Source organism: Gammaproteobacteria bacterium, from assembly GCA_021647245.1.
Lineage (GTDB): Bacteria > Pseudomonadota > Gammaproteobacteria > RBG-16-57-12 > RBG-16-57-12 > JAFLJP01.
In genome coordinates this window covers 57,672-115,342 of the sequence record JAKIVC010000002.1, presented here as the reverse complement: position 1 = coordinate 115,342, position 57,671 = coordinate 57,672, and the positions used below count along the sequence as shown (strand labels likewise).

At 50.6% G+C, this 57,671-nt stretch carries 53 protein-coding genes (2 of these 53 cut by a window edge); 15 read left to right on the top strand and 38 right to left on the bottom strand.

What is annotated here, in order from left to right:
• A protein-coding gene (gene recG, locus L3J94_01245; GenBank protein ID MCF6217381.1) for an ATP-dependent DNA helicase RecG crosses the window boundary here: on the top strand, nucleotides 1-4 show its 3' portion. Its footprint begins 2,081 nt before the window's first position; only the last 4 of its 2,085 coding nucleotides appear in the window; its start codon lies off the left edge, out of view; it ends in the stop codon at nucleotides 2-4.
• Nucleotides 5-18: 14 nt separating this feature from the next.
• Here recG and L3J94_01240 read toward each other — a convergent pair whose 3' ends face one another.
• The 6 genes from L3J94_01240 to L3J94_01215 form a co-directional block, all read right to left on the bottom strand.
• A complete protein-coding gene (locus L3J94_01240) occupies nucleotides 19-384 on the bottom strand; it encodes a hypothetical protein (GenBank protein ID MCF6217380.1) in 366 nt (121 codons plus the stop codon).
• Nucleotides 385-632: 248 nt separating this feature from the next.
• Nucleotides 633-3,134: an ATP-dependent helicase HrpB gene (hrpB, locus tag L3J94_01235; GenBank protein MCF6217379.1), complete on the bottom strand. Its 2,502-nt coding sequence runs from the start codon at nucleotides 3,132-3,134 to the stop codon at nucleotides 633-635.
• A gap of 21 nt (nucleotides 3,135-3,155) precedes the next feature.
• The gene (locus L3J94_01230; protein ID MCF6217378.1) at nucleotides 3,156-4,001 is read right to left on the bottom strand and encodes a lysophospholipase; all 846 of its coding nucleotides are present in this window, start codon (nucleotides 3,999-4,001) and stop codon (nucleotides 3,156-3,158) included.
• Nucleotides 4,001-5,899 carry a DUF4105 domain-containing protein gene (locus L3J94_01225; protein ID MCF6217377.1) on the bottom strand — a complete coding sequence of 633 codons (1,899 nt, stop codon included), beginning with the start codon at nucleotides 5,897-5,899 and terminating at the stop codon, nucleotides 4,001-4,003. Before L3J94_01225 ends, L3J94_01230 begins: the two co-directional genes overlap by 1 nt.
• 93 nt (nucleotides 5,900-5,992) lie before the next feature.
• Nucleotides 5,993-6,472 (bottom strand): DUF3015 domain-containing protein, encoded by a 480-nt coding sequence (locus L3J94_01220; GenBank protein ID MCF6217376.1) that lies wholly within the window; start codon nucleotides 6,470-6,472, stop codon nucleotides 5,993-5,995.
• Between the two features lie 175 nt (nucleotides 6,473-6,647).
• A complete protein-coding gene (locus tag L3J94_01215) occupies nucleotides 6,648-7,409 on the bottom strand; it encodes a class I SAM-dependent methyltransferase (GenBank protein MCF6217375.1) in 762 nt (253 codons plus the stop codon).
• Between the two features lie 66 nt (nucleotides 7,410-7,475).
• Here L3J94_01215 and L3J94_01210 point away from each other — a divergent pair, with 66 nt between their 5' ends.
• The 4 genes from L3J94_01210 to L3J94_01195 all read left to right on the top strand — a co-directional run bounded on the left by L3J94_01210 (nucleotide 7,476) and on the right by L3J94_01195 (nucleotide 11,918).
• A complete protein-coding gene (locus L3J94_01210; GenBank protein MCF6217374.1) occupies nucleotides 7,476-7,955 on the top strand; it encodes a PaaI family thioesterase in 480 nt (159 codons plus the stop codon).
• Between the two features lie 40 nt (nucleotides 7,956-7,995).
• Complete coding sequence (sbcB, locus tag L3J94_01205) at nucleotides 7,996-9,408, top strand: exodeoxyribonuclease I (GenBank protein ID MCF6217373.1); 1,413 nt, start codon at nucleotides 7,996-7,998, stop codon at nucleotides 9,406-9,408.
• Nucleotides 9,409-9,819: 411 nt separating this feature from the next.
• Nucleotides 9,820-10,977 carry a methyl-accepting chemotaxis protein gene (locus tag L3J94_01200; GenBank protein MCF6217372.1) on the top strand — a complete coding sequence of 386 codons (1,158 nt, stop codon included), beginning with the start codon at nucleotides 9,820-9,822 and terminating at the stop codon, nucleotides 10,975-10,977.
• On the top strand, nucleotides 10,971-11,918 hold the full coding sequence (locus tag L3J94_01195; protein ID MCF6217371.1) for a hypothetical protein: 948 nt from the start codon (nucleotides 10,971-10,973) through the stop codon (nucleotides 11,916-11,918). Before L3J94_01200 ends, L3J94_01195 begins: the two co-directional genes overlap by 7 nt.
• Nucleotides 11,919-11,928: 10 nt before the next feature.
• Here the strand turns inward: L3J94_01195 and L3J94_01190 are convergent, their stop codons facing one another.
• Together L3J94_01190 and L3J94_01185 are read right to left on the bottom strand one after the other, a co-directional pair.
• Nucleotides 11,929-12,477, bottom strand: coding sequence for an HPP family protein (locus tag L3J94_01190; protein ID MCF6217370.1), 549 nt, complete (start codon nucleotides 12,475-12,477; stop codon nucleotides 11,929-11,931).
• Nucleotides 12,478-12,640: 163 nt separating this feature from the next.
• On the bottom strand, nucleotides 12,641-12,997 hold the full coding sequence (locus tag L3J94_01185; protein ID MCF6217369.1) for a group 1 truncated hemoglobin: 357 nt from the start codon (nucleotides 12,995-12,997) through the stop codon (nucleotides 12,641-12,643).
• A 550-nt stretch (nucleotides 12,998-13,547) separates the two neighbouring features.
• Between L3J94_01185 and L3J94_01180 the strand changes: the two genes are divergently transcribed.
• Nucleotides 13,548-16,196, top strand: coding sequence for a molybdopterin-dependent oxidoreductase (locus L3J94_01180; GenBank protein ID MCF6217368.1), 2,649 nt, complete (start codon nucleotides 13,548-13,550; stop codon nucleotides 16,194-16,196).
• On the opposite strand, the gene L3J94_01175 is transcribed toward L3J94_01180, so the two are convergent.
• From L3J94_01175 to L3J94_01150, 6 genes are all read right to left on the bottom strand, one after another.
• Nucleotides 16,193-17,275: a hypothetical protein gene (locus L3J94_01175; GenBank protein ID MCF6217367.1), complete on the bottom strand. Its 1,083-nt coding sequence runs from the start codon at nucleotides 17,273-17,275 to the stop codon at nucleotides 16,193-16,195. The genes L3J94_01180 and L3J94_01175 overlap by 4 nt on opposite strands.
• A gap of 286 nt (nucleotides 17,276-17,561) precedes the next feature.
• Nucleotides 17,562-18,767: an alginate export family protein gene (locus tag L3J94_01170; GenBank protein ID MCF6217366.1), complete on the bottom strand. Its 1,206-nt coding sequence runs from the start codon at nucleotides 18,765-18,767 to the stop codon at nucleotides 17,562-17,564.
• Nucleotides 18,768-18,840: 73 nt separating this feature from the next.
• Nucleotides 18,841-21,405 (bottom strand): bifunctional aconitate hydratase 2/2-methylisocitrate dehydratase, encoded by a 2,565-nt coding sequence (acnB, locus tag L3J94_01165; GenBank protein ID MCF6217365.1) that lies wholly within the window; start codon nucleotides 21,403-21,405, stop codon nucleotides 18,841-18,843.
• 119 nt (nucleotides 21,406-21,524) lie between these two features.
• Nucleotides 21,525-22,322: an adenosylmethionine decarboxylase gene (speD, locus tag L3J94_01160; GenBank protein MCF6217364.1), complete on the bottom strand. Its 798-nt coding sequence runs from the start codon at nucleotides 22,320-22,322 to the stop codon at nucleotides 21,525-21,527.
• Nucleotides 22,323-22,425: 103 nt separating this feature from the next.
• Nucleotides 22,426-22,827, bottom strand: coding sequence for a VOC family protein (locus tag L3J94_01155; GenBank protein ID MCF6217363.1), 402 nt, complete (start codon nucleotides 22,825-22,827; stop codon nucleotides 22,426-22,428).
• Entirely contained in the window at nucleotides 22,820-23,245 is a 426-nt protein-coding gene (locus tag L3J94_01150) for an OsmC family protein (GenBank protein ID MCF6217362.1), read from the bottom strand. The genes L3J94_01155 and L3J94_01150 overlap by 8 nt, the downstream gene beginning before the upstream one ends.
• A gap of 306 nt (nucleotides 23,246-23,551) precedes the next feature.
• Here L3J94_01150 and crp point away from each other — a divergent pair, with 306 nt between their 5' ends.
• Entirely contained in the window at nucleotides 23,552-24,187 is a 636-nt protein-coding gene (crp, locus tag L3J94_01145; protein MCF6217361.1) for a cAMP-activated global transcriptional regulator CRP, read from the top strand.
• Between the two features lie 30 nt (nucleotides 24,188-24,217).
• Here the strand turns inward: crp and L3J94_01140 are convergent, their stop codons facing one another.
• The 11 genes from L3J94_01140 to L3J94_01090 form a co-directional block, all read right to left on the bottom strand.
• On the bottom strand, nucleotides 24,218-24,733 hold the full coding sequence (locus L3J94_01140) for a TlpA family protein disulfide reductase (protein MCF6217360.1): 516 nt from the start codon (nucleotides 24,731-24,733) through the stop codon (nucleotides 24,218-24,220).
• On the bottom strand, nucleotides 24,726-24,989 hold the full coding sequence (locus tag L3J94_01135; protein MCF6217359.1) for a cytochrome c: 264 nt from the start codon (nucleotides 24,987-24,989) through the stop codon (nucleotides 24,726-24,728). The genes L3J94_01140 and L3J94_01135 overlap by 8 nt, the downstream gene beginning before the upstream one ends.
• Nucleotides 24,986-25,522: a peroxiredoxin family protein gene (locus tag L3J94_01130; protein ID MCF6217358.1), complete on the bottom strand. Its 537-nt coding sequence runs from the start codon at nucleotides 25,520-25,522 to the stop codon at nucleotides 24,986-24,988. The genes L3J94_01135 and L3J94_01130 overlap by 4 nt, the downstream gene beginning before the upstream one ends.
• Nucleotides 25,509-26,480, bottom strand: a complete 972-nt coding sequence (locus L3J94_01125) for a hypothetical protein (GenBank protein ID MCF6217357.1) — start codon at nucleotides 26,478-26,480, stop codon at nucleotides 25,509-25,511. The genes L3J94_01130 and L3J94_01125 overlap by 14 nt, the downstream gene beginning before the upstream one ends.
• Nucleotides 26,481-26,496: 16 nt before the next feature.
• The gene (locus tag L3J94_01120; GenBank protein MCF6217356.1) at nucleotides 26,497-28,161 is read right to left on the bottom strand and encodes a hypothetical protein; all 1,665 of its coding nucleotides are present in this window, start codon (nucleotides 28,159-28,161) and stop codon (nucleotides 26,497-26,499) included.
• Nucleotides 28,162-28,317: 156 nt separating this feature from the next.
• Entirely contained in the window at nucleotides 28,318-29,433 is a 1,116-nt protein-coding gene (mnmH, locus tag L3J94_01115; GenBank protein MCF6217355.1) for a tRNA 2-selenouridine(34) synthase MnmH, read from the bottom strand.
• Entirely contained in the window at nucleotides 29,430-30,488 is a 1,059-nt protein-coding gene (gene selD / locus L3J94_01110; protein MCF6217354.1) for a selenide, water dikinase SelD, read from the bottom strand. Before selD ends, mnmH begins: the two co-directional genes overlap by 4 nt.
• 127 nt (nucleotides 30,489-30,615) lie before the next feature.
• Complete coding sequence (locus L3J94_01105) at nucleotides 30,616-32,562, bottom strand: dynamin family protein (protein ID MCF6217353.1); 1,947 nt, start codon at nucleotides 32,560-32,562, stop codon at nucleotides 30,616-30,618.
• A gap of 129 nt (nucleotides 32,563-32,691) precedes the next feature.
• On the bottom strand, nucleotides 32,692-33,279 hold the full coding sequence (locus tag L3J94_01100; GenBank protein MCF6217352.1) for a YggT family protein: 588 nt from the start codon (nucleotides 33,277-33,279) through the stop codon (nucleotides 32,692-32,694).
• Nucleotides 33,279-34,103: a pyrroline-5-carboxylate reductase gene (proC, locus tag L3J94_01095; GenBank protein MCF6217351.1), complete on the bottom strand. Its 825-nt coding sequence runs from the start codon at nucleotides 34,101-34,103 to the stop codon at nucleotides 33,279-33,281. The genes L3J94_01100 and proC overlap by 1 nt, the downstream gene beginning before the upstream one ends.
• Before the next feature lie 12 nt (nucleotides 34,104-34,115).
• Nucleotides 34,116-34,826: a YggS family pyridoxal phosphate-dependent enzyme gene (locus L3J94_01090; GenBank protein MCF6217350.1), complete on the bottom strand. Its 711-nt coding sequence runs from the start codon at nucleotides 34,824-34,826 to the stop codon at nucleotides 34,116-34,118.
• A gap of 308 nt (nucleotides 34,827-35,134) precedes the next feature.
• On the opposite strand from L3J94_01090, the gene L3J94_01085 reads away from it, so the two are divergent.
• Nucleotides 35,135-36,172, top strand: a complete 1,038-nt coding sequence (locus L3J94_01085) for a type IV pilus twitching motility protein PilT (protein ID MCF6217349.1) — start codon at nucleotides 35,135-35,137, stop codon at nucleotides 36,170-36,172.
• A gap of 50 nt (nucleotides 36,173-36,222) precedes the next feature.
• Nucleotides 36,223-37,395 (top strand): PilT/PilU family type 4a pilus ATPase, encoded by a 1,173-nt coding sequence (locus L3J94_01080; GenBank protein MCF6217348.1) that lies wholly within the window; start codon nucleotides 36,223-36,225, stop codon nucleotides 37,393-37,395.
• Here L3J94_01080 and L3J94_01075 read toward each other — a convergent pair.
• The 12 genes from L3J94_01075 to gshA form a co-directional block, all read right to left on the bottom strand.
• A complete protein-coding gene (locus tag L3J94_01075) occupies nucleotides 37,390-37,974 on the bottom strand; it encodes a hypothetical protein (protein MCF6217347.1) in 585 nt (194 codons plus the stop codon). The genes L3J94_01080 and L3J94_01075 overlap by 6 nt on opposite strands.
• A gap of 12 nt (nucleotides 37,975-37,986) precedes the next feature.
• Entirely contained in the window at nucleotides 37,987-39,261 is a 1,275-nt protein-coding gene (locus L3J94_01070) for a dihydroorotase (protein MCF6217346.1), read from the bottom strand.
• Complete coding sequence (locus L3J94_01065) at nucleotides 39,258-40,238, bottom strand: aspartate carbamoyltransferase catalytic subunit (protein ID MCF6217345.1); 981 nt, start codon at nucleotides 40,236-40,238, stop codon at nucleotides 39,258-39,260. Before L3J94_01065 ends, L3J94_01070 begins: the two co-directional genes overlap by 4 nt.
• Nucleotides 40,235-40,741, bottom strand: a complete 507-nt coding sequence (gene pyrR, locus L3J94_01060; GenBank protein MCF6217344.1) for a bifunctional pyr operon transcriptional regulator/uracil phosphoribosyltransferase PyrR — start codon at nucleotides 40,739-40,741, stop codon at nucleotides 40,235-40,237. Before pyrR ends, L3J94_01065 begins: the two co-directional genes overlap by 4 nt.
• Nucleotides 40,738-41,151 carry a Holliday junction resolvase RuvX gene (gene ruvX / locus L3J94_01055; GenBank protein ID MCF6217343.1) on the bottom strand — a complete coding sequence of 138 codons (414 nt, stop codon included), beginning with the start codon at nucleotides 41,149-41,151 and terminating at the stop codon, nucleotides 40,738-40,740. The genes pyrR and ruvX overlap by 4 nt, the downstream gene beginning before the upstream one ends.
• Entirely contained in the window at nucleotides 41,144-41,719 is a 576-nt protein-coding gene (locus L3J94_01050) for a YqgE/AlgH family protein (GenBank protein MCF6217342.1), read from the bottom strand. The genes ruvX and L3J94_01050 overlap by 8 nt, the downstream gene beginning before the upstream one ends.
• A gap of 89 nt (nucleotides 41,720-41,808) precedes the next feature.
• On the bottom strand, nucleotides 41,809-42,690 hold the full coding sequence (locus L3J94_01045) for a TonB family protein (protein ID MCF6217341.1): 882 nt from the start codon (nucleotides 42,688-42,690) through the stop codon (nucleotides 41,809-41,811).
• Nucleotides 42,671-43,228, bottom strand: a complete 558-nt coding sequence (locus L3J94_01040) for a Gx transporter family protein (protein MCF6217340.1) — start codon at nucleotides 43,226-43,228, stop codon at nucleotides 42,671-42,673. The genes L3J94_01045 and L3J94_01040 overlap by 20 nt, the downstream gene beginning before the upstream one ends.
• Before the next feature lie 6 nt (nucleotides 43,229-43,234).
• Nucleotides 43,235-43,597 (bottom strand): NusG domain II-containing protein, encoded by a 363-nt coding sequence (locus tag L3J94_01035; GenBank protein ID MCF6217339.1) that lies wholly within the window; start codon nucleotides 43,595-43,597, stop codon nucleotides 43,235-43,237.
• Complete coding sequence (locus L3J94_01030) at nucleotides 43,597-44,625, bottom strand: FAD:protein FMN transferase (protein ID MCF6217338.1); 1,029 nt, start codon at nucleotides 44,623-44,625, stop codon at nucleotides 43,597-43,599. The genes L3J94_01035 and L3J94_01030 overlap by 1 nt, the downstream gene beginning before the upstream one ends.
• Entirely contained in the window at nucleotides 44,625-45,581 is a 957-nt protein-coding gene (gene gshB / locus L3J94_01025; GenBank protein MCF6217337.1) for a glutathione synthase, read from the bottom strand. The genes L3J94_01030 and gshB overlap by 1 nt, the downstream gene beginning before the upstream one ends.
• Before the next feature lie 9 nt (nucleotides 45,582-45,590).
• Nucleotides 45,591-46,880, bottom strand: coding sequence for a glutamate--cysteine ligase (gene gshA, locus L3J94_01020; GenBank protein ID MCF6217336.1), 1,290 nt, complete (start codon nucleotides 46,878-46,880; stop codon nucleotides 45,591-45,593).
• A 429-nt stretch (nucleotides 46,881-47,309) separates the two neighbouring features.
• On the opposite strand from gshA, the gene L3J94_01015 reads away from it, so the two are divergent.
• From L3J94_01015 to L3J94_00990, 6 genes are read left to right on the top strand one after another with little or no spacing between them, the layout of a single operon-like run.
• A complete protein-coding gene (locus tag L3J94_01015) occupies nucleotides 47,310-47,711 on the top strand; it encodes a response regulator (GenBank protein ID MCF6217335.1) in 402 nt (133 codons plus the stop codon).
• Nucleotides 47,708-48,235, top strand: a complete 528-nt coding sequence (locus L3J94_01010) for a chemotaxis protein CheW (GenBank protein MCF6217334.1) — start codon at nucleotides 47,708-47,710, stop codon at nucleotides 48,233-48,235. Before L3J94_01015 ends, L3J94_01010 begins: the two co-directional genes overlap by 4 nt.
• Before the next feature lie 56 nt (nucleotides 48,236-48,291).
• Nucleotides 48,292-50,325, top strand: coding sequence for a methyl-accepting chemotaxis protein (locus L3J94_01005; GenBank protein MCF6217333.1), 2,034 nt, complete (start codon nucleotides 48,292-48,294; stop codon nucleotides 50,323-50,325).
• A 32-nt stretch (nucleotides 50,326-50,357) separates the two neighbouring features.
• Complete coding sequence (locus L3J94_01000; GenBank protein ID MCF6217332.1) at nucleotides 50,358-51,278, top strand: protein-glutamate O-methyltransferase CheR; 921 nt, start codon at nucleotides 50,358-50,360, stop codon at nucleotides 51,276-51,278.
• A complete protein-coding gene (locus L3J94_00995; GenBank protein MCF6217331.1) occupies nucleotides 51,268-56,316 on the top strand; it encodes an Hpt domain-containing protein in 5,049 nt (1,682 codons plus the stop codon). The genes L3J94_01000 and L3J94_00995 overlap by 11 nt, the downstream gene beginning before the upstream one ends.
• A complete protein-coding gene (locus tag L3J94_00990; protein ID MCF6217330.1) occupies nucleotides 56,309-56,776 on the top strand; it encodes a chemotaxis protein CheW in 468 nt (155 codons plus the stop codon). The genes L3J94_00995 and L3J94_00990 overlap by 8 nt, the downstream gene beginning before the upstream one ends.
• A gap of 150 nt (nucleotides 56,777-56,926) precedes the next feature.
• Here L3J94_00990 and coaBC read toward each other — a convergent pair whose 3' ends face one another.
• On the bottom strand, nucleotides 56,927-57,671 hold the 3' portion of the coding sequence (gene coaBC / locus L3J94_00985; protein MCF6217329.1) for a bifunctional phosphopantothenoylcysteine decarboxylase/phosphopantothenate--cysteine ligase CoaBC. The gene runs 467 nt beyond the window's last position; 745 of the gene's 1,212 nt are visible here — the last part of the coding sequence; the start codon falls outside the window, past its right edge — the gene reads right to left on this strand; its stop codon occupies nucleotides 56,927-56,929.

Below are 57,671 nucleotides of genomic sequence, written 5' to 3'. Positions count from 1 at the left end.
TTAATGTGGAAGGGCGGTTTACTCGACAGTGATGGTGGCATTCTCAACCAGTAGCGGATAGGTATAGCCCATGCCGAAGTCGGTACCCAGTTTAACGGTACCCACCACTGTTATTGTCTGACCCACTTGCGCGGTATCTTTGCTGGTCACGATCAGGCTACCGCTGTTACCCGCACCCGTGCCATCTTTGATGTGTATGAAGTTGCGGCGCATAATACCGTTATTGACCTTGGTTACTTCACCGCGCAGCTCAACCTGCTGACCACTTAACGCCTGGCTGTTTTTATTAACCTGTTCAACGCTCTTTTTCTCTGCTGCCAACACCGAGCCACTGGCCAGTGTCAGTGCGATCAGGGCACCCATTGCAATAATTGATTTACGCATCATTTTATCCTCTAAAAAGTTAGTTGCTTTTTTTAACACAGACATCTGTTAAGTGCCAGTTTGGAGTTAACCCCTAATCCCCAGATAGAAGCACGTATTCTGTACAAGTCATTGATTTCACAGTAAAACAAAAAATAGCCGCCGAACCTGCGGGTGCGACTAATATTTTTAGTTTCACTGTGAAACCCGTATCTTACACATCATCTCGCGCTTCTATCTAGAGTTAACCGTTTATTGAAAAAATCTCTTCAGCGCGCAGGGCGGTGGGGACGAACCCGACGAGTCGCCTCTGCCTGGTAGGGGTCATCTGGCCAGTAGTGTTTGGGGTAGCGCCCCTTAAGCTCCTTTTTAACCTCTTGGTAGGTATTGGCCCAGAAGCTGGCAAGATCCTGGGTAACTTGAATGGGACGCTGTGCTGGCGAGAGCAGGTGGATGGTGAGTCTGATTTTTCCACCCATAATCTGCGGCGTTTCCAGCATACCAAACAGCTCTTGCAGGCGGGCGGCCAGTACTGGCGACGACTGGCTGTAATCAATTTTAATCCGTGAACCGCTGGGTATCTGTATATGGCTAGGGGCTTCGCGCTCGAGCTGTTGTTGCTGTTGCCAGCTGAGTTGATTGATCAGTATCTCTTTAAGCTTTAGCTTCTGTAACTGGGCAAGCCGGCTTAGCCCCGGTAGATAGGGAGATAGCCAGCTCTCCATATTATCGAGCAGCGCCTGTTTGCTCATATCCGGCCACACCTCGTCACCTGCCATGCGGGTTTGATGGTTGTGTAACAACATCAGCCGCGCACGCAGGTTTTCTACCTCACTATTCCAAGGCAATATTTGCAACCCTTTTTGGCGAACAGCATCGATCAAGCCCTGGCTCAGCTGTGCGGCGGGCACCTCTTTTAGCCGGTGCTCCTCTATGATCAGCGCACCCAGCTTTCGCTGCTGCCGGGCATCTACACTTTCACTGCGACTATCCCAACCGACAAAGGTGTGCGGCTCTATTCTGGCTGGCAGGTGCTGCTCCAACTCAGCGAGTGCCACAGGGGCTGCAAGGTAGATATGCGACTCCCGTCCGGCGCTCCCCAGCTCTGCCACCACCAAATAAGGCGCGTCACTCATACTTTGATGATCCTGAAAGCAAGCCCCTTTGCCGCTACTCAGCCGATAACGAGGCTCCACGCCCCCTCGACGTTGCGCAATGCGATCGGGATAGGCGAAGGCCAGCAGTAACCCGCAATGGCTAGCGGGCTGTTGCACTTCGCCGGTTTTTAGTTGCCACTGCCAGCGCCGGGCAGTCAATTGCACTCGCTGCACCGCACCCCGGTTAAGTTGCGATGAGCGCGGGTTATTGTGTAGCAATTCAATACGCTGGCGCAGATCAGCATCACGATAGCTACCTTTGATAATATCCCGCTCACCCAGCAGAGCCGCCACCTCGCAAGCGAGGCTACCGAGCCCTATCTGCTCACCCATCAACACCATATGTGCCAAGCGCGGGTGCATACCGAGACGCGCCATTGCGCTGCCGTGTCGGCTAATACGTCCTTTTTCATCCAATGCGGCCAGCTGTTGCAGCAGCTCCCGGGCTTGGTCACACGCGGCAGCTGGTGGCTCCTCCAGCCAGCTTAACTGCTTAGGACAACTGACGCCCCAGCGTGCCAACTCCAGCATTAGCCCAGCCAGGTCAGCCTCCATAATCTCCGCCTGACCATGCGCCAACAGCCGCGCATGCTGCTCTTTACTCCAGAGCCGGTAGCAGACACCCGCCTCCAGACGACCCGCTCGACCGCTACGCTGCGTTGCAGAGGCCCGCGTTACCGCCGTGGTCTCTAGGCGGCTCAAACCACTTTGCGGGTTAAATTTTGGCTGGCGCTGTAGACCCGCATCAATCACCACGCGAACCCCTTCAATAGTGAGCGAAGTTTCGGCGATGGAGGTCGCGAGCACAATCTTACGCTCGCCCTCAGTGCTGGGATAGATCGCCCTCTCCTGAGCATCACGGGGGAGATCACCATAGAGCGGACATATGGTGATATGAGTGGCCAGATCAGCCGCTTCGAGCTGTTGTTTGACGCGCTGTATCTCTCCCGCACCGGGCAGAAATACCAGCAGGTCACCTGACTCATCAGTGAGTGCATTAAGGATGGCTCGACTCACCACCTCAATCAGGTGTCGCCACTCAGGGCGCTGCCCATAGATGATCGTTACCGGGTAACAGCGCCCTTCACTGGTTATAATCGGTGCATCGCCCAATAGTTTTGCAACCGGCTCAGCATCCAGAGTGGCCGACATAACTACTATTTTCAGGTTATCCCGCAGCGCCGCTTGTGTCTCCAGAGTAAGCGCCAGACCCAGATCGGCATGCAGGCTACGCTCATGAAACTCATCAAAAATAACTAACCCATAAGCAGTGAGCTCAGGGTCTTGCTGAATCAACCGCGTCAAAATGCCCTCAGTAACCACCTCAATGCGAGTCGTTGCGCCTATTTTGCTATCCAGGCGGGTACGATAACCAATGGTCTCTCCCACCTTTTCGCCCAGCAGAGAGGCCATATAGATGGCCGCATTGCGCGCCGCTAGACGACGGGGTTCCAGCATAATTATTTTCTGTTGGCGGAGCCAAGGCTCACCGATCAGCGCCAGCGGCACACGGGTGGTTTTTCCTGCCCCCGGTGCCGCCTGCAATACCACATTGGGCTGCTGTGAGAGGTGCTCAAGTAGCTGTGGCAGTACCGCATCGATAGGAAGTGTCATAAGCGGTATTGAAGCATAGAACTAATGGTTTGTGGTGATTAGGATTCTATTACTCCAGCGATAGATGGTGTCGAGTATGAGTTGCCGATTCTCTTGCGGGGTAAACAGCTCATTGTGCCCCCCCTTCAGCAGCTGCAGCTGTTTCGGCTCTCTCGCCACCGCAAATAACTGTTCGCTGTGCCGGGGTATGATAATCGTATCAGCAGAGCTATGTAAAAAGAGCAGAGGAAGTGGTGCGAGCCTAGCAACACTCTCAATAGGCGCAAAGTCATTATTGATACTCCAGGAGAGTGGATACTGAAACGGCCACAGAAACCACACCTTTGCCACAACCTCCCGCACCACCTGACGATAATCACTAAAAGGGGCTGCGAAAATCGCACCAGAGAGGCTGCTTTTATTTGGGCTTTCAGCCAAGGCATGAATTGCCATACTGGCACCCAGACTATGGCTGACCACAACCAGCGGGGTATTATCCGTCAAGGTGAGTGCCTGTTGTAGTGCGGCTTCGATATCCAGCATCGCCCCAGGCAGGGAAGGCACGCCTTCCGACTGTCCATAGCCACGATAGTCCACAATAAATAGATTGACCCCCTCTTTAGGCAGCCAATAGACGCTACCAAGGTGGTTGCTGATATTTTGAGCATTGCCGTGCAAAAAAAGCACCGTGGCATGCGCCTCGCCTACCGACGGAAGCCACCAGCCGTGAAGTTCAAGACCATCAGGGCTATTGAATATGATCTCTTGATAACTGAGACCAAGCTGATCTGGTGTTATGAGGTACCCCTGTGAGGGCTGGAAAAAAAGCTGTGTGCAGCCGCTAAGGGTAAGCAGCAAAATTATTATTAGTGTAAGCCGGCGTAGCATTAAAAATACCACTGCCAGGCAATCTCAAACTCATTAAAGGCATTACCCTCCTGCCACTCACGTTTAGCACTGAAACGTAGCCCCTGTTGCTCGCTTGGCAAGGGGAGGTTTAACTGCCAGTTCAGCTGCCATGTTTGATATTCATCCCCTTGAGGGAAGTGCATCATTTGTACTAAAAGCAGGCTGTGCACCTGATTTGAATGATAGAGCAGTTTCAAGTTCGGCCCCACTCCCGCTTTAATTTTTTCGTCAAAATCGTGGTGCGCAGCAAACTGTAGTTGAGCCAGGGTGCTGGCAAGCCACTGCTTGCCCAGCCGGTAACTGACACCCGCCTCTCCCGTCACCTGTAGTGGTAAAACGCTCTGCCCATTAAACCGCTGCCGCTGAAAACCCAAATCGATACCCCAGGAGATAGGCTGAAAAAAATCATTGCGGGGTGAGAGCGACAGTATATTGATGATTTTCCACTCTTCAATTTCTACGCGCTGCTCTTCTGGATAGTAACGTAGATTAAGATCGGAAAAGTTGATCTGCATGCCCACACCATAGCCCTGTGCCGGGTCAAGAATATCGTGATAAGCGGGGCGGTAGCGCAGTGCTGTAAACAACTGCTTTTCACGGCTACCCAGAGAGAGTGCGATGCGCGAGCTGAGGTGCCCCTGCTCTGCGCGTACCCCGGGAATCGGCACTTCCGGCCACTCTGCTGATGATGCCAGCTTGCTGCGTTGTGATAACAGCTGATAAGCATGAGATGCCCGTGGATCACGCTGTAAGCCGCTTGCGCGGATGCGATAAAGTTGCAGATCATAAGCTAACTCCAAAAGCTTGGCCCGCAATGATTCATTTAAAGATAAAAATTCACTCTGTTGGTGTGCCGTGTCATCGGTAATTAACATGAGCAGTTGCCGCTGCTGCGACTCATCCAACAGATTCAAGCGATGGTTGAGCGTGGTAGTCGTTGAGGGGCGGTAATTAATACCACTGAATAGATTTTTTTGCTCAACCGCACGTACCGTATCTGCGGGGATCGCCGTGGCGGAGAACGGCTCAGCCAAACCAAGTCCCGGGCGAGCGACATCCAGCAATGTAAGCAGACGATAGGAGCAGTTTTCATCGAAAAAATAGTAGTCAAAGCGAATCTTACTTACTTCCCATGTATGGCGCATCAGCTGGCGTACCTCATCACCACTTAAATTAAGCTGGTACTCCCAAATATTGCGATTCTCCATATCGCTGTACTCTTTTATCTTTTCATAATAGGGCACCAGCGCAAAGCTACCGGGGTAGCCACCAAAGATGCCTTTATAAGCAAAAACAAACCCATTTTCCTCTCCAGTGATTGCGGCCGCATAATTGAGGGCATAAGAGATCAGCGGCGTCTCACTGCGCTTATCAGCGGGGTCAATCCGTAGCAATGTATGACCGAACATCGAGGAGGGGCTATTGAGGTAGGCGGCCGGAAAGACCAGTGTGGCACTGCCAGGATTAATGGTCTCCATCCACTGGTTAAACTCATCACAAGGGGGCTGTGGCAACCGCTCTGTAGCGATATCCAGCTGTTGTGACAGCCAATAATAACGTGCCGGAAAGCGGCACTGAGGGTGTTCACTCAAATCGCCTATCAGTGGCGTAAAAAAGGCACTTAGCGTCGCTGCCAACTCAAGTTCGGCATCGCGGCTACCCTCCGCAGAGAAGAAAAAACGCTCATCATCAGCCTCACTTAGCGGATAGCCTCCCAGCACTTCTTTTCGGTAGTGGAGTAGTGACCACCAGCCAGCATTCTGCGCCAATTGCTGCTCGTGGCTCGCTGCAATTAATTGGTTCAGGTAGCTATTTTCTGTGGCATTGCTATTGAGAGAAAACAGCGCTATTAACAAGGTAAACAGGAGTCTTGTCACATTGGACACTTTTTGGATAGGGGGTGTTGGAATAAAGAAAAAACGAGGGGAAGAGCGGCCGCCGAAAGGCGACCACTCAAAGCAAGCTCTCAATTAAGAGATATACTTTGATAGCGACTGATCAGCTGCCATAGCTTGAGTCAGTGATGACATCACATCAGCACTGGTTACATTCTCTTTGCTAAAAATAACTGAGAAATTAGCTTTAGAAACTTGAACAAAAGCAGCTTTATCTGCTGCTGAAACACCCATCAGACTTGCCAACGTATCCATCGCTTCACCTTCACCCGTTGCCATACCGCGAGCAACCTGCTCCATATTGGCATCCAGATATTCACCCGCCGCTGCGAAAGTGACCGTACCTTCGCCATCACAACCCAAGGTGCCAGAAGTCATACCGAAGGTTTGATTGCCCGATGTACCGTTGACAGTTGCTGCCAGTACATTAAAAACCAGCCCCTGCTGACCTTCCAATAACATTGAACCCAGACCACAACCTGCACCTGTTTCAGCTTGAGATGCCATTGGAGCCATTGCCAAGGCCATTACGCCCGCCAGAATTGTCTTTTTCATGGGATTATCCTTCTCTTCGTTGATTACGCTAATTTTGAACTCTAAATTTCACCGTACACCAAAAGCATCCAGCGCATATAATGAGGACATACAGTTGACCGTTAACTCACCAACGGCCAAACCTCAGCATAGCACTGGGTTTTAACGAATGTCCAGCACTATGCGAATGCGCTCACTATTTTGTGTGCATTGCCGCAATAACATAAACATCATAGCGGGTATTTTTACTGTTAATGCTCATGGTCGGTAAATGCTTTGATATCCGTTCGGCCCCCTTGGGGCGCTTTACCACCACGCGTTTTCTGGCACAATTTAGCGCTGCCACCATTAGATCACGACTATCTACTGGCTCCCCGAGCAGCAGCTGAAACAGGCGCATCTCTTTTTTTACCAAAGCCGATTTATCCCGATGCGGGTACATCGGGTCAAGATAGATCACATCAGGGGTTTCACTGCAGTGCTGTAGGTACTCTACGCTATCCATATTAACCAGCGTCATCCGCTGGCAGATTTCGGGCAGGGTGCCCTGACCTCGCTGTAAACCATCTTCAAGCAGTGCGGCGATGAGCGGATTTTGCTCTACCATCGTCACTTGGCAACCCAGACTGGCGAAGACAAAGCTATCCCGCCCCAGCCCCGCCGTCGCATCGAAAATGTGTGGGTTTATACCCGGCTTTAACCCCACAGCCCTCACCATGGGCTGGTTACGTCCACCACCAAAGTGGCGGCGATGAGCCGCTTTACCCCCCACAAAGTCGACATAGATGGGGCCGGGAGCCGCCACCGCATTAAGGCACAGCTGCAACCGGTCACCCGTAAACTCCAAATTAAATTGTGGCGACTCGCCACAAGGCAGCGCCAAATGATGGGCAAGCATATCCGCCTCTGGCTGACGTGCTGGATGAGTAGCGATAATAGCAACAGTAGTGTGAGACATCGTAGATTACATGACTTATCAGGAGCTGCTATCATAACCTGATCCATCAGTCATCGGGAACTCATCGTGTCACAACACGCCGCACAACGCCTGGAAAGCTATCCACCGTTTAAATCGATGAATATAAAAGTGTTGGAACTGAGCGAACAGTGGCAGCGGGTACGTATTTTGCTGCCGCGGGAGCCACAAAACCTTAATCCCGGTGGCACCCTGTTTGGCGGTGCCATGGCCTCCCTGGCGGATCCGATTGCGGCACTGGCTTGTGCCAACGGCTTCCCAGATTACACGGTGTGGACAAAGCGTTTGCAGCTGGATTTTTTACGCCCAGGCAGTGAGGATCTAGTTTTACAATTCGATTTTCCCGAACCGCTACGGCAACAGATAGCAGCCGCACTGGCCGAAAAGGGCAGTCATACCCCACACTTTGGTTACGGCTTTTATCGAACAGATGGCACCCATTGCTGTCAGATTAGCTGTGAAGTCGCGATCCGCCCAGCCGACCCCAGCAGCCAGCGCCTTGGCTTCAGAAACAGAGAGTCTAGATAACCTTGCAGCACGTTATAATTATTCTAAAGAGCAGACGATCATGAGCAAAAAAACATTCTATTGGTACGACTACGAATCCTTTGGCCTCAGCCCAATGAATGACCGCCTTGCACAATTTGGCGGGGTGCGTACCGATGAGGATCTCAATATTATTGGCGATCCATTAATGATCTATTGTAAGCCTGCCAATGATTTTTTCCCCAGCCCCAGCTCCTGCTTAATCACTGGTATCACACCACCCATGGCACTTGAAGCCGGGTTGCCTGAGGTTGAGTTTATCCGCCTGATCAATGAGCAGTTTAGCGAGCCTAATACCTGCGTGCTGGGTTATAACAACCTGCGCTTTGATGATGAGTTTACCCGTTATACGCTCTACCGCAACCTAATGGACCCCTACGCACGGGAGTGGCAAAATGGCTGTAGCCGCTGGGACCTTTTAGATGTGGTACGCATGACCCGCGCATTGCGCCCTGAAGGCATTGAGTGGCCCACCACCGAAGAGGGCCGGCCCTCGGTCCGACTAGAAGACCTTACCGCAGCAAATGGTATCGCACATGAATCGGCTCACGATGCGCTCTCTGATGTCTACGCCACCATCGCCATGGCCAAGCTCATTAAAGAGAAACAGCCCAAGCTGTTCGAATACGTATACAACAACCGTAACAAGCGCAAATTGAGCAAGCTGCTTGATTTACGTGAGCAGAAGCCGGTAATTCATGTTTCGGGCATGTACCCGGTAGAGAAAGGAAATATGGCCATAGTGGTGCCGATTGCCGAGCACCCCACCAACAAAAATGGCGTGGTGGTGTACGATCTAAGCGTTGACCCGGCTGATTTAATCAACCTCAGTGCGAAGAAGATCCACCAGCGCCTCTTTACTCGCAGTGATGAGTTACCCGAGGGGGTTGAGCGCATCCCACTAAAAACGGTACATATAAACAAATGCCCGGTGATTGCCCCATTTATGTCCCTCGATGGCAAGGCGGCCAAAAAGTATGGCATCGACCTTAACCTCTGCCGCCAAAACCTGGCCGTTCTGCAAGAGGCAAAAGGACTCGCCAAGAAAGTGCAGCAGGTGCTCTCGGAGAGCCAGTTCGAAAAACGAACCGACCCCGACCAGATGCTCTATGGGGGCGGTTTTTTTAGCCCGGACGATAAGTCCCGCATGGCACAGATCCATACCATGACCCCGCAAGAGCTGGTAGGCTATGAGCCACCTTTTGATGATAGCCGCCTGCCCGAAATGCTGTTTCGCATGCGTGCTCGCAACTACCTCGACACCTTGACCGAAGAGGAGCAGGCACGCTGGCAAACATTCCGCCTGAGTCGCCTTGATCTAGCCAGCTATCTGGCTGAGCTAAATGAACTGCGCGCCACCCCTGAATACGGTGACAGCGAAAAAGCCATACTGGATACATTAAAAGAGTATGCCCGCGAACTTGTAGAGGGGTAGCCAGAGTGATTTTTGGGGGCCAACCACCAAAAACCAGCCGGCCAGCCCAAGACCATTCATGAAAAAAATGTTAAAGATCTGCAAGCATAGAACGCTATCCGTTAAGGAGATTTTAAACAAGTTTGGGTAGGTTTAGGCTCAGCATAAACTCCAGATAAAAATACGTAATGATATGTAAGATATCGGTTTCACAGTGAAATAAAAAATAGGAGTAGCACCCGTAGGTTCGGTGACGATTTTTTGCTTTGCTGTGGAATCAAGGGCCTGCATACGTGTTGCTACCTAGGGATTAGGGGAATTACCCTCACTTGTTCCAAACCCCTTATAGGTAGTAGTACGGAGTAACTCGAAACCCGCATCATAATGTTATTCTGGGCTACCTGATAGACGAGGAAAACGAGGAATAGCAGAATGGATCAATTATTCAAACCCGTCACCGCTCTTTTTGAACGACTCTCACTACGCCAAAAACTGATTTTTATCGTATCACTTACCGTACTGCCCTTAGCCTCTGCGCTGCTCTATCTTATCCCGACGCTTGAACCCGCACTGCAATTTGACCTGACACTCCTTGTCATCATAACGCTGAGCATCACCCTCTACCTGATTTTTGCTTATCACCACTATCAGCTACACACTATACGCCGCCTGACAAAGGGGGAGACCGCTTGCTATAAAGAGAATGAGTTTAACCCCATATTCAGCGCATTTCATCAGCAGCGGGTTGCGGTTGAACGCTTGGACGAAAAGAGTAAAAGCGCCAGCGAAGAGCTACACAGTGCGGCACTTGATTTAGCAAAAATGAATGGGCACTCGACTGAAATGATGACCATTCAACAGACTTCGGTGGCTAGCATTTTAAATGAGATGGAGCAGTTAAGCGGTAATATCGATACCATCTCGGGGCTTGCTGACGAAGCCGACAGCACCTCAAAAATGTTGGACACCTATGCGACTGAAGGTGATGACATTGTTAAAACCATGGCGACCGAAATCCAGACGGCCTCTCATTCAATTAATCAATCAACCGAACAGATCAACGGCCTGCTATCACGCTCGCAAGAGATCAGCTCAATCATCGACACCATCAATGATATAGCAAACCAGACTAACCTGCTGGCACTGAATGCAGCCATCGAAGCAGCTCGTGCAGGTGAACATGGCCGTGGCTTCTCTGTGGTTTCTGATGAAGTAAGGCAGTTGGCGCAACGCTCCCAGCAGGCGGCCTCCAAAGTTAATCAACAAATATCCGCTATTCAACAAGATGTGCAGAATGTCAGCAACGGTATGGAGCAGATCATCAACGCCATCAATAACAGTGTTGGGCTCTCTGATTCGACCCACAACGCCCTTCAGTCAATTAAACAAGGGGCGAAATCCACCGTTGCGGCAATGGAAAATATCAGCCTGGCAATTCACCAGCAGAATAGCAGCAGTAGCGAAATCTCCATCAATATCGAAAAAATAAATCAGATGGCTCAACAGACCACCGAAGTGATCCAAGAGGCATCCGAAACAGCCGGCTATCTGGTCAAGTTATCCCGTTCACAAGAGAAGTCACCATGCTGACGCTTACTCTGGTCTCTCTCATTTTATTTTTTATCTCAGTGGCGTGGTTACGCTCTGTGGTGGTTCAACGGCGTTTTTCAGCTCGGCGGCAGGCAGGATTATTGGTTATCCGCCAGCTTTTCCAGTTACTAGAGAGCATTCCCCAGCATCGCGGCATGAGCAATGCGCTACTGAAAGGCAACTCAGCTTTCAAGGAGAAGTGCTATGCGCACCAAAAAAAAATAGGCCGGCAGCTACAGAAAATAAGTAACGATTACCCTGAATTTTCAAGCTCACCCGGTTATCTTGAGGTTAAGAAGGGCTGGCATAAAGTAACTGAAAACTTCTCATCACTCAGTGCTGAGGAGAGCTTCTCCCTGCACACCGCCATTATCTCAAAACTACTTAATCTAATTAGTGATACCGGCAGCCTGAGCAAGCTGGACAACAGTGATGACAAGCAGCTGCATGGACTGCTGGAGATCGGTATCAACATACTCCCCTTTGTTACCGAAGTGCTGGGTCAGGCAAGGGGAATTGGCACTGGAGCCGCAACTCAAGCCCGTCTAAATACACAAAGCCGGAGTAAGTTGGGCTATCTTCATCAAAAGGCCTCACTGGTATGTGATGAGACAATTACCATTTTAAGGCATCAAAAAATCGATAAAAACATGTTGGATTTCACCCAATGCCAGAAAAGTATTGCGCTGTTTTTGAGCACTCTAGACAGGGAATTCCTGAGCGCAAAAAAAATTATGATCAAACCTGATCACTATTTTGCTATTGCCAGTGATGCCATCGGCCTTAGCTTCAAGCAGCTCAACTCACTCATGAAACAACTCAGCAATACCCTCGAAAAAGAGTATGACAACCAATACAAAACACTCTACATCAGTCTATTTTCCACCTTCTTAAGTACCTTGCTTGTAGTCGAGATGTTTATACTGCAACTGGCGGAGTAGCTAAGAGCCGCTACTTGGATCGCTGCGCCATAAACCGCTTCTCCCGCTGTGCCATCCAGCGAAAGTAAGCCAGTGAAAACAGCAGCATCACCAATACATTAATGCCAACAGGGATAAGTAGAAAACTGTAGCCCATTGCAGTAACTGACTCGCCACTAACAATAGGAATCATTGCCGCAGCGCCACCCGGCGGATGCAGGCAACGCAGGTAGCTCATCAAAAAGATAGAGATCGAGACCGCGAGTGCCGCCGCTAAAACCAGATCCCCTATCAACAAACTACAACTCACACCCACAAAGGCAGAGACAAAGTGCCCGCAACAGAAGGCCCACGGCCTTGCCATTTGAGTAGCAGGCACAGCAAAAATCAATACCGCTGATGCGCCCATTGAGGCCATTAAATAGAGGCCAGCCTGATCACCCGCAACCGAGCGACTAATCCACCCCACCATCAAAAGTGCAGTTAACGCCGCCACCGTTGCGATCAGAATCTCAACGTGACGCACTCGGCCCCGCCGCTCGCCCGCGAGCTTCTCAAATATTTTGAGTAATTTTGACACTTACGCCCACCTTGGCAGTAAAAGGTATTTTTATCTTAAAGAGATCTCGTAAAGAGGCCTCAATCAAACCCATTTTAATAAATATAGAAACGAGTAATATTTTGCAATAAAAAACGCCTCAACACAGCATGTGTTGAGGCGCTATTATCCGTAGCAGCTGTTCTTAACGGTTTAGCACATCATCCTTTACGCTATTGGCAACTTCAGCAACTTCGGCAATATCGGCATCAGAAACACCCAGTTCTTTCAGTGTAGCGGCCAGATTTTCAACCACCGCAGTAAAATGACCTTCGTTCAGGTTCATATGTTTATGCCCTTCACGCATATCCAGCCCGGTATAGCTATTCGGACCACCAAAAGCCATGGTTAAAAAGGCTTTTTGCTTGGCCGCTTGTGTCTCCATATCAACCGTTGTAAAAAACTGGTTGATACGATCATCTGCCAATACCTTAGCGTAAAAAATATCTACCGCTGCATCTACAGCCGCATTACCACCCAAACGATCAAATAATGAACTCACGTGTTCTCTCCTATAAAGAAAATAGTTTTGTCTCTTACCTTGTGCAGTTAAACATAAATACACTAAAAAAATAACACTTTATTAACGATTATCAGATCGTTATCAAGTTACAACGGTATACGGCAAACTGCTTCACTTGCTTTTGACTAAAACCCTAACCCTCAAATAGAAGTGCGTATACTGTGCAAGAGATTGATTCCACAGTGCTTTACACTCCTACATGAAGATAGGGTAGGAGCCAAGTACTCACCACAGTTAAAAGCGCACTATCGCAGTATAAGCAGACTCTTCTATAGCCTGCAACCCCTATATCAATTACCTCAAGGGCATATTATTTTATTTTGAGGGGCTAATTTTCTCCTGAAAACAGAGTATTAGCCGCACCTAATATAGGCATATGGTGGCAATGTCGCACCAAAAGGGTGTGGAAAAAGTGGCCAAGCCACAAACCAGATACGCTGTGTCGTCATTTACCCCCTTGACCACCACAATGTGAATATGGCGCAAAATTTGCTCAACAATGTTTATCTGTATGTAAAAGGCAATAATAATGTCCAAGATGACAAAAACAACCTGCCCCTATTGTGGTGTTGGCTGCGGAGTGCTGGTAGCAGCGAATGCTGATGGCGGCTACACAGTCCAAGGTGACCCGCTGCACCCCGCTAATTTTGGCAAGCTCTGCTCCAAAGGGTCGGCGTTGGGCGAAACCTTGGGACTGGAGGGGCGGCTGCTCCAGCCCGAAATTGAGGGAATACCCGCCAGCTGGGATCAGGCGCTTGGGGAGGTCGCGGAGAGGTTTTTAGCAACCGTTGAGCAGCACGGCCCTGACGCGGTCGCTTTTTATGTGTCGGGGCAACTCTTGACTGAAGATTACTATGTCGCCAATAAGCTGATCAAAGGTTATATCGGCACAGCCAATATTGATACCAACTCGCGGCTCTGCATGTCCTCTTCTGTCACAGGCCATAAACGCGCTTTTGGGTCAGACACCGTGCCCTGCTGTTATGAAGATCTGGAACGAGCAAAGCTGATTGTACTGGCCGGCACCAATGCAGCCTGGTGTCATCCGGTACTGTTTCAGCGAATCAACCAGGCAAAGCGGGTCAACCCCGATCTGATGGTGGTAGTAATCGACCCCAGAGAGACCCCCAGCTGTGACATTGCCGACCTCCACCTGCCCCTGCGTTCTGGTACCGATACCGTACTGTTTAATGGCTTGCTAAGTTATCTGCAGCGGGATGGTGAAATAAACCACAGTTATTTGAATGCTTATACCGAGGGGTTTGAGACCGCACTCCGCATGGCAGAAAAAACCGCGCCTAGCGTCGACTCCGTGGCACTACGCTGTGGCCTCGAAGTGTCTGTGGTTCAAGCGTTTTATCGACTCTTCTCCCGCACAGAGCGGGTGGTCACTGTCTACTCTCAGGGCATTAATCAATCAACCAGTGGTTCGGATAAGGTCAATGCCATTATCAACTGCCATCTGGCCACCGGGCGTATCGGTCGCCCCGGCATGGGCCCCTTCTCTTTTACTGGCCAACCAAACGCCATGGGAGGGCGCGAAGTAGGCGGGTTGGCCAATATGTTGGCCGCTCATATGGAGATAAAAAACCCCGCGCACCGTACTTTAGTACAAAGCTTCTGGGGCTCACCCGCCATTCCTAAACAAAGCGGCCGCAAGGCGGTAGATATGTTTGATGATATTGCCAAGGGAAAGATCAAGGCTGTATGGATCATGGCCACCAACCCCGCAGCCAGCATGCCCAATGCAGACCACGTTGCAGAAGCGATCAAACAGTGCGAGTTTGTAGTGGTCTCCGATTGCGTTAAGCAGACCGACACCACCCTCCGTGCCAATATTTTATTACCGGCCCAAGGCTGGGGGGAGAAGAGCGGCACCGTTACCAATTCTGAACGACGTATCTCACGCCAGAGAGCTTTTCAGGCGGCTGCCGGTGAAGCAAAACCCGATTGGTGGATAATCTCTGAGGTGGCCAAGCGTATGGGGTATAGCGATGGTTTTAATTATCAACACCCTTACGAAATATTTAACGAACACGCGGCTCTTTCCGGATATAGAAACAACGGAGAGCGTGACTTCGACCTTTCGGCACTGAGCAGTCAAACTCAACAGAGTTACCACCAGCTATCACCCATCCAGTGGCCAGTGAATCAACAGCAGCCTGCGGGGAGTGCTCGCATGTTTAGTGATGGCCATTTTTTCACGCCATCAGGCAAGGCACAGTTTCAAGCCATTGAGCCACGGCTACCCGCACACATGCCCTGTGACAGCTTTCCCTTTATTCTGAATACTGGGCGGGTACGCGACCAGTGGCACACCATGACCCGCACTGGAAAGGCGCCACGGCTATCTGAGCATAGCCCCGAACCCTACATCGCCATTCATCCTGATGATGCCGTGGCGCTCTCTATCAATGAGGATGCGTTAGCCACGGTGACCAGCCGCTGGGGTGAGATGATCGGGCGAGTACGCTTGGACAACGGCCAGCGCCGTGGTGAATTGTTTGCGCCGATGCACTGGAGCGAGCAGTTTTCCAGCAGGGGAAAAGCCTCCGCAGTGGTCAATCCTGCGGTAGACCCGCTTTCGGGCCAACCTGAGTTTAAACATACGCCGGTGCAGCTTAAGCCTTACCAAACCGCATGGCACGGCTTTATCCTTTCGCGCCGCGCATTAAAACTGGAAGGGGTCTGTTACTGGGCAAGGGCAACCGGCAATAACCACTATCGATACGAAGTGGCGGGTGAGCAACGCTCCAAAGATCTCCCCGCATGGGCGAGAAGTTATCTTTGCACCTCAAATAATGATGTCAACTGGGTCGAACTGCTGGATAACGGCGCAAACACCTATCGAGGTATTCGTATGACAGGAGATCAAGTGGAGAGCTGTATTTTCATCGCCCCGGACAAAGCGCTGCCACCCCGCAGTTGGCTCGCCTCACTTTTTGAAAAAGAGGTGCTGGATAATGATGAGCGCCGTGCACTGCTCACTGGAAAGCCACCGGTCGGCCAGGTTGATACCGGGCGTGTGGTCTGCGCCTGTTTCAAGGTAGGTGAAAACAGTATTCGAGAGGCGATCCAAAAACATGGCTTGAAAAGTGTGGAAGAGATTGGTAGCTATCTGAATGCCGGCACAAATTGTGGCTCATGTGTGCCGGAGTTAAAAAAGTTGCTGGGTTAATCACAGCCCTGCAGGCTATTGATCCAATCAGCCATCACTTGAACCGCTTCGGGGTCGGTTTGCTCTCGCCCGATAGGTGGCATTTGAATGCTCCCCATAGAGGCGAGTCGCTGCTGAATAGTGGCGTTATCAGCATTGCCGGGGTCGATCAGCAACCCTCCGGTGGGGCTGGTCGGCTCTGCTGCAGCGATACCACAAACATTGTTTACAAACGATGAGGTGTAACGAAGATCAAAGCCACCTTGCGGTGCGCCAGTGCGGTGACAGCCCGAGCAGTTACTGTGCAAATAGCTTCTGGCTCGCTGCTCTAATGGTGCGTCGCTATCGTCAATTGCATAGAGCCGATCCACCTTATAATCCGCCAGCAACGGTGCCGAGAGGTAATTTAATCGAACCAAAGCATCGAGATAGTTCTCTTCTGTGCCATCCGTATAGTAAAGGGGGTAATTGAGTTGTAGAGTATCCGGCCCTAATAACACCCGAGCGGCATCCGTATGGCACTCCATACACTCTTCGCGGCTCGGGAAATAGTGGCTGACCGGTGTGGTGATGCTATTTGAGCCAACCAGCAGGGTACCGTCACTCTGTGACTCATCCCACTGATAGGCGTAGCCACCCCAACCATCATTGGCATGGTTCATCAGCAAGCGGGTCTCAACGATACGGCTGCCACTATAGAAGTGTTTGATCACCACCGCGCCTACCGGAAAGTTGAAATCACCATTTTTAGTGCCATTACTGGCAACAATTGAAGATTCGTCCACCGTTAAGCTGATGGTCGTGCCATCCGGCACTGCAAAATAACGCCCTTTGCTCTCACCATCGGACCACAACACGCTATTGACGGTGTAGGGGATCACCCCACCCGCCATTATCTGGTTGCTAACATCTGTAAAACAGCCTGTGGTGGAGAGCCGGGTCGCGGTATCGATAGCATCCGCCGGAGCAAGGCAGCTACGGTTACTCTCTCGAGCGACTATTTTTTCAACACGCTCTGGTTCACTGGATGATGCCGGGGTATCTCCACCACAGCCGGACAACATAGGAAACAGCGCAGCCACTACTAAATATCGGAACATCTCATTCACCTCAGGAGCAAGATAATTAACTTACCTTGCCCCCATAGGCCTCGCAATGCGCTTTTATCAGAAAAGAGAAGGGGTCGACAATTTTTGCTGTTTTTTGTCCGTGGTAAAACTCGGCTAGGAGGCTGTCGGGCTTAGGTAATCGTAGCGAGGGAAAGCCATTTTGAGTCCATTTTTTTGGTCGTTTGAGGCGAATATTGGGCATATTCAACGAAAAGGATCAGAGAAATGGGCCAGAATGGCTTTTCCGCAGTAGATTCACCCTAAGTCCGACCTCCTCCTAAAATTTCATCTGCCCCATCAACCACAGCTTTCTGGTATCCGTACCACTATCACCCGCAGAGTAATCTGCATACTTTAGTAGCGCAGTGTAGTGGCCTGCAAACTTTTTAGCGGCAAGCAGGTTGATCTCCGAGCCATGGTCGGCACTGCCGGTATCTGCGGAGTAGTCGTGGTAGACGGCTAACAGCTTTACCCCTTCAATTTGGGTGGTAACGGAGAGATAAATATCCTGCAGGCCATCGGTAGGCGTGGTTAAAAAGGCATCTGCCCAGCCATTAAAGGCGTGTTTCGTGGCTAAGGGCGTGCTGAATGAAGCGTCATTTGCACCCTTACCATCCCCCAACACTTCGTAGCCCAGCTTGATACCCACACCACTGAATTCTGCGCCTAATTCAGCCAACAGGTATTGGGCATCAATATTAGTGCCCTCGGCATAATCCGACTGCTTCGCATACTCAAGCGTATATTTTACCTTGGCTTCTGCTACATCTGTCGCCCCGGAAAACCGTAAACCCAGGATTGAATTTGAGGCCGAAGGCACATCATCCTGCTCAATAACATAGGAGTAACCGGTTATTTTTCCGGCACTAAAGCCAGTATATGATGCGTTAAAGATATACGCGGAAGTATCGTACTCACCCCCGAGGATTGTATTAACCCCGTCCACGTAAGCATAAACAAGTGAGGTATCCGCAACGGAATCTACCGTAAAGACAATGGCATTAAATGTCTGCTCATTTTGGCGCCACCCAACGTTGCCCACAAAACGGGCATTATCCAGAATAACCCGCTGGCGACCTGCGGTAATCGCGTGACCACCCGAAACATACTTCAAATAGAGCTGATTAACCTCGGTGCCTTCCGGATCAGCCACCACTGACTCTGTTTTGGCCGGGTTACTGGGCATCGGCTCATAATCATCATTCAGCGCGGTAACATTTTCAAACTCCATAAAACCAGTCAATCCCTTGTAGTCCGCTGTTCGATAACCCAGCCGACTGCGCAATGTGAGTGCATTTGCATCATTTAGGGCGTTATCTTGAGTCACCGTCTCCATTCGCAGACGAAAATCACCGCTGACCTCACCCCCTTTAATCGCTTCAGTGATTCCAGATGCCGATGCTGCCGAGCCTGCAACCATTAGGGTAGCGCCGCTAATGACACAAACACCCCACTTCATTTTTTTAGCAAAAAAGCTCATCATATTTCCCCATACCGTCATAAGAGGTGTTTCTTTTGCAATAATCGATCCGCTATCAACATTGGTGTGCTGACAATTACCCAGCGGTAATTGGAATCACCTTATCGGCCACCTTTTTGTACTCTTCAATTTCATGAAAATTGAGGTAGCGATAGGTATCAGCCGCCAGTGGCTCTATAGTTTTGACCGCTTCATGATACTCAGCAACCGTGGGGATCTTGCCCATCTGCGCACAAACCGCCGCCAGCTCAGCCGACCCCAGGTAGACCATGGCATCCTTACCCAAGCGATTTGGAAAGTTTCGGGTTGAGGTGGACATCACCACTGCGCTGTCTGCTACGCGGGCCTGATTACCCATGCAGAGTGAGCAGCCAGGCATTTCAGTGCGGGCTCCCGCTTTGCCGTAGATGCTGTAGTAGCCCTCTTCCGTTAGTTGATGCTCGTCCATTTTAGTGGGTGGTGCGATCCACAGGCGGGTGGGAACTGCGCCACCAAAGGCTTCAAGCACTTTACCCGCTGCGCGGAAATGGCCAATATTAGTCATACACGAACCGATGAAGACCTCATCAATTTTCTCGCCCGCCACTTCTGAGAGCAACTTAACGTCATCAGGATCATTGGGACAGCAGAGAATCGGCTCTTTTATCTCGGCCAAATCAATCTCGATAATTTCTGCATATTCAGCATCACCATCCCCCTCCAGCAATACCGGGTTTTCCAGCCACTGCTCCATTGATTCAACACGGCGGCTGAGGGTTTTGGCATCCGCATAGTCATTGGCGATCATCCACTTTAACAGTGTGATGTTGGATTTAAGGTATTCGATGATCGGTGCTTGATCCAGTTTAACTGTACAACCGGCCGCAGAGCGTTCGGCTGATGCATCGGATAGCTCAAAGGCTTGTTCAACCTTCATCTGCTCCAAACCCTCAATCTCCAGAATGCGACCCGAGAAAATATTTTTCTTGCCCGTTTTCTCTACCGTCAGCAAACCTTGCTGAATCGCTGCCAATGGAATCGCGTTGACCAGGTCACGCAGGGTAATGCCTGGTTGCATCTTGCCCTTAAAACGCACCAGAACCGACTCGGGCATATCCAGCGGCATAACGCCCAATGCAGCGGCAAAGGCCACCAATCCAGAGCCTGCAGGAAAGCTGATACCCATTGGAAAGCGGGTGTGGGAATCACCCCCGGTCCCCACCGTGTCGGGTAACAACATCCGATTTAACCAGGAGTGGATCACCCCATCCCCAGGTCGTAGCGCAACACCACCACGGTTGTTGAAGAAGCTGGGGAGGGTGTGTTGCAGGCTAATATCAACCGGCTTGGGGTAGGCGGCTGTGTGGCAAAACGATTGCATCACCAAGTCAGCAGAGAAACCGAGACATGCCAGCTCTTTCAGCTCATCTCGGGTCATCGCGCCGGTGGTATCCTGTGAGCCAACCGTTGTTATACGCGGCTCACAATAGGTGCCCGGGCGGATACCCTCAACACTACACGCCTTGCCGACTATCTTCTGCGCCAGAGTATAACCTTTCCCTGTCTCTGCGGCGGGTGTTGGCCGGGTGAAGAGTGTCGATGCCGACAAGTCCAGTGCTTCTCGGGTTTTATCGGTTAGCGATCGACCAATAATCAGCGGGATACGACCCCCTGCTCGCACTTCATCAGCCATCGTGGCTGGCTTAAGATCAAAGCGGGAGATCACCTCTCCTGCTTCATTTTCAATCACGCCCTGATAGGGTTTGATGGTAATCACATCACCCATATTCAATTGTGCGACATCGCATTCAATCGGCAATGCGCCCGAGTCTTCTGCCGTATTAAAGAAAATGGGGGCTATCTTGCCACCCAGTATCACTCCACCCTGGCGCTTGTTAGGTACGAAGGGGATATTATTTCCCATATGCCACAGCACCGAGTTGATGGCTGATTTACGGGAAGAGCCGGTTCCAACCACATCGCCCACATAGGCGAGTGGATTACCCTTGGCTTTCAGTTCGGCAATCTTCTCCATTGCATCGGGCATTTTGGCCACCAGCATGGTCTTGGCATGGAGCGGAATATCCGGGCGACTCCACGCTTCTGAGGCGGGGGAGAGGTCATCTGTATTGGTTTCACCAGGCACTTTGAAGACGGTGACTTGAATCTCTTTTGGCATCTCAGGTTTGTTGGTGAACCACTCAGCATTGGCCCAGGAATCCGCGACCTGCTTGGCATAACCGTTACCCGCCTTGGCCTTGGCGATCACATCGTTAAAAGCATCAAACATCAGCAGTGTTTTTGAGAGTGCGGTGACCGCAATCGGTGCAATCGCATCCTTATCCAGTGCTGCAATTAATGCCTCGATGTTGTAACCACCCAGCATAGTGCCTAACAACTCAGTGGCACGGGCGGCATCAATTAACGGTGAAACGGCATCGCCCGTTGTAATGGCTGCAAGGAAGGCCGCTTTGACGTAAGCAGCATCATCTACACCGGCAGGCACACGCTCTACCAGCAGTTCCACCAAAAATGCTTCTTTGCCCACGGGTGGTTGTTTAATCAATTCCACGAGTGCGGCTGTTTGCTCCGCATTCAGTGCCAAGGGGGGCAAGCCATCTGCTTCACGTTCAGCAACGTGTTGATTATATGCTTCGATCATTTATTCACCTTGAGTCTTTAAGATATACGCAGGTCGGGTATTCTACATGAAATTAGAGGAGGCTGCTGACCGCCGCATGGCAAGGAGTCAGCGCGGAAAGCGGGGGGGGATAACAAGGTTTATTCAGGCATGTTACTCATATTTCTACCATAGAAGATCTCCAGCATTTCACGCTTGAGGCTATGGTGGATAATCGTCAGCTCCTCCTTACTGAAATCTTCTATCGCCGAAGCAAACAGATAACGGGGCAGCAGCATCTCTTTAAGCATCATCTTGGTATGGAAAATATTTTCCTGATAGACATTCACATCAATCATTTCGTACAGCTCTTTGGTATCTTCCGCAATGAAGTTCTGGATGGAGTTAATGCCGTGATCGATAAAGTGTTTGTGGCCATCAATATCACGGGTAAAGCCGCGCACCCGATAATCCATAGTCACCATGTCGGAGTCAAAACTGTGAATCAGGTAGTTCAACGCCTTCAGCGGTGAGATGCGGCCACAGGTCGAGACATCAATATCAGCTCGAAAGGTTGAGATGCCATTATCAGGGTGGCTCTCGGGGTAGGTGTGTACGGTAATGTGTGATTTATCCAAGTGAGCAACGACCGTCTTGGGCAGCGGGCCAGGGGCCTCGCTGTTCTGTAAGTCCGATAGGTCTGACTCCTCAGAGACCAACAGCGTGACGCTGGCACCCTGCGGTTCATAATCCTGGCGGGCAATGTTCAGCACATTAGCGCCAATGATACGGGTCACCTCTGTGAGAATATGAGTCAAGCGTTCAGCATTGTACTCTTCATCGATATACTCAATGTAAGCGCGGCGTTCCTGCGACGTTTTGGCATAACAGATATCATAAATATTGAAGCTCAGGGTTTTGGTTAGGTTGTTAAAACCATGTAGTTTCAACTTCTTCATTGACTCGGCCAATCGTCTATCCTCATAAATGCCAACAACACAATAAGAGCCGCTAAACAGGGTCAAGACTGCCCAGACCTACGGCTATGACCGCCCTTTGATTCTATGAAATAGGCGGGTGATATATGATCTGCACAGTATTACCGTCAGGGTCGAAGCAGTAAAAGCTATGGGCACCATCCCGATGCTGGCGCGGGGTGGTTTTCATCTTGACATCGTGTGCCAGCAGATAGTCATACCACACCTGTACCTGCTCGGGAGATTCAATAATAAAGCCGATGTGATCCAGCCGCTGAAAGCCACTCATATCGACATTTTTTGCGCGGTGTAACGCCAGGTTATCGTTGCCACTGGTCAGGTAGAGGTTATCCGGATCGGGCCGCCACTCCAGCTTCATGCCCATTAACTCAGTGTAAAACTGTTCACACGCTTCGAAGTTTTCCAGAAAAAGTGCCACATGGCGCATTCCCCCTGTGGGCTTCGGACGAACGGGTAACTCACTCATCAACACCACCTCGTATTTGATAGTCGTGGCTTATTTTAGCGGTTTTTCCCAACATGATGGAGGCCGAACAATATTTTTCTGCCGAGAGCGAGACCGCCCGCGCCACCTGCTTCTCTTTAAGCCCTTCACCCGACACAATAAAGTGTATGTGTATTTGAGTGAATACCTTGGGCTCATCATCAGCCCGTTGCGCTGTGATTTCGGCAATACAGTCAGTTATCGGCTGGCGCGATTTCTTCAAGATACTCACCACGTCAAAACTGGCGCAGCCGCCCATTCCCAGCAGCAGCATCTCCATGGGGCGTACACCCAGGTTGCGGCCACCACTCTCGGGTGGGCCATCCATTACAACCGCATGCCCGCTACCTGACTCGCCCAGAAAAGTGGCATCTTCTACCCATTTAATCCGCGCCTTCATTCACTGATAATCCTGATACGTTGGAAAACCTGAAGCTTACCACAACACTTAAAAAAATTAATATTAATCGAGATGATGACCAGCGACGGAAAGAGAGAAATTATGAACTATCTGCGCGGTAACGGCTCTTTTGTTTATCTTATCGAGACCTTTCATTCATCGATTGCAGCTAACGGGGTTTAATGTGTTAAATATGGCCCAGCACACAACGCCTATATAGGCTCTATATTAAATAGATTAATTATTCCAGCTGTCATCTAAATCGTTCTATAATCAAGAGATAGGCCATAATCAAAAGGTGCTGATATGAAATTTACCCCGCCACAGCCGGATGCTGTTATTGAGCTTTTTCTCAGTCACTGCCACCGTCGCAAGCACGCTGCTAAGAGCACGATTATCCACGCGGGTGACACCCCTGAGACCCTCTACTACATTACTGAAGGCTCGGTCGCGGTGTATATAGAAGATGAGGATGGGCGCGAGATTGTGCTCGCCTATCTTAATGCGGGTGATTTCTTTGGTGAAATGGGGCTGTTTGATAAAGAGTCACAAGGGCGCAGCGCCATCATTCGTGCACGGGTAAGTTGTGAGTTGGCAGAGATTGGCTACGATAAATTTCGTCGACTTATCCAGGAGCACCCCGAGATCATGTTTTCCCTCGCCAGCCAGATGGCGCTCAGGCTACGCAACACCAGCCTTAAAGTAGGCCATCTTGCCTTTATGGATGTGACCGGACGGGTTGCCCGTACCCTGCTCGACCTGAGTAAGCAGCCGGATGCCATGACCCACCCCGATGGCATGCAGATCAAAATAACCCGTCAGGAGTTAGGACGCATTGCAGGGTGTTCGCGGGAGATGGTAGGCAAAGTATTAAAAAATCTGGAGGAGCAGGGGTTGATCACCGCTCGCGGGAAAACCATGGTTATTCGCGGTACACGCTGATCTGATCACACACCGTGGACTGCCAGCTACTCACTGGGAGAGTAGTGACTCAATTAACGCAAAAGACTCTGCACTATCCCACTCACGCTGGCCCACAACCTTTGCAATCAACTGCCCTTCACGGTCAATCAATAGACTGTGTGGCAGCCCGCTCACTTGATAAAGGTCACCTACCGCATAGTCTGGGTCGAGTAAAATCGGATAGGTTAATCTCAATATCTCAACAAATTTGGCAACCCGGCGCTCCATTCCCTCATCAACAGATATCGCCACTACCACTAGGCCATCCTCACCATAGCGTTGCCAAAGCCGTTCCATTCCCGGCATTTCGTCCCGACAAGGGGCACACCAGGTTGCCCAGAAGTTGAGCATCACCACCTTGCCCTGCCACTGCGCCAAGGCATGAATTTCACCCTCAAGGTCCGGCAAGATAAAGGCCGTTGCTGCTCCCGACACCGGTTCCGCACCAAATGTTGCCAGAGGGTCAGCCTGCAACGGAAAGCTCAGAAGCAGCAACAGGCCAGCTGAAGCCAAATATTTAATCATCTACATACCACTGCAAATACTCTTTTATTGCGGTAATTTCGTCCTCATCCAGCGGCTCAATATCCGCTTGTTGCATACGAATTTGCATGGTGTTGATTACCCGGTGCCACTGCCGATGATTCAACATATCGGGTGCAGGCAGTTGGTGACAAATACTGCATCGAGCCTCAAAAAGCTGCTGGCCATTTAATTCGACCGATTCAGAATAAGCCAGCTTGGTGAGCAAAAATAGCGCGATGAGTAACCACACTCTCATGGCAGCTCCCCCAATACCTGACCCAGTTGACGACCATCACTATAGCCTTGGTTCATAAGCACAATACCACTGTTATTAATCACAACCGTACTCCCCATGGTGCCTTCATAAAGAAATTCAATCTCCCGGTTTACATCAACCAGCACTCTCATATCGCCATAACCACTGGCAAGTTGTGTATTACGTGCAGCCTCCAGCGAGCCGCTCACATAATCCACCAGGAAAAATTGCACATTGGGGTAGTTGCTCACATAAGTCGCACGCAGATGGCTCATATGCTCATCACAAATAGGACACCACATGGTGAAATAGAGCACCACTGCATCATAGGTTTGTAAATCAGAAGAGAGTGTGTGGGCGGTGTTTAGTGTTGTTGAGCCTGCCGTAAAGTCAGGGGCAATTTGCCCTACTTGATTGCCAATAATACCGGTCTGAACCACAGGCCGCTCATCGCTATCCGATGGATTCAGGTCATCTTGGCAGGCACTTAACAGCAACAGCATGAGTAGGCCAACAAGTTTAACGAAGAACATGGCTCACCCCCAGTGTCACCACATTGGTAACGGGAAAACTCTCACCATAACCATCCCGCTTAGGGCTGTGGCTCAAGGTTAGTTTAAAGACCCAGTCCCGATCCATACTGGCATAAGCTGCTGTTGCGGATAGCGTCTGCTTCTCCATTCCGGTGGTAGTATCTGTAATGCCATCAATTTCACCTTGGCTCTCTTGTAAATAAGCATAAGAGAGGGTGTAGCTCAGGGTATCCATATTATCAAGAAACTGGGTATACCCCCCAGAGAGCGAGCCTGAAAAGCGGTCACCCAACTGCTTATCATACGGCGCCACATAGCGGCCATATTCACGATTAACCGGACGCTCTATATACTTTCCGTAAGAGAGTGCCAGTGTCGCATTCCAGGGGTAGATGGTCTTATCCAACAGCAGATTGGCATCCACACGATAAAAACCCCGACCGGTAATATCAAAGCTATTCTCCACATTGTCATAAGGAGAGACACCCGTGGGGAGTGTCATGGATAACCCGTAGTAACTGGCGGGTATCCAATCCTCCGGCTTTTTTATTTTCCAGACACAGGTGATATTCTCAAATCCTTCATACCAAAGGTTAATGGTGGTATCCCCCATCCCTTGGGTTTCGGATGAGACACCGCTGTATTGGTTATCATTCCAGACATAAGGGGTGACAACACTCGCCTGCCAGCGTTTACCCAAGCGGTGGGCATAGCCAACATTAAAACGATACTGTTTCAAGCGAGAGCCCACAGGGTCTTCGGTATACTCCCCCTCTCTATTCCAATAGCCATCGTAGTTTTCCATGGAAAACGAAAGGTCGACCATCCCCGTAGCAAATTTGGGCATAACCAAGGCAGAAGAGGAGCCACCGCCACAGCATGATGCCGCAGATAAAGGCTGAGAAAGGGTAAGGGCCGCCACTGCAAAGAGGGCGGCCTTTGTTGAGAGATTAGCCATGGAAAACCTTAAAACATTAATTCAGGGTAGTTGTAAAAATTGCGTAATCGTTACTACCATCCAGTGCCGGCACACTACCATTGGCTGTTTTCTGTTCACCATTGACATGCAGGCGCATATAGAACGTGTTTTCAACACCATCGACTAAACCCGGTGCGTTATCAACAGACCAATAACCCGCGCCCTCTTCTGTCATAGGTGACCAGCTAGCGCCATCCACTGAAAATTCTGCGTTAATTGAGCTGACAGTAAAACTAGCCATATTAAAACTAGCACCTGTGTAGAGCGCTGGAAATGAGTCCATACTCTCTTTTACCGCAATAAACAGGCGCACTTTGTGGCCTGAAATGGAGCCTGCTGCAATACTGTCTTTAAACAGGAGGTACTTCCGTGCCGAGGTGGGACTCATAACAAAATCGCTGTAGGTAGGAACAGTCAAACCGGCATCATCCACCACAGTGCCCGTTGATTGAGCCATCAAACTGCGCTTACCATTGCCGTTCATGCCCATACCAACACCCGGGTAAAAGCTGACCATTTCATTATTATCAGTGGTAACCATCAACTCCCAATAGCCCATCGACATACCGTTCATAACCGAAGGCATCAGGTAGAAAATAGTACAATCATAAACACCTGCTGTTGCCGATTCACTACAACCATCCACTGGTGTGGCATGCATTTTTGTCGCCATATACATTTTTGCCTGTAGTATTAAGTTCAATCCGCCCTGCGCCAGCTGCCCAGTGGCCGCATCTGTAACCACAATTTTGAATGTGGTTTTCCCCTCCATTGCCGGCATCATGCCCGGCTGATATTCGAAGCGGTAACTTTCACTGCTGGCCACTTTAGCAAAGGGCAATACGCCTATTTGACTGGCATTTAAACTGGTTGCATTGCGCCCCCCCCGATGAAACCCCTCCAGTGCCATCGCAAACTGATGCTGAATATGCAATTGCAATGGTATGTTGACAGGTGCCGGGAGAATAACCGCACCCGATGTACTCTGCCCGTCAAGCTCACCATCTGACAAATCCAGTGCCAACGCCTCCAGCAAGGCAAACTGATCAGTGGCGCTCATCCCCAAATCCTGGGCTAATTGGCTGAAACTGGCGGCACGCAGTCCCGCCAACATTTGCTGGTCGGTCGCATCGGCCGCCGGTGCGGTCGCATCCGTTGGTGCCACAGTATAATCAGGCTGATAACCAAAGGCACTCTCAAAAGCCGCCTGCGCCTCTACATAGCCTTGACCATGTTGCATAATCAACTGGTGCATAATCGTAGAAGAGGGTGTCGCGTGTACTTCACTACCCGCCGCAAGGCTATCTGCCGCGACATAAACAGACATTTGACCTGCGCTGACATTAGCCTCACCCGTCGCCTCATCTGTAAACGTGCCGCCACTGCTGATAAAGCTAAGGTCACTGGCAAGGTGTGCATCAGGAATTGTGATTTGATAATGCCCATCTGCCCCACTCGTCACCGGACCTGCCACCCGATTACCATTCAGGTCAAACACAGATATCGAAGCAGCACTCACCGGGGCGGCAAAAATAGAGCCCTCGATTGCTGCACCCTCAACGGTATTATCATCTGATGAGCTATTACAGCCACTCAATGCCACAGCACCACTCAGCAGCAGTGCCGACCATAAAATATTACGCTTATTATGAATAGCCATGGAGACTCCTATAATTTAGTCAATAAACCGGGTAGGGAACAGTTAATGACAAAATTGTATTGGAATCCCGGCATAGAAAGAATGCGACATGTTGTCGCAGGGGAGTGGACGCTGGGGTCAGAGTAAAGTAACGTTTACTCTGACCCCAGTGTGCAATTAGGTAATATTTTGAGTATTAAGATACTCAATTACTGCTTTGTCATCGCCCCGAAAGGTGATGCGCTCGGCTTTTTTCTGTAACTGATAGTCATACATTGGGTCGTAGTAATCGTTAAGTAATCGCTGAATCCACTCGCGGTGAGCCGATGTTTCACCCCGTTGTTGCTGGTCAGAAATCGCACCACTCATCACGGCATCAAGCAGTCCGTAACGCTCTCCACCTAAGCGACGTTTAACCCGTCCAAGTGCCTGGCGCAGGTTTTCTGACCAGGTGGTAAAGCCGTGCTCGTCGCCCAGTAGCTGCTGATATTCAGAGAGCGCTGCCGTAATATATTCATCGAATACGATATCGACCCGTTGCGCTAGTGGAATTTCCAGTACCACGATGGGTGCCGCCACCATGCGCTCAATCAGTGAGTGGGGCAGGTTGCGTGAGCCGATATTGCTCCCTTCATCTTCAAGCAGCAGTTGGGGCGCTGCTTCAGCGGCTAATATGATTTTTTTCAGCAGCTCAACTGAAAGCCGGTTCTCCACATCGATCTGGCTCGGTTGTGGCGTGGCGTGACGACCAAATGCTGAACCACGATGATGATAGACGCCTTCCAAGTCGATGCTGTTATTGATTTTCTTTAGTAGCAGTGTCTTGCCTGTGCCAGTGCGTCCACTGAGGATGGTCGGCTGTATCTGCGCAATGGAGCGCTCTAGCTCATCGAGCAAATAACGGCGCAGTGTTTTGTAGCCACCGTGTACTCGTGGGTAGACGATGCCGCTCTCTTCATAGATCCAGCGCTGGGTTATTTGTGAGCGTAGTCCGCCACGAAAGCAGTACAAAACACCCTGTGGATTCTCTTCTACAAACCGCAGCCACCGCTCCAGGCGCTGCTGTTTTACCTCGCCGGTTACTAGCTCATGACCCAGCGCAATCGCCTGTTGCTGGCCTTGTTCTTTATAGCAAATACCCACTAACTTGCGCTCTTCATCGTTCATTAACGGTAGGTTTATCGCATTTTGAAAGCGTCCCTGCTCAAACTCCTGCGGGGCTCGCAGGTCGATCATCGGTACTTCATCTAAAAAAAGCGCTGAATAGTCGTCAACCTGTGGAAGCTCCATCATATAATCTCCACCAGAGCATGATTCGCGACGGGGGTGCTCAACTGGCCTATCGGACTCAATGACATTCCTAGCGCTTCGGTTAATGCTAAAAATTCAGCTTCGCCCTCGGCTGCAACAGCCACCAAGAGGCCGCCTGAGGTTTGTGGGTCACACAAAATCATCTGTTGCTGTTCACTCATGCCACCAATATGGTGACCATAGCTTTCAAAATTTCGTAGCGTGCCGCCTGGAGTACACCCTAGCGCCAGATAGTATTCAACCTCCGGTAGCGTCGGCACGGCATCAAAGATCAGTTGCGCCTGTAAATGACTCCCCAGACACAACTCTGTGAGGTGCCCCATCAGGCCAAACCCCGTCACATCCGTCATCGCCTTGACCGCCGGGAGCTTAGCAAACTGAGTACCGGCACTGTTAAGCTGGCACATCGCTTCGGGGCCGATCCGGCGGTGTGCTGGCTTAAGGCACTTTTTTTTCTGTGCAGTGGTCAAAATACCGATACCAAGTGGCTTGGTCAGATAGAGTTTGCAGCCCGCCTCTGCTTGGCTGTTGCGCTTCAGGTGGCGATTTTCCACCTGCCCGGTTACTGCCAACCCAAAAATGGGTTCGGGTGAGTCAATGGAGTGCCCTCCCGCCAGTGGTATACCGGCCAGTGCGCAGGCGCGACGGCCACCCTCAATAACCTGTGAGGCAACATCAGCTCCTAATGTCTCAATCGGCCAGCCAAAAATAGAGATGGCCATCAACGGCGTGCCGCCCATGGCATAAACATCACTGATCGCATTGGTCGCCGCAATTTGCCCAAACTCGAAGGGGTCATCCACAATCGGCATGAAGAAGTCAGTGGTTGATATGACCGAACTGCCATTACCCAAATCGAATACCGCCGCATCATCCTTGGTGTCGTAGCCCACCAACAATTTTGGAAAGGTGGGGTTAGGTGTTGTGCTTTTGAGAATATCATCCAGCAACTTAGGTGATATTTTACAGCCACAACCGGCACCATGGCTATATTCAGTCATACGAATGGTATCTGGCAAGGTATCGCGATTTTGCATAGGGTGCACATCACTTATAGATTAAGTTATGCACAATATAACCGATTGCCCCCCTTCATTGCGAGAGCGCTATCCACACGCCAGGAGGCTGTCGGACTTAGGGTGAGTCTACTGCGGAAGGGAGGGGTTATTGATTATTAGGCTCACTCTTCTCTTTGTCGAGGGGGGCGCAAATAATTTCATTGATCTCATTGAGTTCGCTGAGCTGTTTATCTAGGCCACGCTGTTCGTCAGCCAGCTCGTTCAGCTTGCTCTCTAATGTCTCTTTGGAGTCTTTTACTCGATTCAGGTTACTGAGCCGCTTATCCATTACCCGCTTGCGCTCTTTTATCTCCGTTGCGATAGGAGCCAAGGCACTTTTTGACCACAGCCTAGACTCTTCATTCGCTTTATAAAAAACATCACGGGCATGGCTCACCACCGAGACAAAGAAACGCTTAATAACAAAGCTCTGTTCGGTCATGGTCATGGTTGAGCTGGTTCGGTACTCCTCGGAGCGCTTGAGTAGTCGCTCCATACGCAGCACATAAACCTGGTTGGAAAACAGCGTTGGGCGAATGTTTGGCAAGCCAAACTCTTCATGGAAGCGCTTGTAAGATGTCTTGACCAAATCATTGGCTTGCTCGCCAAGGTAGTTCACCTGCGACATGATCTGCATCATATTTTCAAAGAAGAACATCATTGATTTACGCAAGCCGCCGGTTGTCCAGGTGCCTTGCATCTCATTGCGAGCCTCATCAATCACCCTATCGAGGACTTTAAGGTCAACGTATTCCAGGATCTCTTTGATTTTGCTGTTAAGCAGATTACGGCTGGTGTGGTAGTTGTCGACTCTCACCTTATAGGCGATTGCTTCAGCATGGGTGGTCTTGATCAAGTGGCTGATCATCGCCTCATTTTTGTTGCCGATCCCTTGCAGTTCGCCCAGCTGCTCTTGCACTGAATTATGTCGCGCCTGGATAATATTTAGCGTTGACTCCACCATAGTGCCCACTTCGTCGATAACCCGATCACGAATAATGGTCTGCTTTTCCGGTAAAACAGTATCCGAAAGCATATTTTCAATCGATGCAATGCCACTCTTTTCCAGCAGCTCTGGGTTATTTTTCACGCGCCCCAGCAACCCCTTGTGGGCCGAGACAGGGAATATTGAGTCGGGGGAGACATTCAATGTTTTAGCGGTATTTTGGCACTGGCTGTCGATATTGGCGGCCACTTGCTCATCATCCAGCAACTCATCCCATAATGTGTCAATTTTATTGAGCACCACCATCAGGTTTGAATGATTACTGCCACGGCTAAAACTGCTCACATGCTGATCCCACACTTCCATATCAGAGCGGGTTACACCGGTGTCAGCACCCAAAACAAACATGATTGCATGTGCATTGGGTAACATATCCATGGTCAATTCTGGCTCTGTACCCAGCGCGTTCAAGCCGGGTGTATCCAGGATCACTAGTCCCTCTTTTAACAGCGGGTGGGGGAAGCTGATCAGGGCATGCCGCCACATGGGGATCTCAACCTCCGACTCTTCATTATCCACCAGTGTTTCGTCGTAGAGGCCGAGTTTAATCGCCTCCTTCACGCTCACCTTTTTAACCTTTATAACCTCTTTAAAGCTCTCTGCCATCTTTTCTGGTGAAGAGATATCAAGGTGTAACGTTGTCCAGTAACTCAGATCCTGTTTATGTTCATTGATGCTGCTGTCGTCTAGGCGTGTCTCTATTGGCAGTAACCGAATGTAAGCATCCGTACTCTCATGGTCGTAAAATAGCTCGGTTGGGCACATCGTGGTACGACCTGCCTCAGATGGCAGTAGTCGGCGTTTGTAATCTGCAAAGAAAATAGCATTTATTAATTCGGTTTTCCCCCGGGAAAACTCTGCGACAAAGGCCACAACAATACGATCATCATGCAACTTGGCAATCATATCGTCGATGCGGATTTCCTGCTCTACGCTGTCAAGTTCAGCATCCTTAAGAACCTGTTCATAAGCTTTAAGCTTATGGACGACGTCATCTTTCCATTGGTTATAGCAGTGTAATCTCTCTGATAAAGTATTGGTTTCCATCACTTTCCATATCCGCCTGGGGAAGAAGGCCAGTTGCCTTTTTACATTTACATCACAGTGTATCGGTCTGTATTTACTGGGTATTAACAGAATTTATTTTTACCGTGCAGATAATGGCCTATCAAGCGATTAAGCTGCGGATAATAATCGCAGTGCAACATCATTGAGTGGCGCCACCAATAACATTGTTATCAACTGTATCACAATGATCACCAGCAACGGTGAAAGATCCAGCCCTGACATGGCGGGTAGCAGGCGCCGGGCTGGCCGCATCAACGGCTCATTCAGTGCATGGAGCAGTGCCACCACAGGATTATAGTTTGTAGCTGGATTAACCCAGCTTAAAATCACCTGGGCTAATACCGAGAAGAAAAAAATATTCAGCGTCAACTCAACCATTTGAGCAATACCCAGCACAAACAGACCCATCACATTGCCACCCACACCTGCCAGCTGCTGAATGATAAACAGCTCCGCCGTCTTTAACAGCAGCAGCAATACCACAGCGGCCATATCGATACCCAGGAGACCTGGAATAACTCGACGTAGTGGCCGCAGCGCGGGATCCGTCACTTTAACTAAAATCTGACAAATTGGGTTATAAAAATCAGCACGCACCATCTGTAACAAAAAACGCAGCAGTACCGCTAAGATGTAAAGTCCAAACAGGGTTCGCACCAAAAAAATAGAGGCTGCGCCAAAATATTCGCCACTCATTACCGACCCCCAAACATTTCTGCCAGCTCTTTTGAACGACGACAAGCCGCTTGCAGTGCATCATCAAAGGCAGCCTCAACCCCTCCCGCCTGTAACGTATTGACTGCTTGTTCAGTGGTACCGCCTGGCGAGGTAACACGGTGCCGTAGTGCCGCCACGCCCTCTTCACTCTCCATCGCCATTTTGGCGGCTCCAAGCGCAGTCTGTACCGTTAGCAGGCGTGACATTTCAGGGGTAAGCCCTAGTTTTTCTGCCGACTTTTGCATCGCCTCCATCACCAGAAAAAAGTAGGCTGGACCACTGCCTGAAACTGCTGTTACCGCATCCATCTGCTCTTCATGGTCTAACCAGACGACTATTCCTACCGACCGCATTAAGGATTCGGCTAGGTTACGCTGTGCATCGCTCACCTGACTATTTGCGTACAAGCCACTGGCACCACTCTGCACCAATGCCGGTGTGTTTGGCATACAACGAACAATCGCGTGATTACCCTTCAGCCAAGACTCAATATCCTTTCCACGAATACCGGCTACTACTGATACCAGTAGCGTGTCATCTCTTATTTTAGAGGCCATCCCTTCCACCACTGAGTGCATCACTTGTGGCTTCACCGCCAATACCAACAGATCCGCCAGCGCCACAAAGTCATCGTTACGGGTCGAAACATTCACCCCATAGCGCTGCTGGAGAACCGTCAGCCGCTCTTGGTTAGGGTCACAAATATAGATATTTTCTGCCTGGCAGCCACCCTGTAGTAAACCACCCATAATACTGCCGGCCATATTGCCGCCACCGATAAAAACAATTTTACACTGTTCCATAAACCCAGCCCTTTACTGCATCTTATGATCACGAGCACCAAACAGTGCACTGCCTATGCGTACTATGGTAGCACCTTCCGCCACCGCTGCCTCAAGGTCTGCCGACATTCCCATGGACAACGTATCCAACGGGTGCCCCTCATCAATCAACTGCTGATAAAGCTTGCGTACTGAGGCAAATACGCGACGCTGTTCATCAAACTTATCACAAGGGGCCGGCAGTGCCATCAAACCCCGCAATTGCAACCCCGGCAACTCGGCAATATCAGCCGCCAGCGGTGAGAGTTCGTCAGGTAATACACCGGACTTGCTCGGCTCACCACTGATATTCACTTGCAAGCAGATATTCAAGGGTGGCATATTTTCGGGGCGCTGAGCTGAGAGCCGCCGTGCCAATTTTAGCCGATCAAGTGTGTGCAACCAGTTGAACTTCTCTGCAACTGCCCGGCTTTTATTGGATTGCAACGGCCCAATAAAATGCCACTGGAGATCAAGCTCGGCAAGTAAAACCTGTTTATTCAACGCCTCTTGTAGGTAATTCTCACCAAACGCCTGTTGCCCCAGCAGAGCAGCATAACCCAGCCGCTCAGCGGCCACCGTTTTACTAACAGCCAATAGCTGCACCGAACCGACAGAGCGGCCAGCCTGTTGCTCGGCATGCCGAATACGCATTATCAGCTGCGCATAACGCTCCGCCAGTGGATTTTGTCGCGAACTCACCATCACCTCTCCCGTTGGATATGACACCTCATACTACCACCCCGCAGGATGAAACCACCTTTCACGTAAAGCCCTCATCCCCAGGTTAGTGTGTAAGCGTTTGGTTTCACTGTGGAATCAAGAGCTTGTACAGTATGCGTGACCCTATCTGGGAATGAGAACAAAGGCCTTACAGGGGCTAAGTTTTTCTTCTAGAATGCCGCTATACACGGCTATAATCAATGCTCAACCATCAAATAATCAACCGCTTACCAACCCACACCATAGGGTGGTAAGATGACTTCGGTACAATTTATTATTGGGAATAACAGATGGACATTACAGAACTGCTCGCTTTTGGTGTGAAAAATAACGCATCTGATCTACACCTCTCTGCGGGTGAGCCGCCGATGATTCGTGTTGACGGTGATATTCGCCGAATTAATGTGCCAGCACTCGACCACAAAACGGTGCAGAGCCTGATTTATGACATCATGAATGATAAACAGCGCAAAGATTTCGAGGAGTTCTTTGAGACTGATTTCTCCTTCGAAATACCCAACTTAGCGCGTTTTCGTGTCAATGCTTTCAATCAAAACCGGGGAGCCGGTGCGGTATTCCGAACCATCCCTTCAAAAATACTCACGCTGGACGATCTGGGTGCCCCCGAAATATTCAAGAGGATTGCACAATATCCACGCGGCCTGGTGCTGGTAACGGGCCCTACCGGCTCGGGTAAATCCACCACCCTCGCCGCCATGGTAAATGACAAAAATGAGAATGAGTTTGGCCATATTCTAACCATTGAAGACCCGATAGAATTTGTGCACGAATCAAAAAAATGCCTCATCAATCAACGCGAAGTTCATCGCGACACCCTTGGCTTTTCCGAGTCACTGCGCTCTGCGCTACGTGAAGACCCTGATGTTATTCTGGTGGGTGAAATGCGTGACCCTGAAACCATCGGTTTAGCGCTTTCAGCCGCTGAAACCGGGCACTTGGTATTTGGCACGCTCCACACCAGCTCAGCGGCGAAAACCATCGACCGGATTATCGATGTCTTTCCTGGTGGTGAAAAAGAGATGGTGCGGGCGATGCTCTCTGAGTCACTGCAAGCGGTTATCTCCCAATCACTGCTGAAAAAGATGGGTGGCGGGCGCATAGCGGCCCACGAAATAATGATTGGTACGCCCGCAATTCGTAATCTTATTCGCGAAGCGAAGGTGCCGCAGATGTACTCGGTACTTCAAACCAGCCAGGCGATTGGCATGCAAACACTGGATCAGTGCCTACAAAACCTGGTACAAAAAGGTTTGGTCAGCAAGCAGGATGCTGCCACAAAAGCCGTCAACAAGGATCTATTCCGCTAGTGACAAAAAACACCCAATCGATTGAAAATTTTGACTACCTGCTCAAGCTGATGATGCGCAGACAAGCCTCGGATATGTTTGTATCCGCAGACTTGCCACCCACGCTAAAAATCAATGGTCGAAATGTCCCAGTCTCACCCAACCCACTCAGCCAGCAGCAGGCCACGGATGTGGTCTATAGCGTAATGAATGCAGAGCAACGCCGCCAGTTTGATGAGACACAGGAGGCTAACTTTGCCATCCACCGACCTAATGTCGGGCGCTTTCGTGTCAGTGTCTTCTGTCAAAAACAGAAAATCGGCATGGTGTTACGCAAGATTGAGACGGTAATTCCAACAATAGAAGCGCTCAAGCTTCCTCTTCAGCTCAATGAGATGGTAATGGAGAAGCGTGGCTTAATTTTAGTGGTGGGTGGAACCGGCTCAGGAAAATCCACCTCACTGGCTGCCATGATCGGCCACCGCAACCGTAACTCGCATGGTCATATCATCTCCATTGAGGATCCCATCGAATATATTCACCAACACGATGGCTGTATCATCACCCAGCGCGAAGTGGGTGTTGATACTGAAAGCTATGGCATCGCACTTAAAAACACCCTGCGACAAGCACCCGATGTTATTTTGATTGGTGAAATTCGTACCCGCGAAACCATGGAGCACGCGCTTACCTTTGCTGAAACTGGGCACCTCTGCCTCGCTACGCTACATGCTAATAATGCCAACCAGTCACTCGAGCGCATTATCAACTTCTTCCCCTTTGAGCGGCGTGAGCAGATACTGCTGGATCTTTCACTCAACCTAAAAGCAATCATCGCCCAGCAGCTGATTACCCGCGTTGATGGCAATAGTCGGTGCGCCGCTCTGGAGATTCTGATCGGCACACCCTTCGTCTCGGATCTCATTCAAAAAGGTGAGATTGCCAAAATAAAAGAGGTGATGGGGAAATCCAAAAATAGGGGTATGCAGACCTTTGACCAGGCACTTTATGATCTTTACGACGCGGGTGATATCACCTATGAAGATGCGCTGCGCCATGCGGACTCCGCTAATCAGTTACGTTTAATGATTAAGCTTGACCATGATGGCGATAGGGATGAAAACGAGCGCGACTGGAACATAACGGAGCAGCAACAAGAGGATACAGAGAGTGAGCCTAAAGAGAAAGAACCCAAAAAAAAGCAGCAGACAGATTACGTATTGCTCAACCCTGATGAGTCATAGCCGACTACACGCAATTTCACTCGGTCGAGGCTGCGCGCTCAACCACTGCTCTGCCAGCTCATCCACACTGCCATGATAGCAACCTGGAAGCCCATCATTAGAGGCGATTCGCAGCGCAACCCCCCAATCACTCAGTAACGGCAGGGTTGCGATAACACCCGCAGGCATTCCTGGAATCATGATGCGGCAAGGAGTGGGCGTGAAGGGCAGCGGCTGAGTCGCTTGCAGCAGCAACAGCGTGGTGTGACTCCGGCGCTTGCGCAGTGAATCAGCAAAAAAAATCAGCTGCGCTAGCGCCTCAACGCCACCCACCAACAGTGAGCGAAAGCACACCTCAGGAAGAACGGGCGCGTCTCCGCCAGGCCCTTCAATCTTATCTTGGTGGGGTGTTTTACCGGTAAACAGCAGCTCAATACAGCCTGTTTGAGGGTCGCTACGCATAATGTAGAGCGTGCGGCTGCCCCAGATAATCCACTGCCCCGGCCGAGCCTTCTCTGCAATACCCTCAGCGACGAGGCGTAAATGTGTAAACCCGCCAGGATAGTTGCTCGCAGATACTCTCTTAATATGCTCAATCATCAGCCTGCCCGATCAGCCTAGGTGGTAGACAATCGCACCGGCCAGCAAGGTGTAGTGCACTCGCCCTTTTAACTCCCGACCAACAAATGGATTATTCTTACCCCGACTGACCATCGCTTGCTCACTCAATACCCAATACTCTTGCGGGTCAAAAATACAGACGTCGGCACAGCAACCCTCTGCCAAGCTACCTGCCGCAATACCCAAAATTTTGGCTGGCGTGGTGGTCAAGCAGCCAATAATATCCATCAGGCTCATGCCCGAGTCAGATAGGCGCAGCGCTAGGGGGAGCAAGCTCTCCAGTGCCGAAATGCCCGGTTCTGCCTCAGCAAAGGGGGCAAGTTTGGCGTCTTTATCGTGGGGTTGATGATCGGAGCAGATCACACCGATTATCCCCTCTCTTAGACCTTCACGTAGCCCGTCACGATCACGCTCACTACGCAGTGGTGGCTGAACATGGCAAAGGCTGTTAAATTCAGCAATATCAATATGACTCAAATGGAGTTGATGAGCGGCCACATCGGCGCTGATAGGTAGCCCTTCAAACTGTGCCCGGCTGATCATTCGCACCGCTTTTGTGGTGGATAGCTGACTAAAATGAACCCGTGCACCGGTCATTTCAACCAGTTGCAGCAGCTTGGCCACCTCCACCTCCTCGGCACACGCGGGGATACCCGTCAAACCCATTCGGGTACTCACCGCACCTTCATGGGCACAGCCACCTTGGCTCAGCCACGGATCTTCAGCATGTAGAAACAGCGTCATATCCATGGTGCGGGCATACTCCATTGCCCGCCGCATGACCTGGCTATTTTTAATCGGATAGTGGCCATTGCTTACACCCACGCAGCCAGCCTCCTTGAGGCTCTGCATGGCGCTGATCTCTTCGCCGTTAAGCCCTTTTGTCAAAGCACCGATCACATAGACATGTGCCTTGGCAGCCTTTTCGGCCTTCAAGCGAATCAACTCTACAACCGCAGTGGTATCGGTGACTGAGGTGATATCGGGTGGACAGCAGAGCGAGGTAACACCGCCAGCCACCGCAGCGGCAGATTCGCTGGCGATGGTTCCCTTGTGGCTATTACCCGGTTCACGCAGGTAGACCTGCATATCCACCAGGCCTGGGCAGACAATTTTTCCACTGGCATCAATGCACTGCTCCGGTTCAAAGCCGTCCGGGCGGTCGCCTATCGCCAACACCTTGCCATTGGCAAGGTAGAGATCACAAACGCTGTCGATACCCTGTGAAGCATCGACTAGGCGACCCCCTTGAATATGGGTTTTCATTTGGCTACCCCCGCAGCAGAGGTGGGTCGCCCCAGAGTCATCGACATCACCGCCATGCGAATGGCGATACCATTGGTAACCTGCTGCAAGATAACCGAATGATGACCATCAGCCACCTCCGAGGCGATCTCGACACCACGGTTAATCGGCCCGGGGTGCATCACGGTCACGTCAGGCTTTGCAAGCTTCAAACGTGCCTCGGTCAAACCATAGCGCTTGAAATATTCCGCTTCACTGGGTAGAAACCCACCCTGCATACGCTCTTTTTGCAGGCGCAACATAATGATTACATCCGCATTTTCAATGCCACTCTCCATTTCATGATGAACATGCACCCCTAATCTCTCCACATCCGCAGGGATCAGGGTTCGCGGCGCGACCACCCGCACTTCGGTGACCCCAAGGGTGGTCAGTGCATGAATCTGTGATCGCGCTACCCGCGAGTGCAAAATATCCCCCACGATAGCCACGGTCAGTGGCGCAAACTCGCCCTTTTGCTGACGAATAGTAAACATATCCAACATTCCCTGTGTGGGATGGGCATGACAACCATCTCCAGCATTGATCACGCTGACATGGGGAGCCACATGTTCGGCAATAAAGCGGGCCGCGCCACTGCTAGCATGACGCACAATAAACATATCCACGCCCATCGCCTCCAGATTTTGCAACATATCCAGCAGGCTCTCTCCTTTGCTGGTAGCTGAGGTTTTAATATCCATACTCAGTAGATCCGCAGAGAGTCGCTGTGCGGCCAGCTCAAAGGTACTGCGGGTGCGGGTACTGGCTTCAAAAAAGAGATTGGCTACGGTTTTCCCCCGCAGCAGCGGTACTTTTTTTGCCTTGCGTGCACCGAGTCCGAGAAAGTTTTCTGCACTATCAAGAATATCCACCAGCATCTGTCGCTTCAACCCCTCCACGGCAATGAAGTGGCGCAGTTTCTGTTGCTCATCCAGCTGTATATTTCGTCTACTCATAAGGACTCGATAATATTCAGGGAGAGTTTTTGGGGGCCACTCAACTTAACCTGTTCATGACTGTCCAGATCAAGCTTAACGCCCACCACATCGGCCTGAATGGGTAGCTCACGGCCATTTCGATCCGCCAACACCACTAAGGTTACCGATGCGGGTCGGCCATAATCAAATATCTCGTTCAACGCGGCTCGAATCGTTCGTCCGGTATAGAGAACATCATCCACCAAAATCAGGTTTTCACCATCGATGCCGAAAGGCAAGTTCGAAGGCTTTACCTCGGGGTGCATGCCCACCTGGGTGAAGTCATCCCGGTAGAAGGAGATGTTGAGGCAACCCAGCGGACTCTCCAGACCCAGCTGCCGGTGCAGTGGTTCTGCTACCCAGACGCCACCACTGTATATCCCAATCATCTTGGCTTCGCTAATCCCGTTTTTCTTCAGGAGTGCCTGTAGTTGTTCGCCCATCTGCACTAGCAGGGTGGTTACCTCAAAATTTTCTCTCATCTCTCTTGATCCAGCCAGGTTTGTAATATGAGTTGCGCGGCGACCCGATCGATCACGCCTTTATCCTTTTTGGCCTGTCCCGGCATCAAGCTACGCTCAGCCTCACGGGAACTCAACCGCTCATCAATATAGTGAACCGGCAAGCCATAACGCCCATGCAACTGATTACCAAAACGGGTAATCGTCGCCGTCAACTGATGTGCTGAGCCATCCATATTTTTCGGCATCCCTACCACAAAGACTGTCGGCTGCCACTCATTGATCAGAGCCTGTACCGCGTGCCAATCAGGCTTCCCCTGATCCGCCTGAATGGTCGCCAGGGGTGAGCTGGTATGAGTAATTGTCTGGCCAACAGCCACGCCAATGCGGCGGCGGCCATAGTCGAACCCCAACACTGTTGACTCAGGCATGCCCGACATCCGGAGAGAGGCGGCTCAAATCCACACCCAGCAAAGCGGCCGCTTTCTGCCAACGCTTCTCCGCTGGCTCGCCCCATAGCGGGGCCATATCTGCCGGCACATTGAGCCAGGCATTTTGCGCCATTTCATGCTCCAGCTGTTCACCACCCCAACCCGCGTAACCTAGCATCACCAAGTATTGATCAGGCCCCTCACCGGTGGCAATGGCACTGATAATATCGCTGGAAGTGGTTAACATGAGGTCATCTGTCAATTTCAGAGAAGCACTCCACTCCCCCTGTGGTGTATGCAAAACAAAGCCGTGTTCAGGCTCTACCGGGCCACCCAGATAGACCGGGATATCATCGATGCACTTGTCCATTTCACGCTGTGACAAGGTTTTATCCACCTGCCCTACCACTTGGCGGAAAGTAATATCGAGGGGAATACTGAGAATCAAGCCCATTGCGCCATCGTCTGTATGTTCACAAATATAGGTAACCGTTTTGGAGAAATTGCCATCCTCCATACCGGGCATGGCAATCAAAAGGTTGTTTTTTAAGGAGTCTGTTGTGTTCATTGATTCAATATCGTTGACTTGATTATTTTAAGTAATCTATTCAGTCGCTCGGCTGCAAGCTCTTATGGCGCGGTTGAATAGCGTGATGACTACTTGGTTGCCAGCCCGCCCTGCTGAAACTGCCAAGTACGTATAATAGCAAGAATATCAGCCCCCTCTCTCAATGCATCAGGAAGTGGTGCAAAGGGTGAGGCTAGGCGCACAATACGAATCGCCGCATCATCCAGTAAACGCTCCCCTGATGAGCGTAACACGTTGATCTCTTGTACGCTGCCGTCAGGCTTTATATTAACTTCCAATACCAAGCTGCCATAAATATTTTGGTGCCGCGCCGCTTCCGGGTAGTTGATATTGCCGATGCGCTCTACTTTATCCTGCCAGGCACTCATGTAAGCCGCCGCACTATACTCTTGGGTTGCCGCTGATATATATTTCTTACGCGGCATTTTCGAGTAGCTCTCCCACGCCTCGCTTACTTCCGCATTAAGACTGGCGATCTCCCGGCTACGCTGAATCAGCTGCTGTGCCGTCAGGTTTTGTTGTAATTTGGATTCAAGCTCACGCACCTGTTGCTCAATCAACTCCGCCTGTTGCGCTACTCTCACCGCCAACTGTTGCTGGGTTGGCTCTGGGTTGCTGGCCACCCTTTCAACTTGCGGTGCAGGTGCCTCATTAGGGTTGTCACTGGGCAATTCGGAGGGTGGTGGGCTGGTGGGACGTACTTTGTCTTCGGTATTACCACCGCCCTGCTGTGTCACCTGTGCCAGGTAGTCCGCGTCACTCTCTTCACTCGACGTGCTATTTTGAATGAAGATCACCTCCATTTCAGTGAGTACCGGCGGCTTATTCAGCTCATATTCAAAAACAACACCCAACACCAGCACCAAATGCACAATCACCGCGATAAAAATGGTGAAACTCAGTCGATCTGAGGATTTAATGGGTGTCGCTTTAACTACTTGTTCCACCATTGACTCGCTTCTGTACCTTATCAATCATTGCCACTGCAATCATGCCACTGATCACGCCAAATACCAATGCAGCCGTCATCAATACCGGTAATAATTTAAAGAGCGCGGGGTGTGGAATCAATACAAAATAGGCGATAGCAAACTGCCCAAGCATATGCGCTTGGGCAGCCAACAGACTGTAGCCCAGCGCCCCAAGCCCCCAACTGGGTAGCAGGCGACTGTAGTAATATCCCGCGCCAAGCGCCAGCAGGCTGGCACACGCGCCACTTAAACTGAGCATAAAGGTAGGTGTAAGGAAAGTACCCACCAGCAGGCTCCCCACCAACACCCGTAACAGTGCCACCCAAACCGCATCTCGCCAGCCATAGAGCACCAGCACCGCCACCACAATCACATTTGCCAAACCCAGCTTAAGACCCGGGACCGGGCTGGGCAGCGCACTCTCAACAATATGAATGGTGATCGCCAGCGCGGCCCACCAAGCGATGCGATGGTCACTGGGTTGTGTCAAAATCTTGCGGTGGCCAAGTTGATTCATGGGTGATTAAAAGTTAATCGCATCAAAACGCTGCTCACCACCTAATATGGCGATACTCACCCGGTTGGGCAAGCAGCTCACCACCTCGCCGCCCAAGCTGATCCAGCGGCGATGAACACACTGTTTATTTTGGCAGGCCGATGCTACAAAACGAATTTTACCGTCCAGCACTTCGAGCAGACTCAACCCCAGAGATCCTTCCACTTCAAGGGTTCGCGGTTGGTGAAGGCTCACCAACGCCATCTGCTCACCACCCACAAGAATTTGTGCATACTCACCCGCACGCTGATCACCCCAGAGCGTCAAATAGAGCCATGGCAACAGCAGTAGTGTGGCCAACAGTACCAGATAATCACCTCGACGCAGCACTACCAATCTACCACCTTGACGAGGGGCGCGGGCGAAACCTCAAATCGAATACGCTCAACCATGGCGGGTGTCATGCTGATGTCACCCTGGGGAGTAATCACCATCACATGATTTAACCCCATTTTTTTTGCCACCTCACGCCACTGCTTGGGCCCGGCCACCATCAGCGCCGTGGCGGCAGCATCAGCCGTGGCCGCATCGCCATGTAAAATGGTCACCGAGCTAAAACCAGCCGTCGGGTAGCCACTACGTGGGTCGATAATATGGTGGTACCGCTTACCCCGGTATTCATAAAACCGCTCGTAGTCACCTGAAGTGAAAACACTCTCATCGCCGCTAATCTGGAGTGATGCAATCAACCCTTCACCCCGTGGATTACGAATTCCGATCCGCCACGGCCACTCTCCTTTGCTACCGATCGCCCGCAGATCACCCCCTGCATTGACAATCGCATTTTCGAATCCCATTTCACGCAATGCCTCAATCGCACGATCCACCGCATACCCTTTGGCAAAACCACCAAAATCGAGATAGAGAAGAGCATTATGACTCTGCGCCACGCCACTGTTGATTTCCAGGTCTTTGATACGCGGAGCATGTTCAGTAAAATCAGCTAACGCGGCGGCATCTGGTGGCTGGGAAGCGTTAACCAGATTATCCGAAAAGCCCCACAACTCTACCAATCGCCCCAGGGCGGGGTCAAACAGACCATCACTGGCTATTGATAGCTCAATAGAGCGCGCCAGAAGTGGAGATATCACATCAGGGATGGGAACCGAATCACCACTCGAAAGCTGTTGATTAAATGCGCGCAGTAGACCGGGCTCCCATGGGTGCCACTGTTGGTGCTGCTGTTGAAACTGCGCGTTCAGCCGTGTCATCGCCTCACTGGCAGCCTCCTCCTCATCGGTCCAGATCAACACCTCCACCAAGGTACCAAAAACATACATCTGCTGTTTATGGCTGTGGGTATCCGGATGATCACATCCAGCCAGTAGCAGCACCATAAGCAGTAGTAGCCAACGCATCAGGTGCGCGCCGCCAGACGCTGCTCAATGGCATCCATCAGTTTGCCGCTGATATTGATCCCGTATTGATTATCTAGCTCGCGAATACAGGTAGGGCTGGTCACATTGATCTCTGTCAGGTAGTCACCAATCACATCCAGCCCCACAAATAGCAACCCTTTCTCTCGCAACGCCGGCCCCACCTGTTGGCAGATCCAGTGGTCTCTTTCACTTAACTCGACACCCACCCCCCGGCCACCCACCGCCAGGTTGGCCCGCACCTCGCCCTTAGCGGGTAAGCGCGCCAGTGCGTAGGGTATCGGTTCGCCATCCACCATCAAGATGCGCTTATCTCCTGAGGTGATCTCCGGAATAAAACGTTGCGCCATGATATAGCGCTGGCCATGCTGGGTCAGCACTTCAATAGTCACACCAATATTGGCATCCTGCTGACGTAGCCGAAATACCGAAGCTCCGCCCATCCCGTCTAATGGCTTAAGAATAATATCACCCTGCTCCACCAAAAAAGCGCGCAATTGATCATCTCGGCGGCTCACCAGTGTCGGGGGCGTACACTGATTAAACCATGCGGTATAAAGCTTTTCATTGGCATCACGCAGACTCTGTGGCTTGTTGACAACCAGCACACCCTCCACTTCAGCGCGTTCGAGCAAGTAGGTGGCATAGATATACTCTGTATCAAAAGGGGGGTCTTTACGCATCAAAATAACATCAAGTTCTGTCAGTGGCTGCTCAACCGCATCACCTAAGGTAAACCATGCTTCCTGGTTGTCATCTACCGTCAGAGGGGAGAGACGACCGAACGCCTTGCCATCACGTAGAGAGAGGTCTTTCATCTCCATGTAGTAGAGCTGATAACCTCGCTTTTGCGCCTCCAGCAACATCGCAAAACTGCTATCTTTGTAGGTTGTGATAGCGTCAATCGGATCCATTACAATGCCGAGCTTTATCCCCATAACCTGACCCTAACTGTGTTGATGAATTTCACGAGCTGCCGCCAGCATCGCCAAGCGAGCAATCACGCCATAGGCGTAAAAGCGGTTAATACCCGCATCCGGCGCCTCGCTGCGATCAGGGGTGCTGCAAGACTCTGCAAAAGCCAGCGGCTCAAAGTGCATTCCTGGTGCATTCAGATTCTCTTTTACACCTCGTCCTTTATGCACCCGGTAAAACCCGCCAACCACAAAGTGATCCAACATATAAACTACCGGCTCTGCGACCGCATCACCCCACGTCTCGAAGGTATAAACACCCTCCTGCAAAATAACCTGGCTCACCTCTTGCCCCCCTTTGGCGGAAGCCATTTTATTGCGCTGCTTGCGATTAAGCTCAACCAGCTCCTCTGGACTCTCCACGGTCATTATTCCCATTCCGTAGGTGCCCGCATCTGCTTTGGCGACAATAAAAGGTTTATCGGTTAAACCATACTCTTCATATTTAAGCTTTATCGCGGTAAATAGCGCGGTCGCATTTTTCAGTAAACAATCTTCACCTTCACGCTTTTTAAAGCTGACCTCACCACAGTTGCGAAACAAGGGAGAGATCAGCCAGGAGTCGATTTCAACCAAGTCGGAGAGCTCTTCGGCAACATCACGATAGTGTGCAAAGTGACCCGATTTCAGTCGATTTGACCAGCCCAATGCCAGCGGTGGAATAATAGACTGCTCTATACCCACTAATATTTCAGGGTACCCCTCGGAGAGGTCATTATTTAATAGCACCGCACAGGGGTCAAAACCGGCCACACCAACGCGGGAGTTATGGCGAATCAGGCGTTCCAGCGTCACACTTCGCCCCGAGGGCAGCTCCACACACATGGGCTCATCCAGTGTTGCCAGCAGTGAGCCAATGCGCACTTCAAAACCCGCCGCAGTAATAATTTGCACCAGTGTTGCCAGACTCTCCAGGTAGAAGAGGTTACGGGTATGATTTTCGGGCACCAATAAAACTCGCCGCCCAGTGGGGCAAATCCGCTCCACGGCCGATTGTACTGCATGGATACAGAGCGGCATGAAAGCACTATTGAGGTTATTAAAGCCTGCCGGGAAGAGGTTGGTATCGACCGGCGCCAGCTTGAAACCCGCATTACGCAGATCAACCGAGGTATAAAAAGGGGCAGGGGTCTTTAGCCACTGACTGCGGAACCACGTCTCAATTTCGACTTGATGCCCAAGCAGGTGGCTCTCAATGTGTTGCAGAGGTCCTGTGAGGGCGGTTGTCAAGTGCGGTACGCTCACATGCTGTTGAAATGTCATTAATTTTCCTTCATCACTGTGGCCACCACTAAAAACCGAGTAAATACAACGAGTACGACCGACTGATAGGCGCTTGGTTCGGCCTATACTTTCACCCTATGTTCAGAGTGAAATAGCCTGACACAATCGTCGAAAAAGCACTAATCCCGGTTGTTTTTTGCGGGATAATCAATTAAACCTTAAAACAATAAATTTGAAGATAACTAACGAAGTTCAGGTGCCCATCAGTTTAACATGAAACGCCGGTAACCTTTTCACGCCCTGCGAAAAGCAGATAAATTTGTCTCAAAAAATCAAAAATAGTGTTATCTTGAGCAAAATAAAATAGGTGCAACTTTGACAATATTGGTTTAATTTCTTCGCTTTAGTGCGCTTTTACTGCCAGTCGAAACGAGTCGATCAAGGCGAAGAAAATAACAGGACGAACGCATGGCGAATACAACCCAGTTTCAAAATGTAAAAGTGATGGTCATTGATGACAGTAAAACAATCCGCCGCACAGCGGAAACACTCCTCCAAAAAGCGGGTTGTGATGTTGTCACAGCCATCGACGGGTTTGCTGCACTCTCTATCATCACCGATCACAAGCCCGATCTGATTTTTGTTGATGTGATGATGCCGCGCCTCGATGGCTATCAAACCTGCGCCCTGATTAAACACAACCACACCTTCAAAACAACTCCGGTGGTTATGCTCACCAGTAAAGATGGTCTGTTTGACCGTGCCCGTGGGCGGATTGTAGGTTCGGATCAGTACCTGACCAAGCCTTTTACCAAAGATGAACTACTGGATGCCGTAAAACACCATGTACCGAGGGCGGTTACGCAATGAATTTTTTTCAATTACTACAAGAAATTGCAGCGCGAGCTCACGAAAATGCCACCCCATTACCACAGCCCGATAAGGCACGGAAAATCTGGCACGGTATCAGCTACCGCTTTGGCAAAATCAACCTAATATCCGCTCTTTCCGAGATACAGGAGGTGGCACCCTGCCCTCATATTTCTCTGCTGCCTGGTGTTAAGCCATGGGTGAGAGGTGTAGCCAATGTGCGAGGAAGCTTAATCACCATCATTGATCTCGCCGCATTTCTCGATTTACGCGCACCTACCGCCCAAAAAAACAGCCGTATACTGGTCATTAACCAGTCGGGACTGATGGCGGGGTTGCTGGTCGACGAGGTTCACGGCCTCAGGCATCTCGACCAGACAAAAAAGGTCGAAAATCACGCCTCGAATGACCCAAAATTAGTACCCTACCTGACAGCAGGTTTTATGGACGACTCACAAGAGTACCATGTGCTAAGCCTGCCAAAGCTGGCGCAATCACAGGCATTCATGAACATAGCCGCTTAATGCGGCATCCCATAAATAATGATATTACCACCAACAAATAAGGCCTGGAGCCGATAATGACAACATCAGCAATTCAGACAGAAAGCGGCACTAACAATAAGCCAATCACCTACGCCATCGCTCTGCTCATTGTGCTGGTGGTATTAATGGGATTACTCTTTGGTTACTCCTCTATCAAAGAGCAACACGATAGAGAGTACATTAATACGGCAGGGGAGCAGCGGCTACTTTCACAACGCGTATTGAAATACGCAATCGCCGCGTCACAAGCCGATGTGGATGCCTTCGGTAAGCTAAAAGAGACCCACGACCTTTTCAATGCATCACTAATGAAGCTGCAAAATGGCAACCCCGAGAGTGGCCTGCCACCATCGCCCAAAGAGGTCCAGGCGGAACTCGATGCCCTCACCACTGAGTGGGAAAAGTTCAGCAATAATATAGAGATTACGCTGGAGTCTGAAGGGACTACCCGCATACTCAGTGAGTTTATCTCCGCACTGGCAGAGTTAATGCCCCAGATACAGGCGAGCTCTTCCGAAGTGGTCGATATCATGGTGGAACTCGGATACCGCCCAAAACAGATTCAGCACGCAGCAAACCAAGTTACCTTGGCACAGCGCATAGAGTATAACCTTGTCCGAATGATCAATGCCGACACGGGTGCCGCTAATGCGGCAGCTGAATTTAAGCGTGATATTGCCCAGTTTGGTGAAGTGCTGGCCGGTATGCGTGAAGGCGATACCGCTCAAGATGTCAGCCGCATACGAAATGAGCTTGCAAGAGATAAACTTGAGGTTTTGGATCTGATGTATCAGGCCGTCAGTGACCTCTCGGAGCGTATTCTGGAGCGAACCCCTGAGCTATTCAAGGCACAGGTTGCAGCCAATAATATGTACCGCGAGTCAGATGCCCTGCTGCACGCCAGCAGCAACCTGCTGCGCGCCTATATCAATTTGAACAACAGCACTTCACGCTCTCTCGCCGAAAACCTGGGCTATGCAGCTGCCTTTTTCGCACTTATCGTGTTGATTTGGCTCGCCTACTCACTGCTACGCGATGCACGCCAGCGTATCGAGGAGAGTGCACAAGCCAACCAGGAGCATGAAGAGGCGATTCAACGTCTATTGTACGAAATCAGTGGCTTAGCTGAGGGCGACCTCACCGTAGAAGCGACCGTATCAAATGACTTTACGGGTGCTATTGCTGAACATATCAACTACGTGGTCAGCGCACTGCGCAACTTGGTCAACACCATTAATGATACCGTGTCACAAGTCTCCTCTGCTGCAACAGAGACGCAAACCACTGCGATACATCTGGCCGATGCCACCGACCACCAAGCACATCAGATTGCCACGGTTGTTACCGCAATTAACGAGATGGCCACCTCGATTGAGGATGTCTCCACTAATGCACTCAACTCCTCCACCGTTGCCAAGACATCCGTCAAAACCGCCCATGATGGCGTCACCGCTGTTCACGACTCTATTAACGGCATGGAGCATATCCGCGAGCAGATTCAAGAGACCTCGAAACGCATCAAGCGCCTAGGTGAGAGCTCGCTGGAGATTAGTGAAATTGTCGAATTAATCAATGACTTGACTGACCAGACCAATATTCTGGCATTGAATGCCGCAATTCAAGCCGCCATGGCGGGTGATGCGGGGCGTGGCTTTGCGGTTGTCGCCGATGAAGTTCAACGCCTAGCCGAGCGCTCCACCGATGCTACCAAACAGATCGAAGCACTGGTTAAAACCATTCAAAGTGACACCAATGAAGCGATTGCTTCAATGGAGCGAAGCACCACTGAGGTGGTTAGGGGAACCCAGCTAGCCAAAACCGCCGGAGATACTCTGACTGAAATTGAGGAGGTCTCTAACGAACTCAATGACCTGAGTCACAACATCTCGGTAGCGGCAACACAGCAGTGTAATGCAGCAAACAATATCTCCGAAACCATGAATGTCATTCAGGATCTCACCACCCAAACGGCGGCGGGCACGAATGAAACCTCAGCCTCGATTAGCAATTTGGCCGATCTGGCACACGACCTTCGCGGCTCCGTGGCCGGCTTCAAACTGCCGAGTTAGCAGCATAAAACGCTAATATAGACTTCACAGCTATGTTGATGGCAGGTATCGGTTATAACGTGATTGAACAACAGACTATGGCTGAGACACCCGACTGGATGAACAGCATCAATGAAATGGATGACCAGGAGTTCCTGCGGTGGAGCTGTCTGCTCAAGCAGCGTACGGGCATGGATGTCCGGTATGCGCGCAAATCGTTCCTTACCACCGGGGTTCGGCTGCGTATGCGTGAGCTGGACTTTACATGCTATAGCGACTACTACCAGTACCTGCTCTCGGGGCGTAATGGCAAGATTGAGTGGACCACACTGGTTGATCGCCTGACTATTCATGAAACACGTTTTTTTCGCCACCCCAGCTCTATTAAACTGCTAACGGAAGCCTTCTTGCCCGACTATATCAGGAGCCACCTGGGTGAAAACCACCTCCAAGCCTGGAGTGTCGGTTGTGCCACAGGAGAGGAGAGCTACACGCTAGCGATTGCACTGGATGACTACCTGAAGAGGTTTCACCCCAACATCTACTACGGCGTCGTCGGCAGCGACATCAGCCTGCCAGCCCTGGCAAAAGCACGTAAAGGTGTGTACGACGCGCTGCGTGTCAAAGAGTTCCCACAGCCACTTTTAGCGCGCTATCTAACAAAAAAAGAGGGCGGCAAGTACCAGGTAGATGAGGCGGTGCGCAAGCGTGTCTGTTTCAATATGCTCAATCTGCTTGAGATGGATCAGAGTACTATCCACAAGATGGATATTGTCTTCTGCCAAAATGTCTTGATCTATTTTGACAAAAACCTTCGTCACACCATTCTCGATAAGCTGGTAAAACATATCAACCCAGGCGGTATTCTTGTTATCGGTGTGGGTGAAGCAATTGACTGGAAACACCCACAAATGCAACGACTTCACGGCTATGATGCCCTTGCCTATACGAAGGAGACCATCCATGAACAATAATCGCGACTTCAGTGGGTTATCATGGGTTAAAGGGGAGATTGAAGAGACACTGGATCAAGCCAGAAATGCCCTCGAAAGCTATGTAGAAACACCCAGTGATATTACCCAGCTCCGTTTTTGTGCCAGTTACCTGCATCAGGTGCGTGGCACGCTGAAAATACTCGAACTATATGGCGCTGAGCTACTTGCTGAAGAGATGGAAAAAGTTGTTCAGGCACTGCTTGATGAGAAGATCAGTCAGCGTGATGATGCCTATGCCGTACTACTCGGTGCCATTCTGCGCATGCCGGGCTACCTGGAACGGATCTCTTCTGGTCATACCGATGTACCCATTATCCTGCTGCCACTACTCAACGACCTGCGTGCCAGTCGAAGCCAAAGCCTGCTCAGTAGCAACTCACTCTTTTCACCCGACCTCTCCACAGCCGCTCCCAGTAGACCGGAAAAGGAAGAGAAGCAGCAGAGTGAAACAGCACTACGAAAGCTGCGTCACCAATTCCAAGCCAATCTGGTTATCTGGTATCGCAACCCAACTCAACACAAACCACTGAGACAGATGGCTGAGGTGTTGGATAAAATTGAAGCACACCAACCTGATAATGCCCAGGTCTGGTGGGTTGCCAGAGGGTTATTTGAAACCATTACCTTGGGTGGCACCGAGCTGAGCACCGCCATCAAGATGTTAATCGGGCAGATTGACCGTGAGATCAAGCAGCTCATCGACCAAAAAGAGGATTACAGCCCAAAGCATGCCGCACAGCTCACAAAAAATATGCTCTTCTACATTGGCCACAGTGATCAAGAGAGTGTACTGGTCAATGAAATACAGAAAACATTTAACTTAGCGCAACTGCTACCCAGCAAAGAGCAGCTAGACGATGGCTCCTCAGGAGAGCTCGGTGGACTGGATAGTAACTTGCTTGACACCGTCTCTCAGGCGTTGAAAGAGGAGCTGCTCAAAATAAAGGATACGTTGGATCTCTTTGTTCGCAATCCAGATAAAGCCGAGCTTAATATCGAAGAGATGAGGGAAAACCTCCGCCAGGTTGGTGACACACTCGGCATGCTGGGCCAGGGTGTATTGCGTAACCGTATTATTGAACAGAGTGAGTATATTGATAGCTTGATTGATGAGAGTGGCCAGCTTAATGATAGCCACTTAATGAAGGTGGCCAGCGCACTGCTTTCTGTGGAGTCTTCACTCAGCTCCCTAGCAGATCATAGCAAACTCGACACCCGAGAGCAGTCTGACATCAAAGGCGTTGACCAAGACCCGGAATACCATCAACTGATGATGGATGTGGTGCGCGAAGCACTGCAGGAGATCGCACAGGTAAAAGAGCGTGTCATTCAATTTGCCAAAACTAGAGAAAACAGCTCTCTGCTTACCGAAGTTCCCTCACTGCTCAGCCGAATAAAAGGCGGATTGCTGATGCTGGGCATTGAGCAGCCGTCGACACTGCTGGAGAAGATCAGCCAGCTCATTAGCCAGCACCTCCTAGGCAAACAAGACGCTGTCAATCAGCACAATATTAACCTGCTGGCCGATACCATCACCGGAATTGAGTACTACCTAGAAGCGCTGATTGAGCACCGCAGTGATCGCCCTGAAATACTTAGCTTTGCTCAGCACAGCTTGGATGCCTTACAGCGTGATATTAGGCCCGAAAAACAGATCGCCACACCTGAGCCTGAACCCCAGGCGGTGCCTTATGTTAAGGACGATGAGCTGGATGAAATACAAGAGGTCTTCCTGGAGGAGGCTGAAGAAGAGCTGGAGAGTATCACTATCCAGCTGGCACGCTGGCAACAAAGCCATGATGACCAAGCAGCACTCAGTACGCTGCGACGCTCTTTCCACACCCTAAAAGGGAGTGGTCGACTGGTGGGTGCAGATGAAATTGCGGAACTCGCTTGGTCAATTGAACGCTTACTCAATAAAGTAATCGCTGAAACACTCAAGCCGTGCAGTGAAATCTTTGCAATTCTGCAGAAAACCGTCCAGATTTTGCCCGCACTGATTATATCGCTACGCACACAAACACCGCACACAGCTGATGTTGATACCCTCAGCCAACAGGCAGACGCGCTGGCAAGTGATGACATCGATACCACCCCCAGCACAGCGACTGTCGCACCGGTGAGCAGTGAGGCTAGGATAGACTCCGCAACAGAAACAGAAACAGAAACAGAAACAGAAACAGAAACAGAAACAGAAACAGAACAACCTGATACAGAAAACCAAGCAGATACCAGCATTGATGACTCAGATGATGAAATTATCGAAATTTTCATCGAAGAGGCCAACGAACAGCTCAAGATTATCTCTCAACAGCTGGCGCTCTACTCCAGCAACCCCAATAACCAAGTGGCCCTTGAAGAGATCCGCCGTGCTTTCCATACCCTCAAGGGGAGTGGGCGCATGGTCGATGCGATGGAGATTGGTGACTTTGCTTGGAGTGTTGAAAAAGAACTCAATGAAAAGATTGAGGGAAAAGTTGACGATAGCGAGGTGTTGGTTGCGCTGATTAGCCGTGCTGAAGAGCTTATCCCATCACTTATCACGGCATTTAGTGAGGGGGAGTCCCGCGCCACTGAAGTTGCTGCCTTTATTGAGCAAGCACAAAAAATGGTATCAGAAGAGTCCGCCGTAGCTGAGCCAGAACCCCGTGAAATCACCCCTGATAAAGAGACCGAGGAGCCCACCTCCACCCCGGCTGAATTTGATGAGGTGACGGAGATATTTCTCGAGGAGGCCGTCGAACTACTGGGGCGCATTGATGCAACCTTGCATGAAAACCTGAATAATCGTGAAAGTGGCGACTGGATAGCAGAGCTCCACCGAGACCTGCACACCCTCAAAGGGAGTGCACGCATGGCCAATGTTAGCTCAGTGGGTGACCTCGGCCATGAGCTGGAATCTCTGCTTGAGCTATTAAATGAGCAACAAAAAGGAATTCCGAAGTCTTTGATGCTGTTCCTGCAGCAGGGGCATGACCAGCTGTTATCCATGATTGAAACCGTGCAACAGCATCGCACACCCGTTGCGGCAGACACCCTATTAGCACAAATCGAAGAGTGGATCGCCAATCCCGAGCTGTTATATGCAACTGATGACGATAAAGCCGAAACCACTGATGAGAGTAATAACACCACACATGAGCCGGTTTGGGTGGAGGCAAAACAGTCCGCAGGTGAGCTTGTTCGGCTTCGTTCGGAGCTGCTCGACACACTGGTTAACGACTCTGCAGAGCTGGGTGTCTTTCGGTCCCGTATTAGCCAGAAGCTAAACTCTGCCAGCTATAATCTAAATGAACTGCAACAAACCATCATCCGGGTAAATCACCAGGTTCGCAGCCTAGAGATCGAAGCTGAAACCCATATGCAACACCGCAGTGTCGAGATCGACCCCAGTCACTATGATGATTTTGATTCACTGGAGCTGGATCGATTTTCGACTATTCACCAACTGGCTCGCAGCCTGACGGAGGGGATGAGCGATCTCGAAAGCCTGCATAAACTGCTGCAAAACCAAGTGCGTGATACTGAGGTCCTCTTTGAGCAACAACAGCGTCGCCATAGTGAGTTACATGATAACTTGATGCACACCAGATTGGTGCCATTTTCCAGCATCACGCCACGACTGCGCCGTATTATTCGCCAAACCTCAGAAGCACTTGGCAAACAGGTTTCATTGCAGATTATCAACGAACACATAGAGCTCGACCGTGCCATACTCAATCGCCTACTACCGGTATTTGAGCATCTGTTACGCAATGCGGTTGATCACGGTATTGAGTCTCCTCAACAGCGCCAAAAAAACAAAAAGCCTAAAAATGGCACCATTACCATCACCCTGGAGCAGATGGCAAACCAGATTGGTGTCCAGCTAAGTGATGATGGAGCCGGCCTGGATCGTGACAAAATCACCCACAAAGCCATCTCACTGGAGATGCTTGACTTACAAGATAGTCAACAACTCAGTGATGTTGATATTTACCAATATATTTTAGAACCAGGTTTTACAACCGCCAGCGAAGTGACGCAAATTTCCGGTCGTGGTGTAGGGCTGGATGTGGTCAACACCGAGATTAAACAGCTGGGTGGTTCACTACAGTTACGCTCCACCCCCCAGCAGGGCATAACCTTCTCCATGGTGTTACCGCTCACGCTAGCGATACAGCATGTCTTAATGGCCAAAGTTGCCGACTGCACCTACGGGTTACCGCTGAATGGCTTTCTTGGCCTTGCCCGCATGAGTGGTGATAAATACCTTACACAGCTAGAAGCAGAGCAACCCACCTTGCATCATGATGGGGTGGACTACCAGCTACTCAGCCTGGAAGAGGTGATGGGACACAAGCGGGCTAAAAAACTACGCGCCAAACAAGCCTATCTGCTGCTATATCGCCTTAATGACCACAACCTGGCGCTGCATGCCGATAGGCTGCAGGGGCACCATGAAATCGTCATGAAGCCATTAGGCCCTCAAGCCAGTGCGCTGCCCTCTGTCGCAGGCGGCACCATTATGGCCGATGGTAACGTGGTGCTAATAATCGACCTGGCTGCCGCCTTGCGTGCACACCTTACACACCAGGGGAAAAAGCAGGCACTACAGCCACTTGCCGAGCAAAATAAAGAGGTGAAGCCCAAGCTATCTGTAATGATTGTTGATGATTCACTCACAGTAAGGAAGGTGAGTTCACGCTTTATTGAACGAAATGGAATGCTTGCTAGCACCGCAAACGATGGTTTTGACGCGCTTGAAAAGGTCCAGGAGATACGTCCTGATATCATCCTGCTGGATATTGAGATGCCGCGAATGGATGGCTTTGAATTTGCGACACACCTGCGTAGTGATGAAAAGCTGAAAGAGACCCCAATTATTATGATCACCTCCAGAACCGGCGAAAAACACCGAGAGCGAGCGGCGCGCATTGGCGTAAATCGCTATCTGGGCAAACCCTATAACGAGCAGGAGCTGCTTGAGAGCATTGCTAAATTAACTGGCTGGGAGATAGGTAGTCACCATGAGTAATCAGCATATATTGCGTGCACAACTCATCTATCTGAGTCGCTCAACCCTGCTGCTACCCAATATGGCAGTTGCAGAGGTGACCCGTTTCGATGGTCTCGAGCCACTCGCCTCTGCCCCCTTATGGGTGCATGGGCTCATTCAATGGCGAGGCCTCAGCCTGCCATTGATTGATATTGACGCACTTATAACGGGTGACAACGCGGTGCTCAATAAAAACCCGCGCATTGTGGTGCTCAACAGTATCAGCGACGACAGTGAAATCGCTTTCGTTGCAGTTGCAGCTGCAGGCAACCCTCACCTGATGAAACTACTCGAAAATGTTATCGATAATGCGCTTGCTGAAGAGCACAGCAGCCGCTACATTCATGCCCAATATCCACTGGGTAAAAAAAATGTTTTGGTGCCCAACCTGTATGCCATTGAAGAGGCGCTGGCTAGGAATCTGTCGGACTTAGAGTGAATCTACTGCGGAAAAGCCATTCCGGCCCATTTCTCCGGTCCTTTTCGTTGAATATGCCCAATATTCGCCTCAAGCGATCAAAAAATGGACTCAAAATGGCTTTCCCTCGCTATGATCACCTCAGTCCGGCAGCCTCTTAGCTCGGATATTTCATAGTGTGATTTTATGCTGATAACGGAGCATTACCTCGGCTAGTAGCTGCTCTGCTAGCAACGTTTTATCGCTCATTGGCAGCGCCGTCCCACCCCCTTGCCAATAGATATCCAGTGCATTTTTATCACTTTCAAAGCCACCTTCTGCGCTGCCTACCCGATTAGCACAAATCATATCCAGCTTTTTATCCGCCAGCTTGCTACGTGCATACTGTTCAACACGCTGCGTTTCAGCTGCAAAACCCACCGTAAAGGGAGCACCTTCTTGGTCGGCTACACAACGTAAAATATCCGGATTAGCCGTTAGTGTCAGTACCTGCTCGGATTCACCCTTTTTTATCTTTTGCTCTGAGAAAGTTGTGGGTCTGAAATCAGCAACGGCAGCGGCAGCAATAAAAATATCAACACCGGCAAGGTGGGAGAGCACACAGCGCTGCATATCTTGAGCTGAGCGTACTTTTTTGCACTGCACGCCTGGCGGCACAGCAAGTGATACTGGGCCACTCACCAATATCACACTGGCCCCTGAACGAGCAGCAGCAGCAGCAATTGCGTAGCCCATTTTTCCGGAGCTGCGATTGCCAATGTAACGCACCGGGTCAATATCTTCATAGGTCGGGCCAGCGGTCACCACAAGTTTGATGCTCGCCATCACAGATTGCCCCTTAAACAGCTGTAACAAACCATCAACCAACTCAGCAGGCTCCAGCATCCGCCCCGCCCCAACCTCACCACACGCCTGT

What these genes read in the sequence shown, in the direction of transcription:
- L3J94_01015 (MCF6217335.1), top strand. Translation starts at nt 47,310, where the DNA reads ATGGCGAATACAACCCAGTTTCAAAATGTAAAAGTGATGGTCATTGAT.
- L3J94_01155 (MCF6217363.1), bottom strand. Translation starts at nt 22,827, where the DNA reads ATGAGTGAGTTACCCGTTCGTCCGAAGCCCACAGGGGGAATGCGCCAT.
- L3J94_01000 (MCF6217332.1), top strand. Translation starts at nt 50,358, where the DNA reads ATGTTGATGGCAGGTATCGGTTATAACGTGATTGAACAACAGACTATG.
- L3J94_01175 (MCF6217367.1), bottom strand. Translation starts at nt 17,275, where the DNA reads ATGTTCCGATATTTAGTAGTGGCTGCGCTGTTTCCTATGTTGTCCGGC.
- L3J94_01120 (MCF6217356.1), bottom strand. Translation starts at nt 28,161, where the DNA reads ATGGCTATTCATAATAAGCGTAATATTTTATGGTCGGCACTGCTGCTG.
- L3J94_01005 (MCF6217333.1), top strand. Translation starts at nt 48,292, where the DNA reads ATGACAACATCAGCAATTCAGACAGAAAGCGGCACTAACAATAAGCCA.
- L3J94_01125 (MCF6217357.1), bottom strand. Translation starts at nt 26,480, where the DNA reads ATGGCTAATCTCTCAACAAAGGCCGCCCTCTTTGCAGTGGCGGCCCTT.
- L3J94_01040 (MCF6217340.1), bottom strand. Translation starts at nt 43,228, where the DNA reads ATGAATCAACTTGGCCACCGCAAGATTTTGACACAACCCAGTGACCAT.
- sbcB (MCF6217373.1), top strand. Translation starts at nt 7,996, where the DNA reads ATGAGCAAAAAAACATTCTATTGGTACGACTACGAATCCTTTGGCCTC.
- L3J94_01065 (MCF6217345.1), bottom strand. Translation starts at nt 40,238, where the DNA reads ATGAGTAGACGAAATATACAGCTGGATGAGCAACAGAAACTGCGCCAC.
- L3J94_01090 (MCF6217350.1), bottom strand. Translation starts at nt 34,826, where the DNA reads ATGGTGAGTTCGCGACAAAATCCACTGGCGGAGCGTTATGCGCAGCTG.
- gshB (MCF6217337.1), bottom strand. Translation starts at nt 45,581, where the DNA reads ATGGGGATAAAGCTCGGCATTGTAATGGATCCGATTGACGCTATCACA.
- selD (MCF6217354.1), bottom strand. Translation starts at nt 30,488, where the DNA reads ATGCAAAATCGCGATACCTTGCCAGATACCATTCGTATGACTGAATAT.
- mnmH (MCF6217355.1), bottom strand. Translation starts at nt 29,433, where the DNA reads ATGATGGAGCTTCCACAGGTTGACGACTATTCAGCGCTTTTTTTAGAT.
- L3J94_01170 (MCF6217366.1), bottom strand. Translation starts at nt 18,767, where the DNA reads ATGATGAGCTTTTTTGCTAAAAAAATGAAGTGGGGTGTTTGTGTCATT.
- L3J94_00990 (MCF6217330.1), top strand. Translation starts at nt 56,309, where the DNA reads ATGAGTAATCAGCATATATTGCGTGCACAACTCATCTATCTGAGTCGC.
- pyrR (MCF6217344.1), bottom strand. Translation starts at nt 40,741, where the DNA reads ATGAGAGAAAATTTTGAGGTAACCACCCTGCTAGTGCAGATGGGCGAA.
- L3J94_01105 (MCF6217353.1), bottom strand. Translation starts at nt 32,562, where the DNA reads ATGGAAACCAATACTTTATCAGAGAGATTACACTGCTATAACCAATGG.
- speD (MCF6217364.1), bottom strand. Translation starts at nt 22,322, where the DNA reads ATGAAGAAGTTGAAACTACATGGTTTTAACAACCTAACCAAAACCCTG.
- L3J94_01050 (MCF6217342.1), bottom strand. Translation starts at nt 41,719, where the DNA reads ATGAACACAACAGACTCCTTAAAAAACAACCTTTTGATTGCCATGCCC.
- L3J94_01135 (MCF6217359.1), bottom strand. Translation starts at nt 24,989, where the DNA reads ATGAGAGTGTGGTTACTCATCGCGCTATTTTTGCTCACCAAGCTGGCT.
- acnB (MCF6217365.1), bottom strand. Translation starts at nt 21,405, where the DNA reads ATGATCGAAGCATATAATCAACACGTTGCTGAACGTGAAGCAGATGGC.
- L3J94_01045 (MCF6217341.1), bottom strand. Translation starts at nt 42,690, where the DNA reads ATGGTGGAACAAGTAGTTAAAGCGACACCCATTAAATCCTCAGATCGA.
- crp (MCF6217361.1), top strand. Translation starts at nt 23,552, where the DNA reads ATGAAATTTACCCCGCCACAGCCGGATGCTGTTATTGAGCTTTTTCTC.
- L3J94_01130 (MCF6217358.1), bottom strand. Translation starts at nt 25,522, where the DNA reads ATGTTCTTCGTTAAACTTGTTGGCCTACTCATGCTGTTGCTGTTAAGT.
- L3J94_00995 (MCF6217331.1), top strand. Translation starts at nt 51,268, where the DNA reads ATGAACAATAATCGCGACTTCAGTGGGTTATCATGGGTTAAAGGGGAG.
- proC (MCF6217351.1), bottom strand. Translation starts at nt 34,103, where the DNA reads ATGGAACAGTGTAAAATTGTTTTTATCGGTGGCGGCAATATGGCCGGC.
- L3J94_01200 (MCF6217372.1), top strand. Translation starts at nt 9,820, where the DNA reads ATGGATCAATTATTCAAACCCGTCACCGCTCTTTTTGAACGACTCTCA.
- L3J94_01100 (MCF6217352.1), bottom strand. Translation starts at nt 33,279, where the DNA reads ATGAGTGGCGAATATTTTGGCGCAGCCTCTATTTTTTTGGTGCGAACC.
- L3J94_01150 (MCF6217362.1), bottom strand. Translation starts at nt 23,245, where the DNA reads ATGAAGGCGCGGATTAAATGGGTAGAAGATGCCACTTTTCTGGGCGAG.
- L3J94_01010 (MCF6217334.1), top strand. Translation starts at nt 47,708, where the DNA reads ATGAATTTTTTTCAATTACTACAAGAAATTGCAGCGCGAGCTCACGAA.
- L3J94_01085 (MCF6217349.1), top strand. Translation starts at nt 35,135, where the DNA reads ATGGACATTACAGAACTGCTCGCTTTTGGTGTGAAAAATAACGCATCT.
- L3J94_01075 (MCF6217347.1), bottom strand. Translation starts at nt 37,974, where the DNA reads ATGATTGAGCATATTAAGAGAGTATCTGCGAGCAACTATCCTGGCGGG.
- L3J94_01215 (MCF6217375.1), bottom strand. Translation starts at nt 7,409, where the DNA reads ATGTCTCACACTACTGTTGCTATTATCGCTACTCATCCAGCACGTCAG.
- L3J94_01230 (MCF6217378.1), bottom strand. Translation starts at nt 4,001, where the DNA reads ATGCTACGCCGGCTTACACTAATAATAATTTTGCTGCTTACCCTTAGC.
- gshA (MCF6217336.1), bottom strand. Translation starts at nt 46,880, where the DNA reads ATGACATTTCAACAGCATGTGAGCGTACCGCACTTGACAACCGCCCTC.
- hrpB (MCF6217379.1), bottom strand. Translation starts at nt 3,134, where the DNA reads ATGACACTTCCTATCGATGCGGTACTGCCACAGCTACTTGAGCACCTC.
- L3J94_01240 (MCF6217380.1), bottom strand. Translation starts at nt 384, where the DNA reads ATGCGTAAATCAATTATTGCAATGGGTGCCCTGATCGCACTGACACTG.
- L3J94_01070 (MCF6217346.1), bottom strand. Translation starts at nt 39,261, where the DNA reads ATGAAAACCCATATTCAAGGGGGTCGCCTAGTCGATGCTTCACAGGGT.
- L3J94_01195 (MCF6217371.1), top strand. Translation starts at nt 10,971, where the DNA reads ATGCTGACGCTTACTCTGGTCTCTCTCATTTTATTTTTTATCTCAGTG.
- ruvX (MCF6217343.1), bottom strand. Translation starts at nt 41,151, where the DNA reads ATGCCTGAGTCAACAGTGTTGGGGTTCGACTATGGCCGCCGCCGCATT.
- L3J94_01180 (MCF6217368.1), top strand. Translation starts at nt 13,548, where the DNA reads ATGTCCAAGATGACAAAAACAACCTGCCCCTATTGTGGTGTTGGCTGC.
- L3J94_01140 (MCF6217360.1), bottom strand. Translation starts at nt 24,733, where the DNA reads ATGATTAAATATTTGGCTTCAGCTGGCCTGTTGCTGCTTCTGAGCTTT.
- L3J94_01220 (MCF6217376.1), bottom strand. Translation starts at nt 6,472, where the DNA reads ATGAAAAAGACAATTCTGGCGGGCGTAATGGCCTTGGCAATGGCTCCA.
- L3J94_01080 (MCF6217348.1), top strand. Translation starts at nt 36,223, where the DNA reads ATGATGCGCAGACAAGCCTCGGATATGTTTGTATCCGCAGACTTGCCA.
- L3J94_01030 (MCF6217338.1), bottom strand. Translation starts at nt 44,625, where the DNA reads ATGCGTTGGCTACTACTGCTTATGGTGCTGCTACTGGCTGGATGTGAT.